The 55,081-nt window shown below is 48.3% G+C and carries 40 protein-coding genes and 1 pseudogene; 18 read left to right on the top strand and 23 right to left on the bottom strand.

Annotated elements, in window-relative coordinates; genetic code table 11:
• Window positions 1–62: 62 nt before the first annotated feature.
• Entirely contained in the window at window positions 63–2,036 is a 1,974-nt protein-coding gene (locus AC0J20_RS17745) for a putative bifunctional diguanylate cyclase/phosphodiesterase (RefSeq protein ID WP_473022740.1), read from the top strand.
• A gap of 2 nt (window positions 2,037–2,038) precedes the next feature.
• Here the strand turns inward: AC0J20_RS17745 and AC0J20_RS17740 are convergent, their stop codons facing one another.
• A complete protein-coding gene (locus tag AC0J20_RS17740; protein WP_473022739.1) occupies window positions 2,039–3,034 on the bottom strand; it encodes a response regulator in 996 nt (331 codons plus the stop codon).
• Window positions 3,031–6,354 carry an MHYT domain-containing protein gene (locus AC0J20_RS17735; protein WP_473022738.1) on the bottom strand — a complete coding sequence of 1,108 codons (3,324 nt, stop codon included), beginning with the start codon at window positions 6,352–6,354 and terminating at the stop codon, window positions 3,031–3,033. The genes AC0J20_RS17740 and AC0J20_RS17735 overlap by 4 nt, the downstream gene beginning before the upstream one ends.
• A gap of 235 nt (window positions 6,355–6,589) precedes the next feature.
• Here AC0J20_RS17735 and AC0J20_RS17730 point away from each other — a divergent pair, with 235 nt between their 5' ends.
• Window positions 6,590–8,356: a methyl-accepting chemotaxis protein gene (locus AC0J20_RS17730; RefSeq protein ID WP_324255618.1), complete on the top strand. Its 1,767-nt coding sequence runs from the start codon at window positions 6,590–6,592 to the stop codon at window positions 8,354–8,356.
• Between the two features lie 133 nt (window positions 8,357–8,489).
• The gene (locus AC0J20_RS17725; protein ID WP_473022737.1) at window positions 8,490–9,767 is read left to right on the top strand and encodes a sterol desaturase family protein; all 1,278 of its coding nucleotides are present in this window, start codon (window positions 8,490–8,492) and stop codon (window positions 9,765–9,767) included.
• Here the strand turns inward: AC0J20_RS17725 and AC0J20_RS17720 are convergent.
• The 5 genes from AC0J20_RS17720 to AC0J20_RS17700 all read right to left on the bottom strand — a co-directional run bounded on the left by AC0J20_RS17720 (window position 9,691) and on the right by AC0J20_RS17700 (window position 14,883).
• A complete protein-coding gene (locus AC0J20_RS17720) occupies window positions 9,691–10,710 on the bottom strand; it encodes an AraC family transcriptional regulator (RefSeq protein WP_473022736.1) in 1,020 nt (339 codons plus the stop codon). The genes AC0J20_RS17725 and AC0J20_RS17720 overlap by 77 nt on opposite strands.
• A 33-nt stretch (window positions 10,711–10,743) precedes the next feature.
• The gene (locus tag AC0J20_RS17715) at window positions 10,744–11,097 is read right to left on the bottom strand and encodes a carboxymuconolactone decarboxylase family protein (RefSeq protein WP_473022735.1); all 354 of its coding nucleotides are present in this window, start codon (window positions 11,095–11,097) and stop codon (window positions 10,744–10,746) included.
• Between the two features lie 101 nt (window positions 11,098–11,198).
• Window positions 11,199–11,726 carry an Mpo1 family 2-hydroxy fatty acid dioxygenase gene (locus AC0J20_RS17710; RefSeq protein WP_229530175.1) on the bottom strand — a complete coding sequence of 176 codons (528 nt, stop codon included), beginning with the start codon at window positions 11,724–11,726 and terminating at the stop codon, window positions 11,199–11,201.
• A 95-nt stretch (window positions 11,727–11,821) separates the two neighbouring features.
• Window positions 11,822–12,580: a HupE/UreJ family protein gene (locus AC0J20_RS17705; RefSeq protein ID WP_473022734.1), complete on the bottom strand. Its 759-nt coding sequence runs from the start codon at window positions 12,578–12,580 to the stop codon at window positions 11,822–11,824.
• A 71-nt stretch (window positions 12,581–12,651) separates the two neighbouring features.
• Window positions 12,652–14,883: a M3 family metallopeptidase gene (locus AC0J20_RS17700; protein ID WP_473022733.1), complete on the bottom strand. Its 2,232-nt coding sequence runs from the start codon at window positions 14,881–14,883 to the stop codon at window positions 12,652–12,654.
• Window positions 14,884–15,208: 325 nt separating this feature from the next.
• Between AC0J20_RS17700 and AC0J20_RS17695 the strand changes: the two genes are divergently transcribed.
• Entirely contained in the window at window positions 15,209–16,942 is a 1,734-nt protein-coding gene (locus tag AC0J20_RS17695; RefSeq protein ID WP_473022732.1) for a cyanophycinase, read from the top strand.
• 37 nt (window positions 16,943–16,979) lie between these two features.
• On the opposite strand, the gene AC0J20_RS17690 is transcribed toward AC0J20_RS17695, so the two are convergent.
• Window positions 16,980–17,867 carry an aspartoacylase gene (locus tag AC0J20_RS17690; RefSeq protein WP_473022731.1) on the bottom strand — a complete coding sequence of 296 codons (888 nt, stop codon included), beginning with the start codon at window positions 17,865–17,867 and terminating at the stop codon, window positions 16,980–16,982.
• Between the two features lie 187 nt (window positions 17,868–18,054).
• On the opposite strand from AC0J20_RS17690, the gene modA reads away from it, so the two are divergent.
• The 7 genes from modA to AC0J20_RS17655 all read left to right on the top strand — a co-directional run bounded on the left by modA (window position 18,055) and on the right by AC0J20_RS17655 (window position 29,293).
• On the top strand, window positions 18,055–18,759 hold the full coding sequence (gene modA / locus AC0J20_RS17685; RefSeq protein ID WP_473022730.1) for a molybdate ABC transporter substrate-binding protein: 705 nt from the start codon (window positions 18,055–18,057) through the stop codon (window positions 18,757–18,759).
• Window positions 18,760–18,761: 2 nt separating this feature from the next.
• Complete coding sequence (gene modB, locus AC0J20_RS17680; RefSeq protein ID WP_473022729.1) at window positions 18,762–19,454, top strand: molybdate ABC transporter permease subunit; 693 nt, start codon at window positions 18,762–18,764, stop codon at window positions 19,452–19,454.
• A complete protein-coding gene (gene modC, locus AC0J20_RS17675) occupies window positions 19,444–20,544 on the top strand; it encodes a molybdenum ABC transporter ATP-binding protein (protein ID WP_473022728.1) in 1,101 nt (366 codons plus the stop codon). The genes modB and modC overlap by 11 nt, the downstream gene beginning before the upstream one ends.
• Window positions 20,541–21,260 carry a 4'-phosphopantetheinyl transferase family protein gene (locus AC0J20_RS17670; RefSeq protein WP_473022727.1) on the top strand — a complete coding sequence of 240 codons (720 nt, stop codon included), beginning with the start codon at window positions 20,541–20,543 and terminating at the stop codon, window positions 21,258–21,260. The genes modC and AC0J20_RS17670 overlap by 4 nt, the downstream gene beginning before the upstream one ends.
• 238 nt (window positions 21,261–21,498) lie before the next feature.
• Window positions 21,499–25,140: a M36 family metallopeptidase gene (locus AC0J20_RS17665; protein ID WP_473022726.1), complete on the top strand. Its 3,642-nt coding sequence runs from the start codon at window positions 21,499–21,501 to the stop codon at window positions 25,138–25,140.
• Window positions 25,141–25,526: 386 nt separating this feature from the next.
• Window positions 25,527–26,933: an MATE family efflux transporter gene (locus AC0J20_RS17660; protein ID WP_473022725.1), complete on the top strand. Its 1,407-nt coding sequence runs from the start codon at window positions 25,527–25,529 to the stop codon at window positions 26,931–26,933.
• A 317-nt stretch (window positions 26,934–27,250) separates the two neighbouring features.
• A complete protein-coding gene (locus tag AC0J20_RS17655) occupies window positions 27,251–29,293 on the top strand; it encodes a TonB-dependent receptor (protein ID WP_473022724.1) in 2,043 nt (680 codons plus the stop codon).
• On the opposite strand, the gene AC0J20_RS17650 is transcribed toward AC0J20_RS17655, so the two are convergent.
• From AC0J20_RS17650 to sbcD, 3 genes and pseudogenes are all read right to left on the bottom strand, one after another.
• A complete protein-coding gene (locus AC0J20_RS17650) occupies window positions 29,290–30,120 on the bottom strand; it encodes an SbcC/MukB-like Walker B domain-containing protein (RefSeq protein ID WP_473022741.1) in 831 nt (276 codons plus the stop codon). The genes AC0J20_RS17655 and AC0J20_RS17650 overlap by 4 nt on opposite strands.
• A gap of 2,073 nt (window positions 30,121–32,193) precedes the next feature.
• Window positions 32,194–33,000 (bottom strand): annotated as a pseudogene (locus AC0J20_RS17645) (AAA family ATPase); the annotation flags it as partial.
• Complete coding sequence (sbcD, locus tag AC0J20_RS17640; protein WP_473022723.1) at window positions 32,997–34,241, bottom strand: exonuclease subunit SbcD; 1,245 nt, start codon at window positions 34,239–34,241, stop codon at window positions 32,997–32,999. The pseudogene AC0J20_RS17645 and the gene sbcD, both read right to left, overlap by 4 nt.
• 242 nt (window positions 34,242–34,483) lie before the next feature.
• On the opposite strand from sbcD, the gene AC0J20_RS17635 reads away from it, so the two are divergent.
• On the top strand, window positions 34,484–35,248 hold the full coding sequence (locus AC0J20_RS17635; protein ID WP_473022722.1) for a class I SAM-dependent methyltransferase: 765 nt from the start codon (window positions 34,484–34,486) through the stop codon (window positions 35,246–35,248).
• Between the two features lie 62 nt (window positions 35,249–35,310).
• Here AC0J20_RS17635 and AC0J20_RS17630 read toward each other — a convergent pair whose 3' ends face one another.
• From AC0J20_RS17630 to AC0J20_RS17620, 3 genes are all read right to left on the bottom strand, one after another.
• The gene (locus AC0J20_RS17630) at window positions 35,311–37,284 is read right to left on the bottom strand and encodes a TonB-dependent receptor plug domain-containing protein (RefSeq protein WP_473022721.1); all 1,974 of its coding nucleotides are present in this window, start codon (window positions 37,282–37,284) and stop codon (window positions 35,311–35,313) included.
• 133 nt (window positions 37,285–37,417) lie between these two features.
• Window positions 37,418–38,176 carry a type 1 glutamine amidotransferase gene (locus AC0J20_RS17625; protein ID WP_473022720.1) on the bottom strand — a complete coding sequence of 253 codons (759 nt, stop codon included), beginning with the start codon at window positions 38,174–38,176 and terminating at the stop codon, window positions 37,418–37,420.
• Between the two features lie 50 nt (window positions 38,177–38,226).
• The gene (locus tag AC0J20_RS17620; RefSeq protein WP_229529916.1) at window positions 38,227–39,168 is read right to left on the bottom strand and encodes a 2-hydroxyacid dehydrogenase; all 942 of its coding nucleotides are present in this window, start codon (window positions 39,166–39,168) and stop codon (window positions 38,227–38,229) included.
• Window positions 39,169–39,234: 66 nt separating this feature from the next.
• Between AC0J20_RS17620 and AC0J20_RS17615 the strand changes: the two genes are divergently transcribed.
• Window positions 39,235–39,654, top strand: a complete 420-nt coding sequence (locus AC0J20_RS17615) for an SRPBCC family protein (protein WP_229529915.1) — start codon at window positions 39,235–39,237, stop codon at window positions 39,652–39,654.
• 55 nt (window positions 39,655–39,709) lie between these two features.
• On the opposite strand, the gene AC0J20_RS17610 is transcribed toward AC0J20_RS17615, so the two are convergent.
• From AC0J20_RS17610 to AC0J20_RS17595, 4 genes are all read right to left on the bottom strand, one after another.
• Window positions 39,710–40,174 carry a hypothetical protein gene (locus AC0J20_RS17610; RefSeq protein WP_229529914.1) on the bottom strand — a complete coding sequence of 155 codons (465 nt, stop codon included), beginning with the start codon at window positions 40,172–40,174 and terminating at the stop codon, window positions 39,710–39,712.
• Window positions 40,175–40,206: 32 nt separating this feature from the next.
• Window positions 40,207–41,856: a response regulator gene (locus tag AC0J20_RS17605; RefSeq protein ID WP_473022719.1), complete on the bottom strand. Its 1,650-nt coding sequence runs from the start codon at window positions 41,854–41,856 to the stop codon at window positions 40,207–40,209.
• 235 nt (window positions 41,857–42,091) lie between these two features.
• Entirely contained in the window at window positions 42,092–42,766 is a 675-nt protein-coding gene (locus AC0J20_RS17600; protein WP_473022718.1) for an anti-sigma factor family protein, read from the bottom strand.
• Between the two features lie 8 nt (window positions 42,767–42,774).
• Complete coding sequence (locus AC0J20_RS17595) at window positions 42,775–43,272, bottom strand: RNA polymerase sigma factor (protein ID WP_229529911.1); 498 nt, start codon at window positions 43,270–43,272, stop codon at window positions 42,775–42,777.
• 169 nt (window positions 43,273–43,441) lie between these two features.
• Between AC0J20_RS17595 and AC0J20_RS17590 the strand changes: the two genes are divergently transcribed.
• Entirely contained in the window at window positions 43,442–45,247 is a 1,806-nt protein-coding gene (locus AC0J20_RS17590) for a S8 family serine peptidase (RefSeq protein ID WP_473022717.1), read from the top strand.
• On the opposite strand, the gene AC0J20_RS17585 is transcribed toward AC0J20_RS17590, so the two are convergent.
• The gene (locus AC0J20_RS17585) at window positions 45,216–46,139 is read right to left on the bottom strand and encodes a hypothetical protein (RefSeq protein ID WP_473022716.1); all 924 of its coding nucleotides are present in this window, start codon (window positions 46,137–46,139) and stop codon (window positions 45,216–45,218) included. The two genes, AC0J20_RS17590 and AC0J20_RS17585, sit on opposite strands and share 32 nt — an antisense overlap.
• A gap of 276 nt (window positions 46,140–46,415) precedes the next feature.
• Here AC0J20_RS17585 and AC0J20_RS17580 point away from each other — a divergent pair, with 276 nt between their 5' ends.
• Window positions 46,416–48,767, top strand: coding sequence for a DNA polymerase II (locus AC0J20_RS17580; protein WP_473022715.1), 2,352 nt, complete (start codon window positions 46,416–46,418; stop codon window positions 48,765–48,767).
• Here the strand turns inward: AC0J20_RS17580 and AC0J20_RS17575 are convergent.
• Entirely contained in the window at window positions 48,759–49,337 is a 579-nt protein-coding gene (locus AC0J20_RS17575) for an HAD family hydrolase (RefSeq protein ID WP_473022714.1), read from the bottom strand. The two genes, AC0J20_RS17580 and AC0J20_RS17575, sit on opposite strands and share 9 nt — an antisense overlap.
• A 133-nt stretch (window positions 49,338–49,470) precedes the next feature.
• Between AC0J20_RS17575 and AC0J20_RS17570 the strand changes: the two genes are divergently transcribed.
• Window positions 49,471–50,541, top strand: a complete 1,071-nt coding sequence (locus tag AC0J20_RS17570; RefSeq protein WP_473022713.1) for a transporter — start codon at window positions 49,471–49,473, stop codon at window positions 50,539–50,541.
• On the opposite strand, the gene AC0J20_RS17565 is transcribed toward AC0J20_RS17570, so the two are convergent.
• The 3 genes from AC0J20_RS17565 to AC0J20_RS17555 all read right to left on the bottom strand — a co-directional run bounded on the left by AC0J20_RS17565 (window position 50,538) and on the right by AC0J20_RS17555 (window position 53,702).
• Window positions 50,538–51,080, bottom strand: a complete 543-nt coding sequence (locus AC0J20_RS17565) for a response regulator transcription factor (protein ID WP_473022712.1) — start codon at window positions 51,078–51,080, stop codon at window positions 50,538–50,540. The genes AC0J20_RS17570 and AC0J20_RS17565 overlap by 4 nt on opposite strands.
• 31 nt (window positions 51,081–51,111) lie before the next feature.
• Window positions 51,112–52,389 carry a sensor histidine kinase gene (locus tag AC0J20_RS17560; protein WP_473022711.1) on the bottom strand — a complete coding sequence of 426 codons (1,278 nt, stop codon included), beginning with the start codon at window positions 52,387–52,389 and terminating at the stop codon, window positions 51,112–51,114.
• Window positions 52,390–52,454: 65 nt separating this feature from the next.
• Window positions 52,455–53,702 (bottom strand): NADH:flavin oxidoreductase/NADH oxidase family protein, encoded by a 1,248-nt coding sequence (locus AC0J20_RS17555; RefSeq protein WP_473022709.1) that lies wholly within the window; start codon window positions 53,700–53,702, stop codon window positions 52,455–52,457.
• Between the two features lie 93 nt (window positions 53,703–53,795).
• Here AC0J20_RS17555 and AC0J20_RS17550 point away from each other — a divergent pair, with 93 nt between their 5' ends.
• Both AC0J20_RS17550 and AC0J20_RS17545 read left to right on the top strand, forming a co-directional pair.
• Window positions 53,796–54,200: a MerR family DNA-binding transcriptional regulator gene (locus AC0J20_RS17550; RefSeq protein WP_229529902.1), complete on the top strand. Its 405-nt coding sequence runs from the start codon at window positions 53,796–53,798 to the stop codon at window positions 54,198–54,200.
• Window positions 54,201–54,520: 320 nt separating this feature from the next.
• Entirely contained in the window at window positions 54,521–55,027 is a 507-nt protein-coding gene (locus AC0J20_RS17545) for a hypothetical protein (protein WP_473022708.1), read from the top strand.
• Window positions 55,028–55,081 lie beyond the last annotated feature (54 nt).

Raw genomic sequence — 55,081 nt, 5'->3', positions numbered from 1 at the left:
GTTGTGGAACTTAATCCGGAGAGCAAAAAAGAAGCAGCTTAACGGCTTAGGCGACAACTACCTTGAAAAACGCCGCCGCAGCGCTGGCTTTTTACGGCTTTAGTCACCGGGAACTGATCAGCAAGCGCATTCAGGACATCAATATTATGTCGGCTGAAGAAGTGGAGCAGGAAATGACTAACGCCGCACTTCACAACCAGAACTATTTCACCTTCCAACATCAGTTGGCCAGTGAAGAAATCCGCAATGTTGAAGTGCATTCCACCCCGATAGAAGATGCCAACAAAACCATGTTGTTTTCCATCATTCACGACATAACTGAACGCGTCGAGAATGAACAAAAATTAAAGCTCAATGCAAAAGTGTTTGAGCACTCACAGGAAGGCGTACTGGTAACAGACGCTCAAAACAAAATCATCACCGTTAACCGGGCATTTACCGATATCACTGGTTATTCACAGGACGACGTCACCGGGCAGTTTCCCTCAATATTGAAGTCTGGCCGTCATGATGCACAGTTTTATGTGGATATGTATGAAGAAATCGACCGCCAGGGTTATTGGAAAGGCGAAATATGGAATCGCAAAAAAGACGGCACAATCTACCCGCAATTGCTCTCCATCAGCAAAGTGGAAAATGATGCAGCACAGGTCACACATCACGTAGCAGTATTTTCAGACATTACCCGCCTGAAACAATCAGAAGCTCGCATGGAGCAGTTGGCCCACTATGATGCCCTGACGGGGTTACCCAACAGATTGCTGCTTAAATCACGCATTGAACATGCACTGGAAAGAGCCAAACGCCACCCGGAAGATAAGGTAGCCATTCTGTTTTTGGATTTGGACCATTTTAAAGTGGTCAACGATAGTCTGGGCCATATGATGGGTGACGAACTACTGAGGCAGGTAGCCAGGCGTTTAAAATGCACCCTGCGGGAAGAAGATACCATTGCCCGTTTAGGCGGGGACGAATTCGTGATCCTGTTGGAGGGGATCACTCAGATCAGTACATTAAATAGCATAGCGCAGAATATCATCGAGGAAGTAAAAACCCCCTATTTGCTGGATGCAAATCAGGAAACCACAATTGGCACCAGTATTGGTATATCCGTTTATCCCAATGATGCTGAGGATCTGGAAAAATTACTCACTTATGCCGACTCAGCAATGTATAAGGCAAAGCAAAACGGCAGGAATACCTACGCCTTTTACACTGAATCCATCACAGCTGAAGTGGATAAACGGTTCAAACTCAGCAATCAATTGAGTAAAGCCATTGACCGTCAGGAGCTGGAGCTGTATTACCAACCGCAGATAGACATGCGCTCCGGCGACATCACCGGAGCAGAAGCCCTGATCCGTTGGAATCACCCTGAGGAGGGATTATTAACGCCCTGGGCATTCATTGAAATCGCGGAAGAGACCGGGTTAATCCACGAAATATCCAAGTGGGTCATTGCGCAAGGTTGTAAACAGTTAAAACAGTGGCAGGAAGATACTCACGATATCACCCTGGCGCTGAATATATCGCCCCGGGATTTTCGCTACGATAATTTTATTGATGAAGTGGGTAAACACATTAAACAATCCGGAGTACGCCCTCAGCGATTGGAACTGGAACTCACCGAAAACAGCCTGATGGAAACCTCCGGCAACGTGATGGAACTGCTACACGATCTGAAAAAGCTGGGGGTATCTCTGGCTGTTGATGACTTTGGGACAGGACACTCCTCAATTGCCTATCTAAAGCATTTTCCGGTGGATAAGTTAAAGATTGACCGCAGTTTTATCAAGGATATTGACGTTGATCCCGCCGATAAAATGATCACTGAAACCATCATAGATATGGCCAAGAACTTTAACCTGAAAGTGGTGGCAGAAGGCGTAGAAACCCGTGAACAACTGGAGCTGCTGAACAGTATTCACTGCGACATCGCACAGGGTTTTTATTTCAGCAAACCCGTACCTTTGGCCCAGTTTAACGCGCTGCTGGCCGACAACCGGGTGCCGGCTCAGGAAACTTGTTCAGGCTGAATTTATTCATCCTGCCAGCGGGCTTTGATATCCAGAAACTCAGCTAAACATTGATCCAGTAGTTCCACTAACCTGGGATCAAAGTGTTTGCCACTTTCAGAATGAATAAGATCCAGCGTTCTCTCCACTGTCCAGGCTTCTTTATAGGGGCGTTTACTGGTCAGCGCATCAAAGACATCAGCAATGGCAACGATACGCCCTTCCAGAGGAATATCTTCACCTTTCAGGCCATTGGGATAGCCTGTGCCATCCCACTTTTCGTGGTGAGTTAAGGCCACCGACTTTGCCAGTCGCAGTAACTCAGAGTCTGCCTCACCAATGATATCAGCGCCTATCTGGGGGTGTGTGCGCATTACGTCGAACTCTTCTTCAGTCAGTCGACCGGGTTTGAGTAAGATGCTATCTGCAATACCGATTTTCCCGATATCGTGCATTGGCGCCGCGTGCAGAATATCATCCGCGGCTTTGTCAGATAAGCCATAAGCTTTTGCCAAAATACGCGAGTAATGACTCATACGCAGTACGTGGGTGCCGGTTTCATTATCCTTATATTCCGCCGCCCGACCCAGACGTTGAATCACCTGCAATCGGGTAAGCCGCAGTTCATCTGCCTGCACTAAAGACAAATGAGTTTTCACCCTGGCTTTAACGATAGCCGGTGACACCGGCTTAGTAATATAATCCACGCCACCAGCTTCAAACCCCGCCGCCTCATCACTTTCATCAACCAGCGCAGTGACAAAAAGCACCGGAACATGTTTGGTTGAAGGCGCCTGTTTTAATGCTTTGCAGGCTTCCAGACCGGTCATCTCCGGCATCATCACATCCATCAGGATCAGTGCCGGTGGCTCCTTTAATGCCACATTGATGGCTTCCTGACCACTTTTGGCAAAAGCCAAATCATAATGCTCAGCCAGAATATTTTTGAGTACTCGCAGATTAACGGGCTCGTCATCTACCAGGAGTATTCTGGGACGATTAACTTCTTTTTCAATCATGATTTCTCCTGCGCTGATTTGAGTTCTTTCAGCAATAACGCGCATAGATTCGCGGCTTTTTCAAAATCAAAATCGTCAAGCGCTGCTTCGATCTGCTCCACCGTTTCCTGGAACAGTGTCGCTTTTAACACCATTAGCGCCTGTACATCGTTTTCATCGAAGGTGTTTTCCGCACAATCTGCCAATAAACGTTCGCTGTGTAAAATCATTTGCGCCATATCCACCTCTGCCGGTGACTCAGGCGCATCATTGATACAGGCTTCGCCGAGTAGTTCGCGCACCTGCAACAATGTTTGCTGTAACTGTACCAATAACTCTCCGGTGCTTTCGCTGTCTTGTTCCTGCACCTGCTTTTCCAACTCATTGAGTTGCTGTACTGTGGTTTTCAGTGCCACGTTACCGGCAACACCTTTCATTTTATGACACACCAGTGAGAGTTGTTGCCAATCAGCTAACTTAAATGCATCACGCAACTCCTGTTCATAAACAACACAATTTTTCAGAAAGGTCTGCAACTCTTTCTCGTGCTTTTGTTTATTACCCCACAAGGCCTCACCTTGCTGGTAATCAATCAGTTGCGTGCCTTCCTGAGATTCTGGCAAAGTGTTATCTGTTGCTTCTATGCCCAATACCCGGGCAATTTCATTATTCAGTTGTATCAGGTCAACAGGTTTATTGGCAAACCCCTCCATTCCGGCTTCTTCTGCCGCAGATTTGTCCTGTTCCAGCACACTGGCGGTCAAGGCAATAATAGGAATGGGGGGCAGCCCCTGCTGTTTTTCCTGCTGCCTTCGTTCTCTGGCGGCACTCAGCCCATCCATAACCGGCATCTGTAAATCCATCAGCACCAAATCCGGTTGTGAGCCTGCCATACGCACCAACGCTTGTTGACCATCGCGCGCAGTGATCACCTGATGACCTTCACGGGTTAGCAAAACCAGTAATAAATCTATGTTTTGCTGAATATCATCCACCACCAAAATAGTTAATGGTGGCAATTGTAGCTTCACGCCGGAACTTGCACTTTCAGTGACCTCAGCAACCTGTAAGGGCAAATCAAAAGTAAAACAGGTCCCCTTATCTGGCTCACTTTGGACACTGATGGTTCCTCCCATCAACTCAATCAGTTGTTTACTGATCGTGGTACCTAATCCGGTGCCACCAAATTTGCGGCTCATTGATGCATCAGCCTGAGCAAAGGCATCAAACACCCTTTCCAGTTGTTCCTCAGACATACCAATCCCGGTATCTTCTACCTGAAACCGAAGTTTGTTTCCGGATTTTATCGTCACAGAAATTTTCACTTCACCGGTGTCTGTAAATTTAATAGCGTTGCCCACCAGATTCGTTAATACCTGACGAATTCGCTCGGGAGAGCCCAGGTAACCGGTGGCAATATTCTCATCAACTGAAACATGCAATTTCAGCCCCTTAGCATCCGCCTGTAACCACAATGTTGATACCACAGCATCGATTTCATCCGTCAGGCAAAATGGCCTTTGCTCCAGTTCTAATTTACCTTTATCTAACTTGGCGCTGTCCAGAATGTCATTGAGCAAATGTAACAGTGACTTTGCAGAGCGATTTATGGTGGTCAGATGTTTGTATTGCTCTGTGGTAAGACGGGCGTCCATCAGAATATCGCTAAAACCAATGATGGCATTCATCGGGGTGCGAATCTCGTGACTCATGTTGGCCAAAAATGCTGCTCTGGCGGCGGCGGCTTGTTCCGCTTTTTCTTTTGCCAACAGCATGTCCTGTTCCATGGTTTTGCGATCGGTAATGTCCATGATGAAACCGTCCAGCCAGGGCTCTTCGCGATCTTCTACCTGCACCATATTGCCATGTTCAAATAACCAACGAATTTGTCCGTCCTTGCGAATAATCCGGTATTCCAGCGCAAATGAGCTTTGTTCTGCTACTTCAGCATAAATGCGTTCTCTGTCGTCCGGATGATAGAGGTCGGCAAAACTGCGCTTTGGATTGGGCAGAGTAAACTCACTGGCATTGTAGCCCGTGATGTTTTCCACAGCTTCGCTGATGAACACCATGGGCCAGTCTTTTTCCAGTAGGCAGCGGTACGCAATCCCGGGAATGTTGGAGATGAGTGAACGAAACTTGGCTTCGTTTTCTTTTAGCGCCCGCTCCATTTCGATGCGGTGACGAATATCTGATAAAAACGCTACGAAATAATCTTCGCTTTTTTGCACCACGTGACCTATCCCCAAACGCACGGCAACCAGTTTGCCATTTTTGTGCACAGCGTCCACCTCACGACCAACCCCAATAATATTGGCTTTGCCCGTTTTCAGATAATTTTCCAGGTAGCCATCGTGTTCACCACTGAAAGGTTGAGGCATGATTTTGCTGACATTTTCTCCCAGCAATTCATCAGCTGACCAGCCTAAAATCTGACTAACAGCTTTGTTAACACTCACCACGGTTCCGTTGCTACTGATAGTGATAATGCCATCTACCGCGGTATCCATCATGGCGCGCATACGACTGGCACTCAGACTGGCCGCTTCTCCGGCGTCTTTATAGCGAAACACCAGACTGGTGCCCAGAACCATGCTGATAATTAAAATAGTAGACGCGGTAACGCCCGCCGCCAGAAACAAGGAGATCCCCTCAGGTTGCGCGGATAACTCCAAACCTGGCGGTAAAACAAAACGGGCAGCAGCCATCCCGGTATAATGCATACCAGAAATTGCCGCCCCCATCACAATGGCCGCAAGCAGATTGGCCTTTCGTGCAGAAAGTCGGGTTTGCCCAAAATATGCGATACCAAAACGCACCCACAAAGACAGCATGGCCAGCGCCACAGCCACCAGGATAGATACCAAAAACATTACCAGGTCATAGCGCAACAACGTTGCCATTTGCATTGAAGCCATACCGACATAATGCATAGCGCCGATGCCGGCACCCACCAATACACCACCGAGAAAAATCTGCTTTATTGTAATGCTTTTTTGAATAATCAGATTTAGCGCCACCAGCGAGGCAGCAATGCTGGGGATCACGGACAGTAAGGTGAGCTGCCAGCCATAATCTACCGATGTGCAAAGTTCAAAGGCTAACATGCCAATAAAGTGCATTGACCACACCCCGCCCCCCAGCGCAACACTACCGGAGGCGAGCAATACCTGACGCCTGCTGGCGCGACTTTCCGCGGCCTGAGTAGCAACCTCAAACCCCATAAAGGCGGCAAAAATGGCAATAAGCACGGATACAACCACTAACCCGGGGTCATGAGAACCGTAGGTCAGCAGACTTTCATTGGGAAAATAAAAAAACTGTTCTAAGAGATTTTGCATGCAGAAACAGCGGTGTTATTGGGATGCATGTGATGACTATTACATTGTTGGCCGCAATGCACAAGCCTGTAATCAATACGAAACGATTCGTCTTTAATATACTTTGATTTCTAAATAATTAATACGTATTCTGCACTTAACATGTTTTTGAACGATTCGCATTCAATCTACTTTAGTGAATTTTAGCGCATCAACTCAAATGCTTTTGTATCCACCTAATAATAACGTGACCGCTATGCTTTTTAAATCTAAGTCATCGGGTATCTTTGAGCGTAAAACCGCTGAAGCCATTTCTGAAGCCCTGAACCGTTCTCAGGCAGTTATCGAGTTTACACCGCAAGGCACGATAGTAAGTGCCAACCAAAATTTTTTACAGGCAATGGGGTATCAACTCAGTGAAATCCAGGGAAAGCATCACCGCATGTTTGTGGATGACGCCGAACGTCAGTCGGCGAGTTATAAAGCATTCTGGGATGAATTATCACGAGGAAAGTTCAAACAATCTGAATTTAAACGCATCAGGAAAGGTGGCGAGATTATCTGGTTGCAGGCTACTTATAATCCGATTATGAACAAACAAGGCGTCGTAGAAAAAGTGGTAAAGTTTGCCTCTGATATCACTGTGCAGAAGCTCAAAAACATAGATTACGAGGGTAAACTGGCGGCCATCAGTAAATCGCAGGCCATGATAGAATTTGACCCACAGGGCAATATTCTCGACGCCAATGACAATTTTCTTGCGGCGATGGGCTATCGCAAAGAAGAAATCCTTGGCAAGCATCATTCTATGTTTGTAGACCGCGGGGAATCTGCCGGGAGTGACTACAAACGGTTCTGGGACAAATTGCGCCACGGAGAATTTCAGTCTGCGCGCTACAAACGCCTGGGCAAAGGCGGCCGGGAAGTCTGGATTGCTGCCACTTACAATCCGATTGTGGATCCCAATGGTGATGTCATCAAAATAGTAAAATTTGCCACTGATATCACCAAACGCGTTAAACAAGAAAAACAATTTGCGATGCTCTCACTGGTGGCCAATGAAACCGATAACTCAGTGATCATTACTAATGCTCAGGGTCTGATTGAATACGTAAACCCCGGATTTTCCAAATTATCCGGCTATAGCATAGAAGAAGCGCTGGGGAAAAAACCCGGAGCATTGTTACAGGGCGAGCACACCAATCCTGAAACCGTCAAACGGGTACGGGCCAATATCGCTGCGAAAAAATCGTTTCACGAAGAAATACTGAACTACAACAAACAAGGTGATTCCTACTGGATAAACCTTGCCATTAATCCGATATTTAATGAGCAGGGAGAGGTTGAAAAGTTTGTCTCTATACAGAGTAATATCGATGCAACCAAAAGACAGGGCCTGGAAAACGGAATCCGTCTTAACGCCATTGCCAGCAGCAATATTGTTCTGGAATTTTCGGCTCAGGGAGCCTTGTTGGAAGCGAACCATCTCGGTTTACAAGCCCTGTGCGCCAGCAGCGTTAAGGAACTGGCAGATAAACTTAAAAACCTGAAAAGCTGCCTGTCTGAAGAAAATTGGCAACGCCTGTTCAAGCAGGACTCGGTTTCCTGCGATGTGACAATTCCAACCATAAAGGAACAATCTCCCGCCATTATTGCGTCGACTATTTCGCTGGTCAGAACCGTTGAGGGTAACATCAGCAAGATCATTCTGTACGGCACAGACGTCTCGGAGAGAAATCAGGTAATTGCTGAAACACATGACGCCATGTCGCAGGTATTAGACCGTATCAGTAGTATCATACAAACAATTAACGGGATATCGAACCAGACCAATCTGTTGGCCCTGAATGCCGCTATCGAATCGGCCCGGGCAGGTGAAGCCGGTCGTGGTTTTGCTGTGGTTGCTGACGAAGTTCGCAATCTGGCGCAAAGTACCACAGAATCAGCGCTGGAAATTACCTCACTGATCAGTGAAACCAAGGAGCATGTGGATAAGCTCTCCAACTACATGGCAGAAAGTTAACTTTATTGCTTAAAATACCCTTGTCAGTACCCTGATACAGGCACCTTTGCATGGTGCCTGCTGTCAACATATGGCACTTTCGGTCAATACTTAGTCAGTCATCAGTGCCATACTCAATACCTGTAGAGTCATTGTGGGCCTGATTGTGGAATTGATACTGATTGCGATACCTTTTTTCTTTTTACTGATTGCCACAGAAATTTATGTGGACCGAAAAAGAAAAACCAGATTTTATCAATGGGATGATACCATCAGCTCACTGAATCTTGGGGTGATGAGCCGCCTGGTAGGTGTCTTTAAGTTAATTTTACCTTTCTCTGCTTATGTCTGGTTATATCAGCAGACGGCGTTGCTCAGCATTGCGCTGGATTCCGTGCTGTGGTGGACGGTGGCCTTTGTGGTTTATGACCTGGGCTACTATTGGGTACACAGGCTTAGTCACCGCATCCACGTCATGTGGGGATCTCATGTGGTGCATCACTCCAGCGAAGAGTACAACCTGACCACGGCCTTGCGCCAAACCGGTACGCCTGCCTTGTTCGCCTGGATTGTTTTTCTGCCCATGGCCTTGCTGGGAGTCCCCCCGGAAATGCTGTTGGCTTGTGGGTCGCTCAATTTAATCTACCAGTTCTGGGTACATACTCAGCATATTGATAAAATGCCTCCCTGGTTCGAAGCCGTTTTTGTCACGCCCAGTCACCATCGGGTGCATCACGCATTGAACAAAGACTATATCGATAAAAATTATGCCGGCGTGTTTATCCTGTGGGACAAACTATTTAACTCCTTTCAGGCGGAAAAAAATAACGTAGAAATTGTCTACGGCGTCAGTCACCAACTCAATAGCTGGAATCCCCTGTGGGCCAATTTCCAGGTGTATCGCAACCTGCTACAGGATGCGTTATATACCCGCCACTGGCGCGACAAAATCAAAACCTTTTTGATGCCTCCGGGCTGGCGTGCGGCCGATGCCAAACAAGGCCTGCCAAGAAAATATGCCAACAGTAAATCACTGCAGAAATACGCAGTAGCCCAATGTAAAAACCGAAAAATTTATGTACTCACTCAGTTTTTGTTGCTGATACCCATGGTATTTTGGTTCTTACTGCAACTCCCCAATTTTGCGCCGTTAATAAGTGTGGGGCTGGGACTTTTTGGCATTTACCACTGTTGGGTTATCAGTGTTTTGCAGGAACATAAAACCTGGCAAACCCTGGCAGAACCACTGCGCTTACTCGGCACCGGTTTTATCGCTTATGCACTGTTGCAGCCACAAGTTCAACATCCTGTTTTTGTACTTATCCTCGCCTGGATAATCGCCTCATTGTTCAGCTTTACCTGGCTACTGAAACAGGCAAAGCCAGCGGCTGTATACGATAATCCCCAGGCGTCACACCAAAGTGACGTTTAAATGCGCGTTGAAAAGCGCTTTGCTCGGAATATCCTAAAATCTGTGCAATGTATAACAGTTTGTGGTCGGTTTGAGTCAGGTAGGATACCGCCAGACTGAGCCGGATACTCTCCACAAACTGCGTTAAACTGGTGCCAGCCCGTTGGAACTGACGTTGAACTTGTCGCGGGCTTAATTCCAGAAATCCCGCAATTTCGGGTAAGTCTGGCACATGATCCGGCAACACTTCAATGATGTACTGACGTACGATATCTAATGAGGCGTTTTTGCGTTTTACCAGCAAGCGCTGCTCAGCATGGGCACAGAGTACATTGAGAACTTCTGAGTTCGAAGTGCGAAGCGGCAGGGCCAGCAGTTCGGTGTGCACTTTGATACCGTTAAACTCAGCATTAAAGTACACCGGGCAGCGAAAAAAGGCCTGATACTCCGCCGGGTCCACCAGTGCTTCATGGGTAAAATGGACACTCAGGGGCGTGGCGTCAGATTGCGTATACTGAAACGCAAACGCCAGCCAGGCGGTAATCACCTGCTCGGTACTATGGGCACTGTGACAGCACTCAGACAACCAACGCATAATGGTGACTTCTTCCTGAGTCTCATGATAGGCCAGTCCGGAATTGCCCAGTAAACATTGATAACGCTTTTGCAAGGCCAGGGCCTGTTGCAAATCCGGTGCGGCCGCCACAATAAAGCCCAGCAGTCCCCAAATACTCAGCTCAAACGCCCGGCCAAAACGAAAGCCTATATTGGCACTATCAAGCGTATCAGCCGCATTATGCAGCATGGTCTCGTAGTGTTGCACCGCAAAGCAGGCTTCCGGATCATTGAGTTGCGCATCATTGCAGTTTAACTGGCTTAACAACTGCGCTCTGGGCAGCCCCTGAGCATCCAGATAATTGAGCAATGAACGCACCGTATAAGCAGGCAGTGTTGCGTCTGGCATCGCCATATTATCTATTCACATCCATCAGCAGGCTTAGGATTTGTCTGTCTGACTGAATTCATCAAAGGCTTTTAACGCGTCCGCCGCGTACATCAGTGACGGTCCACCGCCCATGTATACAGACATACCGCACACCTCTTCGATCTCTTCCCGAGTTGCCCCCAGCTTAACTAAGGCCTTGGCATGAAATCCGATACAGCCATCACATCGCACTGCCACCCCGATAGCTAAGGCAATCAACTCTTTGGTCTTTTTATCCAGTACACCGTCTGCCGTTGCAGCTTTGGCCATTTCCGAAAAGCCTTTCATGACATCCGGAGCCCCTTTTCGCACCTGAGGCAAGTACTCATTTAAATCAGCGGTTATATCGAGATAGGATTTTTTCATAGTGTTTAACGCGTTGAGAAAATGTTAAACACTATTGTGGCTTTATGGTCGACAGAACGCCAGCTTCAAATCGCGAAAACGAAAAGATGGCGCCTGTAATACTAAAGTGTGTTCGCAGAAGGCGAGCCTGTTCTCACGGCGCCGGCGCGGCGTTCAATGTCCTGTTTGAGGGATGGATACAGGCCCAGTAAAAACAGTAATTCAGCCAACACAAACAAAGGACCAATCAGCAAGCCCATTAAGTCATCCACAAAGGCGGGCTTTTTACCCTCAAAATAATGACCGATGAATTGCACAATCCAGCCCAGTACAAATAAACCTACCCCGGTACTCAACCACAGCAGGGTTGATGCAGCGGCGATGTCCATCGCATAGTAAATGCCGGTGGCCATCAGCACAGCCATCAACGTTGCAAACACCAGATTTAGTCTGAGGTAGTACAAGGATGCCGCTAAACAGCACGCCATCGCCGGAGTGACCGCATAGCCAGCAAGGTCAAACACAGGTCGGGACAACAACACTATGACAGCAAACACAATGACAGGCACACCCACTAAATGGGTTAATATATTACGGGAGTCCCGATGGTACTCCGCGTAAGTGGCCAGTTGTTCAACAAAACTCTTCATGATCAATTCCGAAATAACCAAAACAAGATGATTGTATCCGGTTACTTTTTCGGCAAATGTCATCCCGGTGACAATTCCGGACATTTTTAGCCTGGTTACAGAAACACCCGTTCAATAAACCAGTAAGCCCCCACAGTGGCAATCAATAGCGACAAGGGGATCTGTACCCGACTGCGATACCAATGGCGATTTCTGAACAGATAGGTGCCCACAAATGCCAACAACAGCACGGCAATTTGCCCCAGCTCTACCCCCAGGTTAAAGGCCAACAGAGACGGGACCAGATCGTTTTTAGGCAGTCCGTAATCACTTAACACCGAGGCAAAGCCTAAACCGTGTAACAAGCCAAACCCAAAAACGATGGCTGGACGCCACTTTGACGCCTGTTTAAACACACAATTTTCAACGGCAACCCACACAATCGACAAGGCTATCAACGGCTCAACAATACTGCCCGGCACCTGGACAATGCCCAACGCAGCCAGGCCAAGCGTAACAGAATGAGCCAGGGTGAAGGCCGTTACCTGCCAAAGCAACGCGCCCAGCATCAGGCTGGAAAAGAACAGCCCCAGGACAAACAAAATATGATCCAGTCCCTTGGGAATAATGTGTTCAAATCCAGCCTTAGTATACAACCAGAACTTTTCTGACCAGCTCATGGCGGCCAATTTGCGCATTCTTTGGCGTTTTAAGGCCGCCAGATATTCTTCATCCAGGGTTTCACCGTCAATCAATAACTGTCCCTGTTCAATATCCAAAATAATGTCCTCGTCCTGAGGATGTGCCGCTACCGGTGTCGCGTGAATACCAACAAACACAAGAATCAGTGTTAACAGGCAATGATAAATTTTCATGAGTTACAAGCCACAAAAAAACTGGCCCGGTAAACCGGGCCATGATGAGTCAATATCAAACTGAGCAGGGTTTAATCGGTTGAGCCGTCTAAACCACGTACTTTTAACAGTGCGTCAATTTCCGGCTCCCGGCCACGGAACTTTTTATAGAGTGTCATGGCTTCTTCGGTTGAACCTTTTTCAAGTACATGGGTACGGAATTTTTGCGCTAAATCCTGATTAAAGATATCGCCGGTTTCCTTGAAGGCCGCAAAGCCATCCGAATCCAGTACCGCTGAATGCACATAGCTGTAGTATCCGGCGGCATAACCTCCGGCAAAGATATGGGAAAAATAGGTAGAGCGATAACGCGGTGCAATTTCGTCAATCAGACCAATGCGTTGCATCGAGGATTTTTCAAACGCGTCGGCGTCCTGCATGTCATCTTCAGCAGACAGCGTATGCCAGTCCATGTCCAGCAACGATGCTGCCAGATATTCGGTGTTGGCGAAACCCTGATTAAATTTCGCAGACTTGAGCAGTTTATCAATCAGTTCGTCCGGCATAGGCTCACCCGTCTGATAGTGAGTGGCATAGGTTTTTAACACCTGCGGCTCACTGGCCCAGTGCTCCATGATTTGCGCCGGAAATTCAGTGAAATCACGGGGACCGGAAGTGCCTGACATGCTGCCATAGGTGGTATTTGTCACTAAACCATGCAGAGCGTGTCCAAACTCATGGAACAAAGTGGTTACATTGTCAAAACTGAGCAACGCCGGGGCATCTCCCACAGGCGGCGAGAAGTTACAGACATTGACCACCACCGGACGCTCTCGTAAATCCAGATTCGACTGGCCTTTAAAGCTGCTCATCCAGGCGCCACCGCGTTTGTTGGAACGGGTGTAATAGTCACCCATGAAGATCCCCAAATGACTACCGTCTTTGTCCTTCACTTCCCAGACCCGAACATCCGGATGATAGACATCGATATCATGTAATTCGGTAAAGGTCAGTCCCCACAGTTTGTTGGCGGTATCAAATGCGCCTTTTAACACGTTATCCAAAGTCAGATAAGGTTTCAGGCTGGCCTCGTCCAGGTCGTATTTGGCTTTGCGCACTTTTTCTGCATATTGCCACCAGTCCCAGGCTGCAAATTTGAAGTCGTGACCTTCGGCCTCAATCATGGCCTGCATATCGGCTACTTCGGCTTTTGCCCGGGCCAGCGCCGGACGCCACAACTGCATCAACAGATCGTATACGCCTTGTGGCGTGTTCACCATGCGCTCTTCCAGCACATAAGCGGCATAATTTTCGTAGCCCATAATCTGCGCCCACTCAGCCCGCAGTTTGGCCAATTGTGCAGCAACCCCTTTGTTATCCGTCTCGTTGTCATTGTCACCGCGATAAATATAGGAATTGTACAGTTGTTCCCGCAAATCCCGGCGGGTGGATTCCGTCAGGAAAGGATACATACTGCTGCGATGTGGGGTAAATACGTACTTGTCCTGATATTTCGCTTTGTCTTCTTCTGTTTCCGCGGCAGCCATTTTTTGCTGTGCGGTTTCATACGCCGCCTGAACTACTCCATCAGACAGACCATCCAGATCGGATTTCGCCAGGATCAATTCAAAACCATTCGTTTCCGCCAACAGGTTTTGCCCGTATTCGGTGGTTAACTCTGAAATTTTACCGTTTATTTCGGTCAGTTTGGCTTTTTGTTGCGCATCTAACAGCGCGCCACTGCGCACAAAACTACGATGCGTATCTTCCAGAAATTTGCGTTTTTCCGCTGTCAGTTCGATGCTGTCCCGGGCCTGCCACACCGCATCAACGCGTTTAAACAGGCCTTCGTTCAGACTGATTTTGTCGTAATGGGCAGACACCAATGGACTCAGCTCTCGCTGCAACTTCTGCAGCTCCGGATTGGTGTTGGAACCCGCCAGATTATAAAATACCCGCTGTACTTTACTCAGCAGTTTTCCGGTGCGCTCCAGCTCTTCGATGGTGTTCTCAAAGGTAGCCGCTTCAGGGTTATTTACGATAGCGTCGATTTCTGCCAGATGCACTTCCATCCCCTGCTCAAATGCAGGCATAAAGTGCTCATTTTTAATGTCCTGGAAAGGCGGGATTTGAAACTGTGTCTGATAGGTACTGAAAAACGGGTTGTTTTGGTCTATTGCCGTTTCGCTGCTTTGCACCTGCGCTGTGCTATCTGCGGCAGCAACATTATTTACCTGTTCGTCGCTGGCCTGCTGCGAGCAAGCCCCTAAAGCCAATGCGATAGCAAGGGCCAGCGCAGATTTCGCCAATCTGGAAGTATGCATATTCATATCCTTGTTTGTTTATGATTATTTTTTAGGGGTATGAGGATGATATGCCTTTCATATCACTGCACTATTCAATCACGAGCCGCGACATTTTTCTATGCAAAATGAAGACACCCTGAACAAAAAAACACAACGCGATGCTCCTGCATAGCATTGCACCCAATCCGGATAAACTCAGGAGTCTATTCTTATTTCTTAAATATTTATTCAAGTTATTGAATTACTTGAGTTTAATGGTTTCAGTCACAACTAAATTCCATTAGACGCCTGGCGGTTAAGTGGCTATTCTTAGCCTGTTCCTCAATATCAAAGGTTTGTAAGAATGTTTGTCAAAACCGGTACAGCACTTCTGTTTTTATTGTTTTCCAGTGCGACGTTGGCCCAAAGTCAGTTATTTTTAGTGGGCGGAAGCTGGAAAACCTGTGGTTCCTACGGCACCAGTGCCTGTACAGACGAAACCAACTGGCCAGACAGCGCCAAACAACAAAATAGCTACCGGGTGTCGGCTACAGCGCTGCAACAATTGCAGTCTCTGAGCTTGTGGAAAGACAGTGATACTGTGCTCAAAGCCGCACTGCTGAACGTCTTACAAAATTTTGCCAAACATCATCCCAATCAAATATTTGCGAAAGAGCAATTTCACGACAAGTTAAAGGGCTTTGCAATCAATGTCGGTGATCAGTCCACTAACGCCAGTAAGTTACTGAAAACCTTGCCAGATCACCTGTATTACCCCATCAATGATCTGTTAGAAGCGCCGTCTGTTGATGCCAGCGGCAACTTTATCCGTGAACAGGCATCCATAGAGCATACCCGCCATGAAAGCAGTAAGTTAATTTACGCCGGTTTTATGGCAGCACTGAAAAAAGTGACACCAGAAGGACAACAGCCGGTTGTTCTGATATCAACTGCATCCGGATATGACGTCTTTGCGGCCACGGATTATTATCTTAATATCTTCACGCAGTTAGGGGCGAAAGCCATCTGGTTACCCGTTGAGGCCACCTTGGCAAAATTGCTGGATGAGGGAAAATGTGCGGATTTAGCACAGGCCAGGGCGGATTATGTTGGCGTCTATAACCGGGAAGCTGTGTATCCCTATCTGGCAGAATATCAGCAACAGTTTTGTGATGCTCCGGAGCAGCTGGTGAGTTTGGCACAACAGGCAAACGGGGTGTTCTTTAATGGTGGCGATCAAAGCCTGACCTGGCAGTCCTTTGTAACGGCGCAAGACAAAGACCGCCCATGGTTGGCAGCATTGCGCGACAAATTTAACGCCGGACAACTGGTGATTTCCGGCACTTCAGCAGGCACGGCAGTGCAAAGTGGTAAACCCGGCACAGGCGAGGCAGGCATGATCACCGGCGGTACCAGTGACGGTGCGTTGCTGGCTGGTACAGAAGAAAAAGCGCCCTGGATTGAACGGGTTGATCCTCATGCCACTGTGCGGCCCGTTAGCTACCACAGTAAAGGTGGCTTAAAGTTCTTTCCTTATGGCGTGTTAGACACGCATTTTTCGGAGCGTGGGCGTCAACTACGCCTGGCAAAACTGGTGTTAGCGTCGGATGCCAGGTTTGGTTTTGGGGTAGATGAAACCACCGCACTGGTAGCAACCCCCATTGATGATGACAATGCGCTGTTTGAAGTGGTGGGTCAAAATGGGGTTTATATTGTTGAGCAAACTGCGCAAAGTGAAAATAGTGCAGATAAAATCAGTTACACCAGCCATTACCTAGTGTCGGGTCAAAAGTTTGAGTTAAAACAGGGCAAACTGCAATTTCCTCAGGGCGCCTTTCAGCCATTTAAACCGGAACTGGATGAAATTGTCAGCGACAGCGATCTCACTCAAAAAACCGAATACCGTGATTTAGTGGAGGCGCAAATTGCAGTGGCAGCTCAGCGCAGCCTGTCGGTTTTCAGCAATAATCAGCGTCAGTTTGCCATTGCCTTGTCTTTCACTGAACAATCCGCTATCGCAACGTCACTCTCTATGGATAATATTAGTGGCTACATCAACGCACACGTAGAAGCCAGGGTCAGCCAGGCTAAAGAATAACGGATGGAGTCCGGGAAACCGGACTCAGAGATGCACCTCAGGGAATGGGTAAGCTAATCTTTTTAGCCATCGACATGGCTAAATTATTGTCGTAATAAGCGGCTTCATTGATAAAGTGTGGGTAGGCCTCATAATCCCCATGCCAGCAAATTTCCCCACCATCAAACAGAGCAATTATGGGCTCCCCGGGCTGCACCGGTTGAAAGTCCCGATCCTGGACATTCCGATGTATCATACCTAACCGTTCACCATGCTCATCTTCTGGTAACTTCAGGGTTTCAGTATAGGTAAAGGCTTCAATAACATCGGGCAGGTCAGGCAGTGAGCGGGTGTTATAAAGCTCTACATAGTCCAGCAGGTGCATCGTCATGGTCTGCATCCAGTCCAGTACATCATGGCGCAACACCGATTGTGGTTGAGGTCCAATCTCGACAATAACTCCCTGCTGCGCGATGGCACACAAATAGGGTTGTTTCTCCAGCGGTACATCATCCTCCATCACAATCACGGCTTCAGGCATCTGCATCTTCAGATAGCCGGCCATCCGTAAATTAAACTCGTCTGATTGCAACAGGATCAATGAAGGCCCCATGTTGGAGGTGGTATTGTGTAAATCAATTATCAGATCAGTGCTGGCCTGTCCTCGTGGCCCCAGTTGTTGATTGATCTGCTTCGCCAGGCGCTGCTCAGTGTTGTTAAGCCCTTCATCCTGCAACAAATGTAATAAGAACTGTCTGTTCAAATCACTATCGACATAACGGGTGTTGTTCTCATAGGCATGAGGATTTGCCATCAACAAGGTTGTATCAAAGCTCGGCCTGTTTACCGATTCAGCGTGCTTTTGCCATTGCCGTAATAAATAAATACCGGAGTATTCATTGCCGTGAGTACCGCCAACAATCGCCACTTTATTGATGTTCGCCATCCTTATCCCCATATATGCGAAAAGTAGCACAGCATACAAAAGTTAACGCCGTTATCGCAATACTTGTCAGGGCTATTTTGCTGCACCAAAATAACCTAAAATATGCCGTTTTTAATCCTGAGGAATCACTCTGCTTATTGTACGTTTATTATGTTGCCTATTGCTGCTGTTGCCCGCATCCGCAAGTGTGGCAGAAACAACTATAAAACTGGCTGTCGCATCGAACTTTGCCGCGCCGGTAAAAGCGATTGTTGCCAATTATCCGCACAGCACTGACAACATAAGGGTGTCGCTGGGGTCTTCCGGCAAATTCTATGCACAAATCAGGCAAGGCGCTCCTTTTGATATTTTCCTGTCGGCAGACACAGATAAACCCGACAAGCTGGTCGCTGAAGGGTTTGCAATAAAATCAAGCCGCTTTACCTACGGGATCGGAAAACTGGTACTCTGGTCTGGCAATCCGCGGTTATTGCAAACAACGCCTCCCGACTGGCAACAGCTGCAATTTGATAAAATTGCGATTGCCAATCCCAGAACCGCACCATACGGACTGGCGGCTCAGCAATATTTACAACAGCAATACCCGGAAATACTGACCTCCAGGCAACGGGTGACTGGCGAAAACATTGCACAGGCCTTTGCTTACGTGCGTTCCGGAAATGCGCAACTGGGTTTTGTTGCCCTGTCGCAAGTTTTAACGCTGGCGGAACAAAACAAAGGCTCCTGGTGGATTATTCCCGAAACCTATTACGACCCTATTTTGCAAGATGCGGTGTTGTTAACAGAGGCGCAGCACAATGCTGCGGCGCTGCAGTTTTACCAGTACTTACAATCTGCCGAAGTGGCCGCCATGATCCGGGCATTCGGCTACGATACAACTGAGGGGAATTAACATTGTTCTCTGAAGCAGATATCACCACCCTATGGCTCACCTTAAAACTCGCCAGTGTCGTTACTGTGCTGTTGTTACTCATAGGTACGCCCATCGCCTGGTGGCTGGCGCGGACGCACTCCCCTGCTAAAAGCATCATTGGGGCGATTGTGGCACTGCCCCTGATCTTACCGCCCACGGTGCTGGGCTTTTACCTGTTATTATTTATGGGCCCTAACGGCGCATTTGGACAATTTACCACAGCCCTGGGACTGGGGACGTTACCCTTTACTTTTTGGGGGTTGGTGGTGGCCTCATTGTTTTATTCACTGCCCTTTGTGGTGCAGCCGATTCAAAATGCGTTTGCTGCCATAGACGAACGTCACTTCGAGGTTGCAGCGACCCTGGGAGCAACACCCGTTGATCGGTTTTTGAGTATTGCCCTGCCGATGGCGCGGCCGGGATTTATCAGTGCCGCGATTCTGGGTTTTGCCCATACCGTCGGTGAATTTGGCGTTATTTTAATGATAGGTGGCAATATTCCAGGCGAAACCAAGGTCGTGTCGGTACAAATATACGATCACGTCGAAGCACTGGATTACGCCAGTGCCCACAACCTTTCTCTGTTAATGTTAATTTTTTCCTTCACGGTGCTGTTGTTTCTCTACAGCTTTCAGAAAAAATGGCGACTGACGGGCATGAATTATGGCAATTAACCCGGTCGCGACAGACATGGAAATCAGATTGAAACTGTCCCGCAACTCAGGGGCAGCTCAACACTTTGAGCTCGATGTGGATTTGCACATTCCCGGCACCGGCATTACCGCCATTTATGGCGCATCCGGTTCCGGGAAAACCACGCTATTGCGTTGTATAGCCGGGCTGGAGACGCAGGCTCAGGGCAGAGTTCGCATCGCCGCAGACACCTATCAGGACAGCCATATTTTTGTACCTGCCCATCAGCGCAAAATTGGTTACGTGTTTCAGGAGCCCAGCCTGTTTCCTCACTTGTCGGCGGAGCAAAACCTGCAATATGCGCAGCGCAGAACCCGAACACCGTTGGCAGAGAAACAGCTGCAGGAGTTGCTGGAGGTGTTAGCTATCAGCCCCTTGCTATCCCATCGCCCTGATCAGCTGTCAGGGGGAGAGAAGCAACGTTTCGCCATTGCCCGTGCGGTGCTAAGTAATCCGGACATATTGTTGCTCGATGAGCCTTTATCCGCACTGGACACGGACAGAAAGCGGGAAATCCTTAGTTATATCGAGTCTTTACAACAGTTTCTCGCCATCCCGATGCTCTATGTCAGCCACGCAGAATTGGAAGTGGCGCGCCTTGCTGAGCAGGTGATCATTATGGATAAAGGACACGTTAAAAACGTTGGCGCGGTGAATACAATCTTTAAGCAACCGCTATCTGACTTATCCGGTGATTGCACTGCGTTATTGCAGGGTCAGGTGGAATCTGTTGAGCAAGACTACCACTTAGCGAAGGTCAAGGTGGATTCCAGCGACATCTGGGTGGCCAGTCACAACCTGTCACCCGGTGCTACAGTGCGGCTTTGTGTGTGTGCCAGGGATGTCAGCATCAGCCGGATTCAAGAAACGCAATCCAGTATATTAAACAAAATAGCATCCGAGATTAGCCAGATTCAGACGGGGGATGAACCCGGAACCTGCCTGCTTACCCTGGCCTGTGGTGAGCAAAGATTGTTTGCCAAAATCACCCGAAAATCTCTGGATACACTGGGACTGGCAACAGGTCAAAAAGTATGGGCACAGGTAAAATCGGTGGGGATTGTGCAATGACAACAACCGCGGACAACTTACCCGGATTGCTCCCTGTTACGCGCCTTGACTGGCAAATAGCCGGGCAGCCGGTGCCGTTGTTCTTTGCGGAAATTCCCTCCGCAGAGGCCACCCGAACCGATTATATACAACAGTATAAAGCCTGGTTACCATCGCCCCTGGTTTCGGCAAACGCCTCCCGACAGGCTGAATTTATCACTGGCCGATTGTGCAGCGCTGCGGCGTTAGCCGTGCAGGGTATCGAGCATCATGTTGTGGGCAGCAATACCGACCGCTCTCCCATCTGGCCAGGGGGTATTCGTGGCGCAATTTCCCATAAAAACCACCTTGCTGTGGCCGTTGCCAGTAATAACGCGCAATTCGTAGGGATTGATTTGGAAGTGGAACTTTCTGCTTCCCGAATAGCACGCATCAAGTCAAAAATTATCGACCAACAGGAAATGGCCATTTTAGAGGCTGCAGACATAGACTTTGTCGCCGGTTTTACCCTGGTATTTTCCGCCAAAGAAACCCTGTACAAGGCAATCTACCCCTTTGTAAAACGTTATCTGGGTTTCAGCACCAGTAAATTAACAGGCTTTACTGACGATACTTTGACCCTGGAGCTGCGCCCGGATATTGCGCAGTTTGTGCCGCACCCCGCGAGTTTCAGCATAAAACACCGACACTTCAGGGATTTCAGGCTAACGTTACTGATCTCCAATCCACCTGTCTGAGCAGGCAACCTGGGTTCAGTTAATGAAACTGAATCAATTTGTAAATTATTGTGAACAAGCGTGAACTATTTGCGTAAATCAGTATTGCATTTTTGTGCAACTGCGGGGTAAAGTGCTAACCGCTCATCGAGATTTTCACTCTTGCGACAGAACAAAATTGGCGGAAAAAGCCTTTGGAGAGTGGACGTTATTAATCGGGAGCAAATCCAAAAACATATCCAAACATGAAGGAATAACAATGAACAAGCTTCGTCCCTCAACTGTGGCGTTGCTGGTATCCGCAGCACTCTCTTCGACTGCGGCAAGTGCCAGTTTAAACCACGCTCATTCTCATACGCTTTCTAATTTTGACCACGCTGCGGCAAGCCAATTCAAGGCGAACAGTTTATCAGTAGCAGCACGTGAACAGGCATTGGCCGAGCGTGCCACCACTACCGGATTAAAAAGTCACTTTGATGCCAAAATGGGTAAAGCCACTTTCCTTTGGGCACCAAAAGGCCAAAGCAAACCCAACTTAAGCATGATTGCGCCAGAGCATAAAAATGCCTATGCGGCCTCCTATTACCTGAACTCCCTAACAGGGTTTAGCTCTGAAGAAAATGCCGTAAACCGCGCACAGCTTGCTTACATTCACGATACTAACAAGGGTCCGTTAGTTGCGAAATATCGTCAGCAATTAAATGGCGTTGCGGTTTTCAATAAAGAATACAACATCGTTATGGACCGTGAACACAACCTGGTTGCCGGTTCTGGCTACCTGGGTAATAAGGTAACTGCGGCCCAGGCACTGCAACTTTTCGGTAGTTTCAGCACCCCTGAAGCAGCGGTTCTGAAAGCGATCGCGGATCTGAGTGGCGGTAAAACTCAGGCGACCTTAAACATCGCTGAGAAAAAAGGCGACTATATCCTGTTTGACGCTACAACGACCGCAGGCCAGCAGGTGGTAGGTCAACCACGTGCCAAGCAGGTGTTTTATGATATCAACGGTGAACTGGTGGCAGCTCACTACGTCGAAGTGAAATTAGCCCATATCGAAAACCCACTGGACAGCGTTGACTACAGCTTTGTTGTTGGTAATACCGGCAAAGTTCTGTTCCGTAAAAACCTGATCTCTCATGCCAGTGAAAGCAATAATGCTGAATTCACTTACCGCGTTTGGGCGGAAGCTGACGGCTTCCCTTATCAGGGTCCTCACGGTAAAGTTATTCCGGCGACCGAACAAGGTAATGATACTACTGTTTACGCTGAGCAACCGCTGGTGACTGTTGATAATTACAGCAAAATCAGCACCGACGATCCCTGGTTAACTGCCGATGATATGTACACCTATGGTAACAACGTGCTGGCTTACGCTGACGTAGTGGCACCACAAGGTTACAACGCAGGTGATATCATAGTGTCAACCACTTCAGATATGACTTTTGACTATCCATTTGATGAAACACAGCGAGCTAACAGCTTTGTTAATCGTCAGTCTGCGGTTGTTAACATGTTCGTGGTGAATAACTTCTTACACGACTGGTGGTATGACCATGGCTTCGATGAAGCCGCAGGTAACGCTCAGTTAGACAACTACGGTCGCGGTGGTGTTGAAGGTGACCCACTGGAAGTGCAGGCACAGGATTATTCTGGCCTGAATAATGCCAACATGGCTACTCCAGCCGACGGTGGCAGCCCGCGTATGCAACAATATCTGTATACCTCTAAAGATGCGGTAAACGGTGTTGATCAGGGCATTGATATCGTTTCTCACCCAGGCTCATTAGGTGTGATGCAATCAACGCAATTATCGTCCTTTGGTCCGCAACAATATACCGGCGTTAGTGCTAACCTGAGACGTTTACACGATGACAACGCAGTAGACAGCGGGTCAGAATTTGATGGCTGTGAAGCAGCAGTCAATGGTTACGCACTGGAAGGCCGCATCGCCATTATTGACCGTGGTAGCTGTGCATTTACCCAGAAAGTACTCAACGCTCAGGCGGCAGGTGCGATTGGCGCAATCGTTGTAAACAACGTAGATGATGGTACGCCAGCGCCAATGGGTGGTGAGGATGCCACTGTTACTATTCCGAACTTAGGCCTGAATTATGAAGAAGGTCAGGCCCTGTACGCCCGTATGGCAGCAGGCCAGCAGGTAACCGCTGAAATCTTCAGCAAATTCCCGTTGAAAGATTCTTCCTTTGACAACGGTATTATTGCTCACGAATGGGGTCACTATATTCAAAACCGTCTGGTGGGTAACGCCAGTGGTTTAATTAACTTCCAGGGCCGTTCAATGGGCGAAGGCTGGAGTGACTTCCACAGCCTGATGTTTATCATCAAAGAAAGCGATGCCGCAATTCCTGGCAACGAAGAATGGCAAATGCCATTTGCTACCGGTACTTATGTTGAAGATTTCTACACGGGTATCCGTCGAGCGCCTTACACACCTAATCAGGACATCAACCCACTGACCTTTGAGCACATTACAGCAGGTGCTGAAGTACCCGGATTGTCGCCAACTAATGGCGCTTCACCACACGGTGCCGGTGAAATGTGGGCGGCGGTTCTTTGGGATGTCTACGTAAGACTGTTGAACATGTATGAGTTTGATGTTGCCGAAGCGCGTATGGCCGATTACCTGGTAGCCAGCTATAAAGCCACGCCAATCGCACCTACCTACACAGAAGCACGTGATGCATTGCTGGCAGTAATGTATGCAAACAGTGCCGAGGATTACACTGCCGCAGTTGCAGCTTTTGCAAATCGCGGTATGGGCTTTGGCGCAGTATCTCCTGAGCGTTTCAGCGAAGATAACTCAGGTGTCACTGAGTCATACACCACGACAATTGCATCATATAGCGCCAGTGACCTGACACTGTCTCAGGACGGTATTGCTGTTTGTACTGCCGATGACGTACTGGATGCGGGTGAAACTGCCAATGTATCCTTTACCGTTAAGAACAACGGTAGTGAAGTATTGAGTGGTGCAACAGCACAAATCGCAGTGACAGGTGACCACGATGTGACCCTGGCTAACGATGGTCTGGTAACATTCGGTGAAATTGGTCTGTACGAAGAAGTAAGCAGTGGTGATATTGCCTTTACGCTTAATTCTGCCGGCACAGGTGACAATATCGAATTTACCGTGACTTTCCTGGAAGCTGTTGAAGGTGATGAAATTGTTGAGCCAGCCGCTCTGTCTTCTTCTGTCACTGTCAACTATGACTTCGTGAAATCTGAACTGGTGGGAAGCTCAGCCGTCGACAATATGGAAACCCTGGCGACACTGGATAACTTCAAAGAAAACGTCATGTATGGTGGTGACGCTGCCATCGGCACGCAAGGCTTTGACACCGTAAACATCGGTTTCTTCCAGGCGTTTAACCCTGACGTAGATTTAGGTACGCAAGCCATGTACCTGAATAACAACGCCTTCCAGTCTGACGTTGCGGTAGAAACCGACATGGTTGAAGTTGCCTATGGTCAGGACTTCTCCATCAACTTCTGGCACTTCTACTGGCTAGAAGAAGCATGGGATGGTGGTGTTGTTGAGATCAGCATCAACGGCGGCGCCTGGATGGATGTTCTGGAAGCTGGCGGTACCTTCGCAGTAGGTTACAACTACGACGAACTGATCGAAAACTCCTCGCAAGCTCTGCAAGGACGTCCGGTATTCACCGGCATCAATGGCGACCTGGCGACCTTCAACGGTAACATGGAATCCATCAGTTTCGGTGATGCTCTGAACGGACAAACAGTACAGTTCCGCTTCAGAATTTCTTCTGACTTTACAGCCAATGAGTTTGGCTGGGTAATCGATAATGTTGAATTCACCAATATCGAAACCTCGGTCTTCTCTGAAGTAGTTGCAGGTGACGCAGTTTCCTGTGACTAATTAGTCAGTAGTATGCGAAATACAAGGCGCTCTTTGCTAAGAGCGCCTTTTTTGTTTGCCGCAACCGGTTATTATATCCTGTGTATCAATTTGTAATCCTTCAAAAAAGCCGTTGACTTAATCGCATTATCAGGGCAAGCTCTGCCTACTACTTTCACCGGAGCAGTCCAATGAACAATGTAATCCACTTCATTTGCGCTGATATTGTGCCCGCACAACCGGTCTGTAGTGTCCTTTCCAAAGTCAGCTAACCTGACGCAATAAAAGACACATTCACCAACCTCAGAGCAAACCATCAGTCCCGAAAAGGTACTGTGCATTACTGACTATTTTTTAAATCAGCTGCAGAAATACGCCTGCATGCTATTCGCTTAGTGGATTAAGCAATGACAAAACAAACGAATAAACCTGGACTTTGGCACCTGTTTCAACAAGCTGTCAAAGGCAATGTGCAATACGACTTTACTCAAGGCTCTATCGGCGTCGCTGCCTTTTTGTTAGCGGTTCCCATGGTGCTGGAAATGGCGATGGAATCCATTTTCGCTGTCGTCGATATCTTTTTTGTATCCTCTCTTGGTCATGAGGCGGTCGCCGTGGTAGGTCTCACTGAAGCGGTTTTAACCCTGATTTATGCCATCGCCATCGGGCTAAGTATGGGGGTAACGGCATTGGTCGCCAGACGCATTGGTGAAAAGCAACCAGAAAAAGCCACACTACTGGCCGGACAGGCACTATGGCTGGGCTTATTGGTTGCCCTGTTGGTGGCCTTAAGTGGTGCCTTCTTTGCTGCAGATATTTTACGCCTGATGGGAGCAGACAGCGCCGTGGTGGCCATGGGCGAGAACTACACCACCATTATGTTATGTAGTGCGATTACCATTCTCTACCTGTTTATCATCAATGCTATATTTCGCGGGGCCGGTGATGCATCCATTGCCATGCGGTCGTTATGGCTGGCAAACGGTATCAATATCCTGCTGGACCCTATCCTGATATTTGGCTGGGGACCTGCACCGGAAATGGGGGTAACCGGTGCGGCTGTAGCAACCTGTATTGGCCGGGGTGTGGGCGTAATATATCAATTGTGGCATTTGTTTAATGCCGGCAGTCGAATACACATTGGCTGGCAACATCTCAGACTAAAAACCGCCGTATTACTAGACCTTATCAAGGTATCAACCGGCGGGATCTTGCAGTTTTTGATTGCCACTGCCAGTTGGGTGGTGTTAGTCCGCATCGTTTCTGACTTCGGCAGTGCAGCGGTAGCAGGCTATACCATCGCCATCCGGGTTGTGATGTTTACCATACTTCCCGCCTGGGGTCTCAGTAATGCCGTCGCCACGTTAGTGGGTCAGAACCTGGGAGCAGGTTTGCCGGAAAGAGCTGAAAGATCAGTCTGGACAATCGCCAAATTTAACCTGATTTTTATGTTAACTGTCGCGGTTGTTTTTATTGTTTTCGCGTCACCAATCATTGCCTTGTTTACCCAGGATCCGGCGGTACTCGCCAGCGGTGTTTCCTGTTTGAGAATGGTGGCCTACGGCTACGGTTTCTTTAGTATAGGTATGATACTGGTACAGGCATTTAATGGTGCGGGAGATACAATGACCCCTACCAGAATTAACTTCTTCTGTTACTGGCTAACACAGATCCCACTCGCCTGGGTATTGGCCACGCAATGGCATTTTCAGGCAGAAGGTGTCTATATGGCCATTCTCGTGGCTGAGTCTATGATTGCCATCGTAGGCTTTGTCATTTTTCGTACCGGGAAATGGAAAGAAGTCATGGTATAACAGTTACAGAAAATGACAGGTTGCGAAGCTCGCAGCCTGTCATTGCTCCTGTCGCAAAATTTATCACTTTGCCTCTCAAAAATAGCTCTGTCATTTACCAAACCTGAGTCAGTTATTTAATTGAACACAGTTCATTAATAAGAATTCTGCGCTCAGAGCGAAGGAGTCGAACAGTGCCAATGTGTAATCAAGTTAATTTACAACCGTTCAACGCTTTTCAGCACATTTAGCATCTTTGGACAGATTGTTCGGGCATGGTTCCATTCGACGTCAATTTCAGTAAAAATACCGACCTACCTTCGCCATGAAATTTTTCTATGACACAACACCTGCTAACCGGTCTGGCGTTTGCCATGCTGTTTTCGCCTTTAATTCATGCTCAGCAACCGGATGAAAGTCTGGAATCCATTGTTGTTACCGGCACACGCACTAACACCACATTAAGTGAGTTGTCAGGCAATATTACCCGGGTTTCACAACAGGACATCAACCAGACCCAAAGCACCCATTTCAGCGAAATTATGCATCAGGTAGCGGGTGTCTGGATTAGCCGTGGCAATGGTCAGGAACACCTCACCGCAATACGCTCTCCGGTGTTAACCGGTGCCGGAAGCTGTGGCGCATTTTTGGTTGCACAGGATGGCATCAGTGTCCGGGCGCCAGGGTTTTGCAACGCCAATCAGTTATTTGATGTCAATGCTAACCAAGCGCAAGCTATTGATGTTGTCAGAGGACCGGCAAGCGTGATCTATGGCAGCAATGCAGTACACGGCGTCATCAATGTTGTTTCTCCCGATCCTGCTTCATTGCCCCGTTTTTCCGTCGATATGGAAGCTGGTCCCAATGAATTTGGTCGCCTTTCCCTGCGCATGGCTGAACAATTTCAACAGCACCAGTTTGCGCTGTATGGTTCGGTAACCGACGACGGAGGCTATAAAGTTGACAGTGGCTATCGTCAGGACAAACTCAATGTCCTGCATCAAACAGAACATTCACAATTTAACATCAAAAATGTATTTTCTTATAGTGATCTGAACCAGCAAACTGCCGGTTTCATTCAGGGCTTTGAAGCTTATAAAGATGACGCATTAAAACGCCTTAACCCCAACCCGGAAGCCTACCGGAACAGTCGCTCGATGCAGGGGTACAGTCAAATTGAGTTTGCCTTTAACGCATTCGACCTGGTGTTAAAACCCTATTTTCGTGCCCACGATATGCAGTTTCTGCAACACTTTGTGCCATGGCAGGCCACCGAGGAAAATGGCCATAACAGTGTTGGTTTGTTAACCGCGGCATCACTTAAAAAGACCACTTACCAGTTGACCTTTGGTCTGGATCTGGACGCCACCCATGGCTGGCTTCGTGAATTTCAGAGTGAAGAATTCAGTGCCTCCATTCCACAGGGCGAACACTACCATTACGACGTCAATGCACGGGTAATTTCTCCCTATATTGACAGCCGATGGTATTTAACCGATTCGCTGACACTCAATGCCGGTATTCGCTATGACCATACGCGATACGACTACACGAACAAGCTGGCGGACGGTATAGCCTGTGCATCCGATGTGGAAGACTGCCGCTTTATCCGCCCCGCCGATCAACAACGTGATTTTAGTAATTTTTCCGGGAGACTGGGTATCAACTACGCCATTTCCGGGTCACATATGCTCTACAGTCAACTGAGTCATGGCTTCAGAGCGCCTCAGGCCACGGAGTTATTCAGATTGCAAAACAACCAGCGCAATGCGCCGCTGGATGCGGAAAAAATGTTGAGCATTGAACTGGGGTTTCGTGGGCAACTCCTGGAAAATGCAGCTTTATTTTATGATATCAGTGCCTATGCTATGGGTAAGTCTGATCACATATTTCAGGACACCGAGCGACAGAATGTCAGTGCCGGCAAGACCTCTCATCGGGGCCTGGAAGTTGCGGTCAACTGGCAACTCTCCGCTCACTGGAAGGTTAATGTAGCGCTGGATGCCAGTCGACATCGCTATGAAAATAATGTCGCCATTGCCCGCGGTGTAGACATCAGACACAACCACATCGACACGGCTCCGGAGAAAAACGCCAGTGTCAGTCTGCAATGGCAGGCAGACTATGGCAATGCCGAGCTGGAGTGGGTTTATCTGGATGACTATTATCTGGACCCGGAAAACAGCGCCCGCTATGAGGGCCACCAACTGGTGAATCTGCGCACCAGCGTACCAGTCAGTGACAATTTCAAATTATCCTTGCGCATCATGAACCTGTTCAATCAGGATTATGCTGAAAGAGCCGACTATGCGTTCGGTAATTATCGTTATTTTGTTGGTGAACCACGCGCTTTGTATTTACAGGCCCATTATTCGCTTTAGCTGGCGGGAATCCTGTCAGCCCGGAACCTTGGTTCAAGTTCGCTGACCCCCAGGCCGTTTTTCTTCAGTACTTTTATTTGTACCGGAATACGGTCTTTCATAGCCTCAATATGGCTTATTACGCCTATGGTTTTACCTGATGCATTGAGGTTGTCCAGGGTATCCAGCGCCAGATCTACGGTTTCAGCATCCAGGGTGCCGAATCCTTCGTCCAGAAACAGAGAATCAATACTGGTTTTATGGCTCACCAGATCTGATAAGCCCAGCGCCAGGGCCAGACTGACTAAGAAACTCTCTCCCCCCGACAATGTCTTGGTATCCCTCTGGCTGTCTGCCTGCCAGGTATCCACGACTTTTATGCCTAAACCGTCTACCTGTTCCCGGGTTAACAAATAGCGACCGTGCAACTGCTGCAGACGACGATTCGCCAAATGGATCAGGTTATCCAGGGTTAAACCCTGTGCAAACTTGCGGAATTTCTCACCTTTTGCATGGCCGATAAGATCATACAGATATTGAATATCGTCATAACTAACGCGAAATTCGGCAATCTCCTGAGCCAGCGCCGACTGGCTGCTCCGGGTTTGATCATCTCTGCTCAACTGATTGCGCAATTCCCCCAGTTGTTCAGCACACTGTTGCAACTCACTGGCCAGTCGCTGTTTTTCCGCCAGGTAAAAACTGACGGCCTGTTCGGCCCCGGTAAAATCCTGTTTCTGTGGTTCTGTACTCTGCTTCTGATGTGCCGCCAGTTTCTGCTCGACGGCATCATACAAGGTCGCAGCATTCTGGACAGCCGTCAGTAATCGCTGTTTTTCGGCCTGCATCTTTTGCAGCTCTTCCGTTGAACACAGCGCATCCATAAACTGCTGCTCATCAACAAACTGACTCTCGCTCAATGCCTCCTGAAAAAGCTGCTCTGCCTTGCTGAGTTTTTCACTGAGTTCCTGAATCTGTTGCGACAGGCTTTCCAGGCGATTTGTAATACTGATATCGCGATGCTCAGCATCCCGCAAAGCAATGCGTTGTAGCTCCAGGTCTTCACGACACTGAGTCACCCTGGTTTGCGCCTGTTGCACAATTTGCTCACTGGATTGTGAACCCGCCAGTACCTCCTGCCTGCTGCGCAATTGTTGCGCCTGCACACGCAGGTCGTGCAGATCTTGCGACAAGGTTTTATTTTGAGACTGTTGCGCAACGCATTGACTCTGATGATAGCTAAGCTCTGACCCCAGCTTGTCGATCTGACCGGATAATTGCTGCTGCTCCGATTGACGGCTGTGATACCGTGCCTGTTGTGTGGCAACCTCCTCAAACCATTCAGGGTCGGGTACCTGTTCGATGGGGACAGGTAATGGCAATTGCCCTAATTCCGCTAACAACTGCTGCGATTGCTGTTGCTGCTCTGTGTTTGATTGCGCCAACTCTTGCAATAACTGTTCATTTTGTTCCTGATACACCTGCCATTGATGTTGTTTAGCCTGCAATTGATTATCGGCCTCTGACAATTGCCCCTGGATACTGGCCAGTTGTTTTTCCATTTCCAGCGCAGCATCCTGCAGTCGGCTGTAACCCTCCAGTTGGGTTTGCAATGTCGACAACCGGCCCTCAGTTTGACTGCAAAGGATACTCAGTGCCTGCTGGTCTGAAACCTCTACCTCAAGGGTAAAGTCCTGTTTTGCCAGCAAATCTTGCCATTGCTGTGTAACAAGCGCGCTTTGCTGCTGAGCCTGTTGTGCGGCTTTCTCCGCCTGACGACACTGTTCACTTAGCGCTTCCAATGCTTCCCGGGCGGCGGTTCCCTGCGCTTTTGTCTCTTCAAGTTCCCGCTCAGCGTCGCGCTTTTCTGCAAAAATCGTGGTGTCATCAACACCGGCCAGTTCCAGATGATGTTTTTCCGAGCCGCATAGTGGACAAGGCTCCCCTGCCCTGAGCAGGTCCCGGTACTGAGCAATCTGAGCGCTTAAATCCAGTTGTCGGGTAAGACTTTTCAGCAACTTATCTTGTTGCTGGTAGGTTTGTCGCAGTTGCTCAACCTGCTGTTCTGACTGAGTTAATTCTGTTTTTCGGGTGTCTGCTAAGTCACGCTGTTGCCGGTATTCCTGTTGCTGAGTCTGCCATTGTCGTTGCAGCTCCTGCAAGCGCATAAGTATCGGCAATTGCCGGGCTAAACGTTGATTTTCTGCCACCAGCTCTGTTCGGCGCGCCGCTGTCATGATGTCGTCACGCTGTTGCTGCAATAACAGCAATTGCTCCTGCCTGGCAGCGTGGCTGGCGGATATTTGCTGCATGTGCATTTCAGCCTGTTGAATGGCCACACCCAGCGTTGCTATTTGTTGCTTTACCGCCTGCTGCCGCTGTTGTTTATGTTGTTTTTGCTGTGCAGTTTTTTGCAGCTGTGCCGCCTTTTCCCGCCAGCCAGAAAGCAGATTACCTATGTGCCCTAACCAGGCTTTGTCCGCCAGCCAGTCATTGAGCCCCTGTAATGCAGCCTCTTGTCGGGCTTGCTGTTGTTGCAGTTGTACTTTTTGCGTCTGCAATGCCTCAAGTGCGGACTCGCCTTGTTGCTGTTGTCGCTGCCCTTCCTGAATTTGCAACGCTACGGCACTGATATCTTTTTCCAGCGGGATCAGTTCCTGTCTGACCATTTTTTCGGTTTCGGCTAATCGTTTGCTGGCCTCGGTAAAGGCACTTTGTTTATCTTGCAGGGTCTGCTCTGCGTTGATTTTTAGGGACTGACACTGCTCTTTTTCCTGCTCGGCACTGGTACTTTCCAGACGCTTTTGCTGCAATTGTGATTTACAGTCAACGATGACCTGCCAGTCCGGATTGAGCGTTAATGCCGCTTCGGCTTTGTCCAGACGCAGGAAGCTGTCAGTCTGATTTTCCAGTTGAACCTGAGCCTCATTGAGTTGTTGCTTGCTATGCTGAAACTGCTGTTCCAGATCCTGTCGTTGTTGCCACCAGTGCAACTGACTTTCTGTACTGAGTAGTTGTGATTTCAACGCCTGATGATGGCTATCGGTATTATCCAGCTCCTGGGTTAATGCTTCACGGGCTTCTGTTGATAACAGCTCTGCACTGGCCAACCGGGTTTCCATGTGTTCCAGTTGCCGCCGGGCCTCAGAACGCTGTTCAGCGACACGTTCAGAGATTTTGCCATATATTTCAGTACCGGTGAGTTCTTCCAGCAAAGCAGCCCGCTCTTCTTCCCGGGCATTTAAGAACGCGGCAAATTGCCCCTGTGACAACATCATGGAACGCGTGAACCGGGCAAAGTCCAGTCCGGTGATCTGTTCAATCAGTTCCGCTTTTTGCTTGATTTGCGACGCCAGGATCTGACCAGAATGCACTTCAGCCAGTTCCACATCTGCGGGTTGCAACTTACCGTCGGCTTTGCCCCGGGCACGGCGCATCGACCAACTGGCGCGATAGGCTTTGCCCTTAACATCAAATTCCACCTCGGCACGACATTCGGCGCATCCGCGGGTCATAATTTCATTGCTGGACTGACTCAATGCCCCAAGGCGCGGTGTTTGATGATAAAGCGCGACACAGATAGCGTCCAGAAGTGTAGTTTTACCGGCTCCGGTGGGGCCGGTAATGGCAAACAGGCTGTTATCACTAAACTCAGAAGCAGTAAAATCGATAAACCAGTTGCCACGCAATGAATTTAAATTGGAAAAGGCCAGTGACAGAATTTTCATGGTGCGCTTCCTCCGTCTGGCTCACTATCCTGCTCCAACGTCGTTTCAATCTGGCTAAACAAGGTTTTTAATCGGGCAATCCGTGCTTTTTCATCCTGCTCAGAAAACGCTTCCAAAGCCAGACGCCGCTCAAATACGTCCATTGGAGTCAGCTCATTCAGCGTTTCTACATAGTCATCCGCCAGCACCTCTCGGCGATGTTTTCTGGCCCGGGTGATCTGCAGTATTTCGATTGCGGTGTTTTCTGTCATTTGCTGAAAGCGCTGCTGAAGATCCGACAGAAAGTCTTGCTCTGTCACTTCCAGGCTCAGCCAGATGGAAGTCTCTTTGTCCAATCCGGAAATTTGTGCTTCCAGTTCATTGAGATTACCTTTGAGCTTTTTCATGGCCTGAAAACAGGGCACAGTAACAGGCTCAACGGAATGTAGCTTGTCCTTTTCAAAACACACCAAATTAATGCTTTTGGGCTGATTGAGTTCGTCGAAGCTCAGCGGAATGGGGGCACCGGAATAACAAATATGCGCATTGCCGGCCACCTGTTGCGCTTTGTGAATGTGCCCCAGTGCTATGTAATCAGCATTGGGAAAATCACTGGCGGGAAATCCGTCCAGACTACCGATATAAATGTCGCGTACTGATTCAGTTTGTGAAACCCCTAACGCGGAAAGATGCCCGGTCATCAGCACCGGCAGAGTTAAACCCTGTGCTTGTTGCAATTGCCTGGCCTGCTCAATCAACTGTTGATAATGTGCCTTAATTGCCTCCCCCAGTTGGTGTCTTTTCTCCAGTCCAGATTGTGCGGCACTGCTTAGCAGTACATCCCGGGGACGAATAAAGGGCACCGGCGTAACGACAAGACCGGGCGTGCCCGAATCGTCTTGCAGCAGCAACAGTGCGTCTTCAGTTTTTTCGCTAACCTGACTAATGACATGGGTATTGAGGTGTTTAAGCAGATCTTTGGATTCATTCAGAACCGCTACAGAATCGTGATTTCCGGCCACAAAAATCAAGGTACAGTTTAAACCTTGCGCCCCAATAATAAATTGGTTGTATAGTTCCCGGGCATAACTCGGCGGAGTGCTGGTATCAAAAATATCGCCGGCCACCACCAGAGCATTCACCTGTTCCCGCGCAATAACTTGCAGTAACCAATCCAAAAACTGTTGATGTTCGTTTTTGCGATGACGGGTATAAAAATGCTGACCTAAATGCCAGTCAGAAGTGTGAATGACTTTAAACATATTCAGTGGAATTATCTGTGGTGAAAATCAGAAGCTATCGGGCTACTAAAATATACCGTAAGTTGCCCTGGGATTAATCCCTTTTTTTAAACTATTCGTAGCGAATACGGTGACAATTTTTTCTGGCAGGTCTATCTTTGACCATGCTGTCTGGGCCTGTCAAACTTTGCGCTACATTCCTGCAGCAACAATATGCAGGCTCCAATAATAACCGGAAAATCGCAATAAAAATGAGGAACCTAATGATTAAAAGCCTATTGAAAACCACCGTGCTGGTATTGAGCATCGCCAGCTTTAGCACGCTGGCAGACGATTTTGATACCACCAAATCGAAATTACAGCAAGCTTTGCAGTCGGAATTGCGCAGTGACGCTGATAAAGAGCGCGATGCGAATCGCTTGCCAATTGAAACCCTGGCATTTTTTGGATTGCGGGATGACATGAAGATAGTAGAACTGATCCCAGGCGGAGGTTGGTATACCCGTCTGTTGGCACCCACCGTGGCCGAAAAAGGACAGTACTATGGCGCTCTGGGAACCGGACGAATTAAAGACTGGGTAAACACCCCCGGCTTTGAAAAAATGACGATTGTCGCTGAGGATGCCAAAATTTATCGCGCTGAAGGCGACAAATTTTACACCTTAGAGCTGCCCGAAACAGGACTCGGGGTCAGTGATGTTGATATGGTGCTGACCTTCAGAAACTATCACAATTTCTCGGAAGAAGGACGACGCGCCATGAATGAAGCAGCATTTGACGCCCTAAAATCAGGGGGCATCTATGCTGTGGTGGATCACACTGCGCGCCATATGGAAGAGCCAAATCGTGAAAATCGACGTCGCGTTGACCCGGTGTTGGCGATCAAAGAAATTCTGGAAGCCGGCTTTGAATTTGTAGACTATTCAGATTTGCATTACCGCAAAGATGATGAGCTGATTTACGAAGTGGGCCGCAAAACAGTCACAGGCAACACAGACCGTTGGACCTTTAAGTTCCGCAAGCCATAGGCTAAATTGCCGCTGGTTTTTCAGCATCGCAAAGAGTAGGCGAATGCGCCGACGCTTTGCCGCTAAAAGAAGACCCGGGCTCCCACTTTAACCACAGGGTCTTCGTCTCCTGCGGTGACAGTGCGTAGCTCGTTTAAGTCCTGCCAGTCCGGTACGGCATAATCATCAGACAATACATTTTCCACTGCCAGATAGGCCTGCCAGTCGTCCTGATTATATTGATATTGCAGATTCAGCAAGGCGCTTTCGTCTACCGCGGCTCTTTCACTGGAATAACGCAGACTGAACCCCAGACTGTGTCTGATATTAAAGCCCCAGACAGCACCGAGCTTTGCCATCCAGCGGGGTACAAACTGTCGACCAATGTCCATTTCTGAACGATTATTGCCTTCGTGCTGATAACTCAGATTCGAAAACCATTTCATGTTTTTAGTGACAAACTGGTAATCCAGCTCTAAACCATAACGCTCAAAGTCATCTGTGTTTTCAAACCGCACCTCAAATTCATTACTGCGCCGTTGAATAAAATCATCTGCATGGGTCCAGTATAAATTGGCGATAAACAAAGTGTTGTCTTTGGTGTAGGTATACGCAATATCAAGGGTATCCACTGTTTCAGCCTTGAGATCACTATTTCCTACAATCACACCGGGGGGAATATCAATGCCTTTTTGAAAAAAGTTCGGCGCATTAAAGCCGGAAGAATACAGAACCTTAATCGAACTATAGTCGTCTAAGGACTGAATCAAACTAATTCTGGGCAATACATTCGAACCAGACATCTGATTGTCTACAAAGCGCATTCCCAAAGAAACCCGCAAATCGTCGAAATCCCGTAACCACTGGCCGTATACGGCCCACTCAGTGGTATCATTTTTATCCATGGTCTTTACCCGAACCACGCCATCGCTGTCGGTATTCAGGTAATCACCGGTTTCCCGATGCTCGACTTCCAGTCCGGCAACCAACTCGGTTTTTGCATCCCATTGCACTATATACTGGCCGCCCAGGCGAAATCGGTTGTTATCTTCCCCATCACCAAAGTTTTGCACGCCAAACTCCGTGCCGTTAAACAAGCGTTCCGTGGGGATCCGTAAATAAAAGTTGTTGTAATCTGCGAACAGTCGAAATTGTTGTGTATCTCCTCGCCAGTGTTTATCCGCTTTCAGCAAGCGCCCTCGTTGTTGCATTTCGCCCAGGTTTAACATGGATGCTGCCGCGGCCAGGCCCTGAATCGTAGAGCTGAACTCCTGATACTGCAGCGATAAATCCTCTGAATGCCACCCTAACATTAAGGACTTGTCGTCAGGTTGCTTGGTCACCAGACCACTATCGGGAACCTCTTCCGGAATAAAGGCTGGGATGGGACGATTGTTATAAAAAGCCTGATAATCATGACTCTTGTGCCAGTGGCCCGCTACGGTAAAAGTGCCGCCCTGAAATTCAGTACCATAATTTAGTGCAGCAGATTTGCCACCTTCGACATTGAGCATGGCCACGGCACTGCCACCGGATGTTTTTTTAGTGACCACATTAATGACTCCGGCAGAGGCATTAGTACCGTGGAAAACCGTGCCCGGACCGCGAATTACCTCTATGTGGCTGATCGCTTCCAGCGGTATACCGGCTACCGGTATATCACTGTGAGAAGATTGCCAGTAAGGTACACCATCTAACTGAAACAGCACTTTTTGATTGAAGGCTTCAAAAAAACCTCGCAACATCACAGATTGCGTACCAATTGCCGTATGGTGTACATCTGCGCCAGGTAACATGGCAATCAGATCCGCCAGGGTGTGAATACCCATTTTTTGAAAAACCGAAACCTCAATACGCGAAACGACAGCCGGTGCTTTGAGGATGTTTTCGGATTGCGTGGAGGCGACACTGACTTCCAGTTCCAGCAATTGCTCAAATGAAAGCAGTCCCAACTGTTGAGCATCGGATGTCTCATCCGATTGCGCCTGCAATGGCATGCAAAACCATACTGCAAACGCACAAAGATGTACTTTTGTTGACCAATTTCGGGTGCGCATTCATTACCTGTTGTAATTTTAAACCGCCTGTAAGCAACCTGCGTCAGACAGCAGCTTTAACCAGTCCGGCACATCTTGGCCGAACTCTGATAGGTCTTAACTTACAGTGTGGCTTAAAAAAAAAGATTTACCACTACCAATTAGTCTTATTATTCTCAGGGGGTAAAACTAAGGTATCAACAAAGCGTTCTACCAACAAATTAGACCAGGGGGTATCCTTTGCATGACTGATCACCTGGTTAAAGTGTTCTGCATTTTGAGTGTATTGTGCCCGAAATACCGACAGTCTTTCGATCAAAATGTCCTTGTCGACTTCCGGGTGAAATTGAAACGCCCAGAAAGGCCGTTGATGCACTTTAAACGCATGAGGACATTGTTCTGTGTAAGCCAGTAATTCACAGTTAGATGGCAATTGTGGGGCGCGTTCGCGATGCACACTAACGGCGTAAAATGGATTGGGAAAGCCTGAGAACAGCGGGTCCTGATAACCTGCATCAGTAATCTGGATAGGCAGTGTGCCGATTTCGAAATCGGCTGTATCACGCACGATTTCACCGCCCATCGCCAGTACAGCCAACTGAAATCCAAAGCAGGAAGCAAACACCGGTTTTGCATTTTCCTTGCAGTATTGCAACAGTTGCACACAATCAGGCACAAAAGGATAAACTTCCGGCTCCAGAACACTGGCTTCGCTGGCACCACCGACTAACACCGCATCAAAATTATCTACCAGTTGCGGTGAAAAACGCGGCTGATCAAACACATTGAGTACCGACAGTTGGTCAGAATTGATACCAGCAAAGCGTACAAAACTGTCAAACTCCTCTTCCCGCACCTGGGGTTTATCGCGAATCTGCACCAAAAGTAATTTTAGCTGCGCACGAGTTTTCATAGATACCTGCACCACATTTTTGCCATTTGAGACCACATTCCATAACTACTTTAATACCCCAGCTTCCGGTTGACAGCAACCGGAATCACACCTTTCTCAACATAATCGGTTATGTTTTCGGCAACGACCTTACTGGCAGTAAAAGGGTTGGTGGGTGCCGAGATATGAGGCAAAACCGTAACTCTGGGGTGATGCCAGTAGGCATGCTCCGGCGGCAAAGGTTCGGTGGCAAATACATCGAGTATCGCGTGACGAATAGCCCCACAGGATAAGTGTTTTAACAAAGCTTCATCATGAATAATTTTACCACGCGAAAAATTGATGAGATAACTGTCAGGCGCCATCCAGCTCAATGTTTCCTCATTGAGCAACCCTTTGGTTTCGTCTGTCAGCGGCAACAACAAAATAGTAATATCCGCAATGCCCAACAGATTCCGCAACGAAGTGCGTCCGGAGGAGGCATAAATGTCGCCGACCACCTGACCAGAGCGACGCGCCCAACAGTGCACCTGATAGCCAAAGGAAGATAACAATTGAGCACTGTGTTGCGCCATGTTACCAGCCCCAAGCAGAACAACATTCAGATCTTCATTGGCCGTTACCGGGTGAGGCTGCCACAACGATTGTGCCTGTTGCTGACGATAGATGGGATTGTGTCGCTGGCAATTCATTACCCAGCACAACACACTGTGTGCCATGGTGGTGGCTAGTGCCGGGTCCTGCATTCTGACCACCGGCACATTGCCTAACGTCGGGTTGGTGAGCAGGTTTTCCACACCCGCCCAGGTACTTTGTATCCACTTCAGATTGGGCATCTGGTTAAAATCAATCGCATCAGCGTTAGCGACAATAGCCACCTGCGCCGCTTTTTTTTCGGCATCTGTCAGTTCGTCCAGTAACTTAAACTGGTGTTCAGACATCTGAAGTTCGAAAGCCTGTAACCATTTTTTCGCGGCACTGGACTTTTTATTAGGAACAAACGGAATAAGCATTTTCATCACCTTGTTTATTGCGCGCAACTGTTGAATAATTCGATAAACTCATTCACGCACTACACTATGCTGCAATTCGCGCTGGAAGGTACCTTCAATAACAACGTCAGTAACATTTTTGCTGCCTGGCATGAACCTGACAAACTGATCAATTGGTTTAATTTGAATGACCTGGTTATTGGTCAAATCATGTCAGATTTTCGCGTCGGTGGAAAATTTCGCTTTCATTTATACGACGTTACCGGCGCATCACATATTTTGATGGGAGAATACAAAGATATTCAACCCAATGTGCGCCTGCAATTTAGCTGGCAGTGGGTGGGCGAACCCCACCTGAGCGAAGTGGAAGTATTATTTGACGACGTAGATGACAAGACCACCAATATCCAGCTGACTCATTCCGGCTTTGACGACGAAGAAGATCAGACGCTGCATCACGAGGCCTGGGTAGGTTGCTTAGACAGGCTGGTACTGGCCAGCAGATAATCCCTCGCACAGCTGAAGTATGACGGGGGAACAGCCTGTCCTTTGAGCAAGGCTCTTAAAATGGGTAAATGATCGATACGCCGGCAACTGTTGCCTTCTCGCCATCAATAAAATCCACCGCCATTTCGGGCGCTAATATGTAGCCGCTGCCAAAAAATTCATAGGAAGCACTCAAACGCATTAGTTCTTTGTGCTTTGTTTTCTTGCCCCCGATGCGTTCCTCACCGAAACCCAGCCCGAGACGCCAGTGATCGGAGGGATGATAGAAGAAAGAACCCACCCATACGTTTACACCATCACCGTGATGGCCTTCCCGGGTACGTTCCCACACGCCGCCTACGCCAAACTGCGACGACAATTTGTATTCGTAACCAAATCCTATGGTGGTGTCTGTCTCACTTTCAAAGTTTGTGGCACCAATAAAAATGGCCGGATAGTGTTTTGCATCTCCGGCGGCCTGTATTCCAAATGCACTGAGAGAAAGCAAGGTCATAGCGGTGAGTTTCGCAATGGAATTCATAGCGGGTTCCTGATTGTGTGTGTTTTAAAAAATTAGCTGTTAACTTCCGCCTGGTCAATCTTCAGCACTTTAGAGAAATGCGACAGCTTGTTTTTGGTGTCGGCTTCAGGGTCATTGGCTGCAACAATAGCCACGCATTCTGCCGCCAGTGCAACCTGCTGCTCATCCAGTGTTTCCTTTTCCCGTTCTACCATGGCAGTCAGCAGGCGCAACAAGCTCATGGCCAGTTGCGGATTATTAGGCGATAACTTAAATGCCTGAGTCAGGTTAGCGTAGGCCGGTTTAAAGCGCTTCTCTTTAAAGTGAACCTTGGCCATCTCACCCAGCTCTTTTGCGGTGAAGTGAATCTCCTTGCGCTCGATCTGCTCCTGCTCGACGTACTCTGTAACCACTCGTCCCGACCAGGTATCCCCGCCGATCTGTTTTTTCACCTCTTCCAGTAATTTCAGGCTTTCTTCCCGGTGGCCTAACTCGTGAAAGGCCTTGACCTTTTCCAGGTTTTCATCGATGGACCCGGTGGCCTCTTTCGACACGCTTTCCTTGAGTAACTTGTCCGCTTCCTTCTTGTTTTGTCTGACGCACAGCAAGCGTACTTTAATTACCGTCAAAGGCTCCGCTAATTGTCGACCAAATTCCATTTCCAGCTCACGCATCATGCGCTCAATTTTAACGAACAAACTCCTGGCTTCTACATCGGATAAAGTTGTGGCCAGATCCAATGCCGTACGCAATACGTTGAGCCGCAGTTCCGGGCTATCGTGAATAGAGTTTCTGGCATACCTGGCAACATTTTGCGCTGCCATATATTGCCCCATGCGATCGTGATTCAGACGAGCCAGATCACAGGACTTGCGATTGCGTTCAATATTTCGGGGCGCCAGTTGCGTGGCAGTTTTTATTTCTTCGTAAGCGTTTTTATAGTCTTCGTGCTCAATGTAATACTGAGCTAACACGTCGTAGACCAGAAACCGGGTATCTTCTCTTTCTTTCAACTCGGTAATTTTAGGCTCCGCCTCTTCCAGCTTATTTTGCGCCAACATGGCCCTCAGCAATCCGATACTCACCCACCCGTACTTGTATTCGTGCTGTAATTCCTGGTAGTAGTTTTGCGCTTCTTCATACTCAAACAGTTTGAATAAGCATTCGCCTTTAATGCGTTTGATATTGGGGAAATAGTGGGCCAGCTCATTGCGCTTCAATAACTCATCGGCCAGATAAATCGCAGAACTGTAATTTTCGGTATCGACACAATAATAAAGCCGGTGCAGTTTATTGCGAACTTCAAAAATATGCCGCAACCGGTTTTCCACGCGACTTCTGTCCAGTGGTTTTACCCAAAAATCATTGGGTTGCATTTCCACCACGCAATGCACCAGCTCAGGCGCGGTCTCGGCGCTCAGGAAGATCACCGTGGTACCCTTGGTAACATGGCCTTTAAATTTGAGCTCTTCCAGCAGGTGAAAGCCGTCTTTATCGCTTTGCACATTAAATGAAATCAGTACGATATCAAATCGGGTTTGTTCACATCGCCGCACCGCATAATACGCATTTTGCGCTGTCGCCAGTTTGGTAATTCCAATCTCAAACATCGCGCTTTTGATTAGCTCATGTACCAATGGATCTTCATCTATGATCAGTGCTGTCAATTCGCTCACTCTGCGAGCCGGTGGAATATCTATCAATTCCCAAATCCTTACCTAAAAGCCACTACCTGGAGCAATTTCCTGAAAACCGGAATACCCTCACCAGAACGTGTTGACCTTTGCCAAAGATGGACACAACAAAGGTCAACAGGCTCAATTTCAAGTATATAGCAAAATGCGATAACGAAAAGAAATGCCAGGGGCAAATTTTAGAGGAAAAGTGATATTGCTGACTTTAGGGGCAGATTTTCGCCCCTGAGTGCTAAAAAATCAGTTATTTCAGGCTTTGCAACAGGTGCATCGCGTCATTTTCTGTCAGAGGCGTTAAGCCTGCCTGCGCGATGTATTGCTCAACACCGTCATAGTGACTGCTGGCCGTAACATAATATTTGTCGCTGTCATTGCCTTTTATTGCAAAGACTTGTTTTTGCCATTGCCCCTGTTGATAACAGGTTAATCCATGCTCGACGTTTTCAGCTTCACGGGCATAGTACTCCCGGCACAAAGATTGATTTTCATCGAGAAAACTTTGCACAACAACAACTTCAGTACCATTTTCCGACAACCAGTTTTCGTCATCAGCCAGCTTGCTTAACATGCTGCCTTTTAAATTGATCCCTGTTGGCGAAGGTTGACCCAGTAATAAATATCCCATCACACAAACCACTGCCACCGAAGCGGCCAATGGTAAAATGCGACGCCAGTTTGAATCCGAACGCGTGCTTGTTGTGCATTCAGTCTTCAGCAAAGCCTCGAGTTCTGCGCTGACCGGCTCGTTTTTAAAATCCGGGATCGCCGTTTTTACATTGTCACTGAGCGCCTTTAGTTGCTGATACAAATGATTAAATTCAGGCTCTGCCAACAAACGACGCTTGACAATAAGGGTTCTCTCGGAGTCCAGCTCATCGTCAATAAATTGAGATAATAAATCGTAATCGTCTTGTTTCATCGTTCTACTCACAGTTTACTTTCGATCAACTCCAGCATTTTCTTCCTTGCTCTGGATAATCGGCTCATGACTGTTCCTTGCGGTATCTCCAATACCTCAGCCGTTTCGGCGTAACTGTACCCCTCGATAATGACCAAACTGATGATCATTCTTTGTTCATCATTCATTTGATCAAGGACCACCAGCACCTGCTCCAGTGTGTAGGCACTTTCCTGATTACCTTCTGCGGTATCCTGATCCATGTTGGGGATTTTATTTTCTATCACCGCTTTAACCCTGACATCACGAGAGCGGATCTCGTCAAGCCAGATATTTTTACACACCCGCAGTATCCAGGGCACTGCAGAAACATCTTTCGGCAAACCCTTTTGCAACAGTTTTAGCACCAGGCTTTGCACCAGGTCATCGGCATCCGCCTTTTGGCCTGTCAGTGAAAAAGCAAAGCGCCTTACTCTGGGCAACTCCTCCACTAATATCCTTTTTAAATCATCTTGAGAGTGATTCATCCTTACCTTCTGAGTGTAGAACGTGACACGATTACAATTTATTCCAAAATTTTTTCATTTAGGGATTTAGATACGGTATTAATCAAGCAATAATGCGCTATAAAGTGAAATAAATCACAGATCTCACCCGTTATATCATACTAAGTTAGTGTAAAATATTGGGTAAGTCATGAAATTCTTGAAAGGTGTGACCGTGGACAACTTATTCAACAGTAAGCATACACACATCGTTTTGCGCGTGTACCAGGTGCTATTTGCACTGGCGGTTTTCTGCGTCACCCTGTTCAGTATCTCGCTGGCTCAGGCCACCGACAGAAACGCCGAAAGACGCGCCGAAATAGCACTGGAAAGAATGGCTGAACAGCACGCTGAAAGAGCATTGCGCCGGGCAGAACAGCTGGCAGAAATGCAGGTTCAGCGCAGCAGTGAAGAGCAGAGCATCAACTCCGGCGTCAGAGCAACTGAGCAGGCTGTTGAGCGGCAACTGGAAGCTCGTCTGTTGTTGCGCATGGCAGAAAAGCAATTTGACCGCATGGCCGCCAATCCACATGTTACCCGGGCTTACCTTGCAGCCGCCGAACGGGAACCGCACCTTCCGACTCGCCCGGATCTTCCCGAAGAACCCGAGTTGCCAGACGATCCCCTTGATGATGGGCTGGGTAGTTTTGATCCTGACGAACAGGACGAACCTGGTGAAAAGGGCAACGATGAAATAGAAGAAGTGGAAGACGTGGTGGAAGACCAGGTTGAAGACACGTTGCAGAACAACAGTATCGACAGTGAATTTTCTGATTTGCAATTTGAACAGGCACTGACCTCTATCCACAGTGATTCCAGTTTACTGCGAGAAATTGATGAACAGCAGGTATGGACCACGGAGTGGGTCATTATGGCCGATATGGACGCAAAACAAGCGCTTGAGCAGGAAGGTTACGAATTCAGCAATGAAGAATTGTTGGAGTCGTTTGGCAGCATTATTGCGAGTGTAAAAGCCCCCGCGTCTTACGATTTACACGATGATTATCAGCAGGTCATGGAGCGACTGGAAAAACACGATGCGGTTCTGGATTTTAATCATATCTATACCAATATATACACCAATGCCACTGACTCTGCACCTGAGGTTACACAGGGTATTTCTCCCGGCGAGTTAATGCGACTGAACCAGCAAGGCATACGTATCGGAATGGTGGATACTGCGATTGATATGCAACACCGTCTGTTACAGGGTGTGCAGATTTCACAGCAGCACTTTACCCAGGATAACCAAAAGCCGGTATTTACACACGGTACGGCAGTTGCGTCGGTATTTTCCGGAAAAAGCCCGCACTTTCAGGGCATTTTTGATGACATTGCCCTGTTTAACGCATCGGTGTTTGTGGAATCAGCTGACACCGGCTCTATCACTACTGCCCTGAGTTTGTTGCGGGGGCTGAACTGGCTGGTGCAGCAAAATATTAAAGTCATCAACATGAGCCTTGCCGGACCACCCAACAGATTATTGCAAAAAGGCATTGAGCAACTATGCCAGCAAGGCATCGTCATTGTTGCCGCCGCCGGCAATGAAGGCCCATTTTCGGAACCCATGTATCCGGCGGGCTACAGCTGTGCTGTTGCGGTTACCGCAGTCGATATGAAAAACAAACTCTACAAAAAAGCGGTGCGCGGCAACCACATTGACGTCGCGGCTTACGGTGTGGATATTCTGGCGGCCAGTGATAATAACAGCACCAGTGCTCAGTCAGGTACGTCTATCGCTGCACCATTTGTAACCGCCTGGATTGCCAGCCAGTTACCCCAACAAAGCGATGCAAATAATTGGGTCGAAGTGGCCCTGAATCGCTGTATTGATCTCGGTGATGAAGGTGTCGATCCACTGTATGGCCGGGGATTATTACCGCAAATATCACACCCGCTGACGGCACAAACCGGCATCAACACCGCTAAAAGTGATATTGCAAAACAACGCTACTGATTTTCTGATCATAACTGGCTGACGATAACCTGGAGTCCTGTTCGTTAAGGCGGAAACTGGCTGCCAGGATAAAGTTATCAGTTAACTCTGTTTCCCACTCAATATCCCATTGTCTGCGATTATCCACTCTGAATTCATCCAGCTTTGGATGTAACTGCTGATTGTAATTACGGCGCAAATAACGCCAGTTGACTCTCACCTTGTGAGCCTTGTCTAACCACTTTAATTTTTTAACCCAGCCCACGCGAAACTGGCCAGAGGTAAAGCTGTATAGTGAGTTTTCAGCCTCTTCCTTGCCACTGCGCACAGAAAATAACAAATAGTGGTTAATGCCCTGTAAAAAGTGATATCCGTCCAGGGTAAACTCCCTGCCGTCCGCGGAGCGCTCCCGGTCTGTTTTAATGGTTTTATCTGTAATGTTTAATGCCAGGTTTAAAAACCATTGTTTGCCGACAAAAAAAGAAAAGTAGGGTGAATACTGCTGCATAGACAAAAAACCTTCACCGTCCAGATCCGAGGTAATGGCCTGGCTGCGCAGGCCCGCGGTCAATTTCTCAAAATCCCGGCTGTATCCTGCCGAATAAATTTGTAGCGATGAATCAAAAGTATTGCTTTCTCTAAAGTTTTTGCGGATTGCATTAGCGGAAAAAAGCCATTCGTTGGTGTCGTCTGGAGTGTAGCGATAATTCACATGCAGCCGCAATAACCTGCTGGAACTGCTGTCATCCACCACTGAGTCTAACTCATCAATAATCACCGTCGAATCGTTTTCAATCCCGGCTTCGAGACGACCTTCCCAGCGGTGTTTTTCCTCGGTATTGGCAGATGCCGATTGCAGTAACAGCAACGACACAACCCACCAGCACAAGCTCAATTTAAAGATGTAATGCATTTAATTTCTCAAATTTTTAAATTACTGGAATAAATATCAATGCCTGCCCGTCTCTAGTATAACCAGGCGATTTAATCTCCTGGGAAACTTACCTAGAGGTTCTGAATCGCCTGACAAGGATCAGGTCGGGCTATTCAGCGATTTAATGTTCAACGGCAGCCTCCCCTCCTTTATTCCTGACAAAGTCAAAAAAGTCCTGTAAACCCAACTGACTTTACTGTATTTATTACCAGTGTATGCCATGCTGGTCAAAGTTAAGCGCAATTTATCCAAAGAATGAATCAGGAATTAGTCGAAGGTTTTATCCTGTCCCGAAAACAAACAGAGTTAGCAGGTATTACCTATCTGGACTTTTGGTTGGCTACGGATCAAGGCCCCCGTAATATCCGTACGCCAGGCGCCCAGTTTGTGTTATTTGTCAGTACCGCAGAGCTAAGCAACAGCAGCACAGAACTACAACACCATCACCCAAACATCAGCCGCACAGAATTAGCCTTAACCTTGTTTAGTGGTGAGCACTGCACCGCGCTTTACGCCAATAGTCAGGCAGATTTTTTCGCCCTGCGGGACTGGCTCAAGCACCAGGGTATTACCTGTTATGAGGATGATATTCGACTCGCTGATCGCTACCTGATGGAACGATTTGTCTACGGCAGTACCCAGGCGCAGGGCAACACGGATAAACATGGCCGACTGCTCAACGCCAAACTCAGGCCCAGTCAGTACACGCCTCACTTTACCCCTTTGTCTCTGGATATTGAATGCAGCGAAAAAGGTGAACTTTATTCCATTGGACTTGCCACTGCAAGCCGACAATGTGTATTGATGATAGGTGAAACACAGCAAAACGCGCCGGACTGGATCCGTTGGGTGCCAGACGAAAAGGCCCTGCTCCAGCATTTTGTGCATGAATTTATTGCATTCGACCCGGATATTATTGTGGGCTGGAGTGTTATCAGTTTTGATTTTCGTTTGCTGCTCAAACGGGCGCAGCGGCACAACATCCCTTTAAATCTGGGCAGAGACGGCTCGCTAATGACCTGGCGTGATGCCAAAACCGGCAGTCAGCCGGGATTTTTAAACCTGGCAGGTCGCCTGGTGCTGGATGGCATAGATGCACTGAAGTCCGCTACCTATCAATTCGACAGTTTCAGTCTCGAATCAGTGTCACAGGAGTTATTGGGAAAGGGTAAAAAAGTGGAAGATGTGGGCAACCGCATGGCCCACATTAATCATGACTTTATGCACAATAAGGTGAAACTGGCAGAGTATAATCTTCAGGACTGTCTGTTGGTGTTAGAGATATTCGACACCACCCGTCTGATGGAATACCTGGTATTACGCAGCCAGATTACCGGGCTGGAACTGGACAGAGCTGGCGGTTCAGTGGCGGCCTTTACCAACCTGTATCTGCCTAAATTACATCGGGCTGGCTATATCGCCCCCAATCTTCCAAAAGATGGCGGACTGGCCAGCCCCGGCGGTTATGTGATGAATTCCAAACCGGGACTCTACAAGGACGTTCTGGTGCTGGACTTTAAAAGCCTGTATCCCTCAATTATTCGCACCTTTAAAATCGATCCATTGGGTTTAGTGGAAGGATTAAAACACCCGGAACAGGCCATTCCCGGCTTCAAAGGCGGCAGCTTTTCCAGAGAGAAGCACTTTTTACCGGACATTATTACCCAGCTCTGGCAACAGCGGGATGTGGCCAAACGGGAGCGGGACAGTGCCCGCTCTCAGGCCATTAAAATCCTGATGAATTCCTTTTATGGTGTACTGGGTTCAGGGGGCTGCCGCTTTTACGATACCCGCCTGGCCAGCTCTATCACGATGCGGGGTCATGACATTATGCAAACCACCGCTCGCTGGATTGAAGAGCAAGGACACGAAGTGATCTACGGCGACACTGACTCCACCTTTGTCTGGTTAAGCCAGTGCCAGGATGCCCAGCAGGCCCGCGAGATCGGCAACCAGCTGGCCGGCATGATCAATCAATGCTGGCAGGAGAAACTGCGCCAGGAGTTTGACCTTGATTGTTACCTGGAGCTGGAATTTGAAACTCATTTCAGTCAATTTCTGATGCCCACGATTCGCGGCTCAGAACAAGGTAGCAAAAAACGTTATGCCGGATTAAAAAAAACCGATACCGGTGAAGAACTGGTATTTAAAGGACTGGAAACCGTGCGTTCTGACTGGACAGCACTGGCCAAAGAATTCCAGACCCGGCTGTATAGCATGGTGTTTGCCGGCGAAGATGTCAGCCAGTACATTACCGACATGGTTAATCACACCGAACAAGGGCATTTCGACGCCAAACTGGTGTACAGGAAGCGATTACGTCAGGGCACTGACAAATATGTCAAAAACGTCCCACCCCATGTAAAAGCCGCACGACTGGCAGATCAGCAGCTTCAGGCCCAGGGCAAGCCACGTAAATACCAGCGCAAGGGCTGGATCAAATATGTCCAAACCATCAATGGCCCGGAGCCACTGGAATTTCTCACCAGTACTATTGACTATCATCACTATGTTGAAAAGCAACTACGCCCTATTGCAGAAGGTATTTTGCCGTTTATTGGCCAGAACTTTGACACCATCAGTTCCCGCCAGATGGGTTTATTCTGAACAATTACGATCATTAAAAAATGCCAGAAACTCCGCATAGCTGGCAAACTGCCAGGTGGCATCATGCGCCCAGTCAGGTGGTCCCTGCAGGGTCATTAATACGCTGCGCATTCCGGCATTAATGGCGGCATTAATATCATGTAAATAATCCCCCACGTATATGGTTTGTTGCGGTGTCAGTGACCAGCTTTTGGCTATTTGCAACAATGCGGTTGGGTCTGGTTTTGCAGGAGCACATTCCCGGGTTAATACCTGTTCAAAGCGCAGGCCGGCTTTTTGCAATTTAATATCGGTGGCAGCGCGACAATTGCGGGTTACAACCGCCGTTCGAATATCCTGTTGCTGTAAACAGGCCAGCGCTTCAGCTACACCGTCGATAATCTCACTTTGATGAGCGTCTTCCAGCTCCATCGATTCAATTTGTGCAATCGCCTGATGGCGGTGTTTGTCATCGGCAATATCATCGATATATGTCAGGATATCCTGCTCAGCAGGACAACCTACCGCTTTGCGCATTGCAACAAAATCCAGTTGCGACGTCACCAACGTGCCGTCCATATCAAATATCACACCATTCACAGGTGTATTGAACAAAGGATTAATAATACATTCTCCGCTGGTTATCTACCGCTGCGACATTTTGTCACAGGGTAATTATTTTACGACAGGTTAAAATCAGGTTTTTGCTTTTATTGTTGTCATCATGCCCTATACAAAAATTAACACCTTGATTGCTTTACTGTTTGTTTCCTCAGCCAGCCTCGCCGACAGCAAAATTGCCGGCAACACCAGTACCCCGGATAGCCACGCTCCCATAGGTGTGATGGGAGATCATACTCATAAAGCCGGAGAATGGATGATTTCTTATCGCTTTATGCATATGGCCATGGCGGATAACCTGCAAGGCAGTCGCGATATTTCTGCACAAGATATTGTTACAAGTATTCCCAACCGCTTTGCCGGAAACATGATGCAACCGCCTACTCTCAGAGTGGTACCGGTGGAAATGACCACCGACATGCACATGCTCGGAGCCATGTATGCGCCCAGTGATGATATCACCCTGATGTTAATGCTGAATCACTTATCTAAAGACATGTCGCACATTACCTTTCAGGGGGGAATGGGAACCAATCAACTGGGCAGTTTTGAGACTAAAACCAGTGGTCTGGGGGATACCAAAGTGGCCATGCTGTGGAACCTCAAAAAAACCGCTGATTACCAGTTTATCTTAAATCTGGGACTCAGTGTCCCCACCGGCGACATAGACGAAAGTGACCATATCCTGACACCAATGAACATGACCCCGGAAGTCAAACTGCCCTATCCGATGCAGCTGGGGTCCGGTACCTGGGATATTGAACCGGGCTTAACCTTCACCGGACATGCACACAACTGGGGCTGGGGCGGTCAGCTGAAAGCCACCTTCAGGCTGAACGACAATGACAACGATTATTCGCTGGGTGACAAATTACTTGCCAGTGGCTGGATCAGTCACCGCGTTAACGAACAACTCAGCCTGTCAGCCCGACTGAGTTATCTGGATCAGGGACGCATTGACGGCATAGATGCCGAAGTCATGTTACCGGTGCAGACTGCAGATCCGAGCAACTCCGGCGGTTCGATGTTAAACCTGGGCATTGGTGCTAATGTGTTACTGCCAGGCGGTCACCGACTGGCACTGGAATATGAAACCACCCTGGATCAAAAAGTAAATGGCGTGCAAATGGCTATGGACGATATGCTGACCCTGGGCTATCAGTACGCGTTTTAGCTATTAAAAACCGGGCGTTTCAGCAATTTGCGCTGCAGTGTGCGGCGGTGCAGTTTTAACTCTCTGGCTGTCGCGGAAATATTGCCATCATTGCGCAGCAGGGTTTGTTGAATGTGCTCCCACTCCAGTTGGGCGGGGGTCATGGCAGCAGTAGGGACTTCCTCAGTTGTGGAGACTCCGGATTCAGCTCCCAAAGCAGATAATAATTCCTTAAAGTTCAGGGGTTTGGTCAGGTAATCATCGGCACCGCGCTTTAACGCTGCCACTGTGGTGGCGATACTGCCGTAGCCGGTCAGGATAACCAGTTTAGCCTCCGGCCAGCGATCACGGCAATCCTGCAAATAGGTTAACACCGACTCACTCCCCAAATTCAGATCCAACACCAGGTGACTGAAGGTTTTATCGCTGTTGAGTAAATCCATCGCCTGGTGAAATGCCGCCACCTTAAAACCATACTGTTGCAACCGCCGCTGTAGCGTTGCCACAAACACCTGATCGTCATCCAGTAGCGCAATGTCATGTTGTGTATCTTGTGGCATGGTCAGATGTGCATGTTTCCGTGAGCAACCCTCAATTTGCCGGTAATGTTATCACGATTTCATGAGGCACGGCATCCGATGAAGACCAGTTGTAAACCATACTACCGGATAGATGCTCAATGGCTGACTGGGCCAGAAGTGCTCCCAGCCCCAACCCTTCAGAGTCCGGAACAAAAGCCTTGCCCAGTATTTCGATGACATCGTTACCGGGTTTTTTACCGCGATGATAAATTTTGATGGTGAGCCGCTTGTCACGGCATGCTGCGGTAAACTTCAACAATTCAGCACCCGCCTGAATATTGGCCTGATAACAGTTGTCCAGAACATTGTTCAGCGCAAATCGCAACCCTTCATTCACCTTGACCAGAATATGCTGACAGCTATCTGAAAAATCCAATGCTACCGGCATATCAGGATGCGTAGTGGTCCACTCTGCCAATACGCTATTCAGCCAAACCATAACCTCAGCGGACTCGGTTTGATACTGCACACTGGTGCGGGACTTTGCCACCATGGATTTGAGTATTTCAGTGCAGCGTTCCAGTTGTTGCTGTGCCTGAATGACATTGTATTGAATATCATCTGCTTGCAGCGACTGCTCCTGAATTTCATCCAGTAACATTCTGGCAGATGAAATCGGTGTCCCCAGTTGATGACTGGTGTTGGCGGTCAAATTAGCAAACGCCAACAATCGTTGATTGTTGTGAAAGCGCTCCTGATAACTCAGGTTTTGTTGTTGAAACTGATTAATGCGATGTCGCTGCTGGGAGATGAACCCGGTTAACACCGCCAGAGAGAAGGCAAAGGTCAACCACATACTCTGGATGTGGCTGGCCATTTCCTGTGGCCCATGCGCTGCGCTATGGTGCATCCCATGCGCCTTATCCGATGAGGCCATCTGCGCCAATTCGATGACAGATAAACCCGATAAAACGCTATGACATACCAGCACCAAAATAGTTAACAGCCAGGCCTGCGCCCGATTCAACAGCAGACTGGCTATCAATGGTGGCAACATTAAAATTGCCCCCCAGCCGGACATAATGCCCTGATTGAAATACAGGAAAACGCTGATTGCTAAGACATCCACCATCAGACTAAGCAGAATCTGTGTGGCATCAGGTTGATTTTTGACAAAGGCCCAGGCCCCCATCAAGGCGTAAAACGCCATCACTGTCACAAACCAGATGGAAGACTCACTGGCACTATACCAATAAATATTGAGGGCCAGGATAAACAAACGCAACAAGCCCAGTTGTATCCTGGAGGTCTGTACAGCAGAAAACATGGATTGCCACATCAGGCTCATATATTGCGCGCAGAGAAGTGAATTTGCTCTACATTTCCATGTTTTTGCTGAAAATACCAGTCCGATTATTTTACTTCGGTTCGATACTGCCTGCGATATCGACGGGTAAGCTTTGCCGCCCGCAACTGGTCGCTCAGCAACGAAAACACGGGCGACAATGAAGCTTTAACCGATTTACCCGCCCCCAGTCGATGTAATTGCCGTTTCACCATCGCCATAGTGGCCAGGCCGCTCAGGGTTTTATCTTTCCAGTACACCAGCGGAATAGTGCCTTCAAACGTCTTATCCGACTGCCATCTGTTGGGTAAATCCGGCGTGTAAGCCATTGCACTGGCCATACCCACCAGCGCTACATCACTATTTATTACTTCTTCTGCTACCGCTAAACGACGAATGCCGCCAGTGGTCATTAAAGGAACTTTGGACACCGCAGCAATCTGATGTGCGAAACTCAAAAAGTAGGCTTCCCGCGCCAGGGTTCGGCCATCAGCAGTGCGCCCCTGCATAGCCGGCGCTTCATAACTGCCACCGGAAAGCTCAATAAAATCCACGGCCAACTCAGACAACATGTTTACCACATTGGTGGCATCATCAATATCAAAACCCCCCCGCTGAAAATCAGCCGAGTTGAGCTTAACACTAACCGCAAAAGACGGTGACACCACAGCCCGGATGGCTTTGATGACCTGCAACAATACCCTTGCCCTGTTCTCAAGCGTTCCCCCCCACTGATCCTGGCGCTTGTTGGTGAGCGGCGACAAAAACTGCGCCAGCAGATAACCATGAGCAGCATGAATTTGCACCCCATCGAATCCGGCCTGATCAGCGCGGCTGGCAGTAGTAGCAAAACGCGCAATCAGATCCTGAATTTCAGCTTCGCTCATGGCTTTAGGTTGAGTAAATAGTCCGGAATGCGCGCCCATGTCCAGCGCCACATCCGACGGCGACAACACTTTGCCGCCCATTTTCTTAAAAACCTGACGCCCCGGATGATTGATCTGCATCAGGATTTTGCAACCGTCCTGTTGGCTGGCAGCTGCCAGTTGTTCAAAAGGCTCAAGCGGGGTATCAGCTTCCAGTGCGACGCCTCCGGGTCCGGTCATCGCCAGGTGGTCCACCATTACATTGCCGGTGATGATGAGTCCGGCTCCGCCATTCGCCCAGGCGCGATACAGCCGCTGTAAAGGCGCTCCCGGCAATTGCCCGGCACCTGCCATATTTTCTTCCATGGCAGCCTTGGCAATTCGATTTTTTAATTTCAGGCCACAGGGCAGTTGTAACTCAGAAAATACCGGTGATACTGGCGATGTCATGCAATACCTCGTTCGATTTCGCGTAAATCAAGATTGAAATTGGGAAATCCAGACTCTAACCTTAAAGCAAGGTTTAAGGTCAAGTAACAAATCATGAAAATTGGCGAACTGGCAGCTCAGACAGGTATTGCAGCGTCCACCATTCGGTTTTACGAAAAACAGGGCTTGCTGCCGAAAGTTCCCCGCAATGACGGCGGCTATCGGGTGTACGATGACACTATAAAAGCCAGACTGGATTGTATTCGTCTGGGCCAAAAATTGGGTTTCAGTTTGCAGGAGTTGCCGAAACTGCTCAGCCATGACAACAATCTGGATCACGCATTGATCATGCGACGACTTACCGAAAAGCAACAGGAAATCACGATAATGATGCAACAGCTGACTGTTCAGACACAGCAGATAGCCGCCCTGCGTCAGCATTTACAATCCGTCTGGGACAGCGGTGCCTGCGTCCCTCCTCATGAAATCGCCGCGCTATTAGCAAAAGCCGGGACATAGATCGAAAAAATATTAAAAAACTGGGAATGGGTAAATATGTCAATGTCAAAACCCACCGGGATTTACCCTGCTGACGGGAAACCAGTCATGGAGTTCAATGCACGGCCGTACGATAAAAAAGCGCTTAATCACTGAAAAACACAAGAAATTCTCAGATTTGCAGATACACTTAAGAGACGACACTAAGCATAACTATGCCAAATAACGCATAGTTACCCTGAATTCTGACACACTGAGGTCCAACGTCCACATTTTACGGTGGACAAGCCAACCTCAACTGTAATAAATAGTACACAAAGCGGACGCAAAGCAGCCAAACGATGAACTTTATTACCCACAGCATAAAAAATAAGATTACCTACTCGGTACTGGCCATCATTATATTGTTAACCGTGGTTCTGGCCAGTATATCTACCTACAACAGCTCAAGCGTCAACGAAGAAGTAGAAAAAGTAACACGGGAAGCATTGCGTCGCGGTGGTATGGCCTTAATTGAAGCAGAATCTCAGGTTCAGGCCGCAAAAATCGCCAAGAACGTAGAAAATGCCGCTTTGGTGGCCGAAACCTTTGCCGCAGAAATCAGCCTGCTACACCGAACCTGGCAAGAGCAGGGGTTCAGCGCAGAGCAATCGCGGGCCATGGTATTAAGTAAACTGCGCAATCTGCTGGAGGCGCACACCGGTTACATGGGGATTATGTCACCGCTTAACCCGAATGTGTTTGGTAACGACAGTGATTTTCAGAATAGTAACGAGCAGAATAAAGCGCTGGGTATGTTAGACAACGGCCGGGTATCGCCCTATTGGTACCGGCGTTTTTCAAGGTAGTTGTCGCCTAAGCCGTTAAGCTGCTTCTTTTTTGCTCTCCGGATTAAGTTCCAC

The sequence above is a fragment of the Planctobacterium sp. R6 genome, assembly GCF_055755215.1.
The sequence above is the reverse complement of the archived record's forward strand: the minus strand, read 5'-3'. Positions and strand labels throughout refer to the sequence as shown.

Coding starts and splice junctions, on each gene's coding strand:
- AC0J20_RS17740 (WP_473022739.1), bottom strand. CDS start 3,034: ATGATTGAAAAAGAAGTTAATCGTCCCAGAATACTCCTGGTAGATGAC.
- AC0J20_RS17735 (WP_473022738.1), bottom strand. CDS start 6,354: ATGCAAAATCTCTTAGAACAGTTTTTTTATTTTCCCAATGAAAGTCTG.
- AC0J20_RS17730 (WP_324255618.1), top strand. CDS start 6,590: ATGCTTTTTAAATCTAAGTCATCGGGTATCTTTGAGCGTAAAACCGCT.
- AC0J20_RS17720 (WP_473022736.1), bottom strand. CDS start 10,710: ATGCCAGACGCAACACTGCCTGCTTATACGGTGCGTTCATTGCTCAAT.
- AC0J20_RS17715 (WP_473022735.1), bottom strand. CDS start 11,097: ATGAAAAAATCCTATCTCGATATAACCGCTGATTTAAATGAGTACTTG.
- AC0J20_RS17710 (WP_229530175.1), bottom strand. CDS start 11,726: ATGAAGAGTTTTGTTGAACAACTGGCCACTTACGCGGAGTACCATCGG.
- AC0J20_RS17705 (WP_473022734.1), bottom strand. CDS start 12,580: ATGAAAATTTATCATTGCCTGTTAACACTGATTCTTGTGTTTGTTGGT.
- AC0J20_RS17700 (WP_473022733.1), bottom strand. CDS start 14,883: ATGCATACTTCCAGATTGGCGAAATCTGCGCTGGCCCTTGCTATCGCA.
- AC0J20_RS17695 (WP_473022732.1), top strand. CDS start 15,209: ATGTTTGTCAAAACCGGTACAGCACTTCTGTTTTTATTGTTTTCCAGT.
- AC0J20_RS17690 (WP_473022731.1), bottom strand. CDS start 17,867: ATGGCGAACATCAATAAAGTGGCGATTGTTGGCGGTACTCACGGCAAT.
- modC (WP_473022728.1), top strand. CDS start 19,444: ATGGCAATTAACCCGGTCGCGACAGACATGGAAATCAGATTGAAACTG.
- AC0J20_RS17670 (WP_473022727.1), top strand. CDS start 20,541: ATGACAACAACCGCGGACAACTTACCCGGATTGCTCCCTGTTACGCGC.
- AC0J20_RS17665 (WP_473022726.1), top strand. CDS start 21,499: ATGAACAAGCTTCGTCCCTCAACTGTGGCGTTGCTGGTATCCGCAGCA.
- AC0J20_RS17660 (WP_473022725.1), top strand. CDS start 25,527: ATGACAAAACAAACGAATAAACCTGGACTTTGGCACCTGTTTCAACAA.
- AC0J20_RS17655 (WP_473022724.1), top strand. CDS start 27,251: ATGACACAACACCTGCTAACCGGTCTGGCGTTTGCCATGCTGTTTTCG.
- AC0J20_RS17650 (WP_473022741.1), bottom strand. CDS start 30,120: ATGCAGGCCGAAAAACAGCGATTACTGACGGCTGTCCAGAATGCTGCG.
- sbcD (WP_473022723.1), bottom strand. CDS start 34,241: ATGTTTAAAGTCATTCACACTTCTGACTGGCATTTAGGTCAGCATTTT.
- AC0J20_RS17635 (WP_473022722.1), top strand. CDS start 34,484: ATGATTAAAAGCCTATTGAAAACCACCGTGCTGGTATTGAGCATCGCC.
- AC0J20_RS17630 (WP_473022721.1), bottom strand. CDS start 37,284: ATGCGCACCCGAAATTGGTCAACAAAAGTACATCTTTGTGCGTTTGCA.
- AC0J20_RS17625 (WP_473022720.1), bottom strand. CDS start 38,176: ATGAAAACTCGTGCGCAGCTAAAATTACTTTTGGTGCAGATTCGCGAT.
- AC0J20_RS17620 (WP_229529916.1), bottom strand. CDS start 39,168: ATGCTTATTCCGTTTGTTCCTAATAAAAAGTCCAGTGCCGCGAAAAAA.
- AC0J20_RS17615 (WP_229529915.1), top strand. CDS start 39,235: ATGCTGCAATTCGCGCTGGAAGGTACCTTCAATAACAACGTCAGTAAC.
- AC0J20_RS17610 (WP_229529914.1), bottom strand. CDS start 40,174: ATGAATTCCATTGCGAAACTCACCGCTATGACCTTGCTTTCTCTCAGT.
- AC0J20_RS17600 (WP_473022718.1), bottom strand. CDS start 42,766: ATGAAACAAGACGATTACGATTTATTATCTCAATTTATTGACGATGAG.
- AC0J20_RS17595 (WP_229529911.1), bottom strand. CDS start 43,272: ATGAATCACTCTCAAGATGATTTAAAAAGGATATTAGTGGAGGAGTTG.
- AC0J20_RS17590 (WP_473022717.1), top strand. CDS start 43,442: ATGAAATTCTTGAAAGGTGTGACCGTGGACAACTTATTCAACAGTAAG.
- AC0J20_RS17585 (WP_473022716.1), bottom strand. CDS start 46,139: ATGCATTACATCTTTAAATTGAGCTTGTGCTGGTGGGTTGTGTCGTTG.
- AC0J20_RS17580 (WP_473022715.1), top strand. CDS start 46,416: ATGAATCAGGAATTAGTCGAAGGTTTTATCCTGTCCCGAAAACAAACA.
- AC0J20_RS17570 (WP_473022713.1), top strand. CDS start 49,471: ATGCCCTATACAAAAATTAACACCTTGATTGCTTTACTGTTTGTTTCC.
- AC0J20_RS17565 (WP_473022712.1), bottom strand. CDS start 51,080: ATGCCACAAGATACACAACATGACATTGCGCTACTGGATGACGATCAG.
- AC0J20_RS17560 (WP_473022711.1), bottom strand. CDS start 52,389: ATGAGCCTGATGTGGCAATCCATGTTTTCTGCTGTACAGACCTCCAGG.
- AC0J20_RS17555 (WP_473022709.1), bottom strand. CDS start 53,702: ATGACATCGCCAGTATCACCGGTATTTTCTGAGTTACAACTGCCCTGT.
- AC0J20_RS17550 (WP_229529902.1), top strand. CDS start 53,796: ATGAAAATTGGCGAACTGGCAGCTCAGACAGGTATTGCAGCGTCCACC.
- AC0J20_RS17545 (WP_473022708.1), top strand. CDS start 54,521: ATGAACTTTATTACCCACAGCATAAAAAATAAGATTACCTACTCGGTA.